Origin of the sequence: Luteibacter sp. UNCMF366Tsu5.1 (assembly GCF_900119235.1) — a bacterium.
Classification (GTDB): Bacteria; Pseudomonadota; Gammaproteobacteria; order Xanthomonadales; family Rhodanobacteraceae; genus Luteibacter; species Luteibacter flocculans.
Genome location: NZ_FPIS01000004.1, coordinates 56,820 through 113,489 on the forward strand (window position 1 = coordinate 56,820; position 56,670 = coordinate 113,489).

Annotated in this window: 51 protein-coding genes and 1 riboswitch (2 of these 52 running past the window's edge); of the genes, 30 read left to right on the plus strand and 21 right to left on the minus strand. The window is 66.2% G+C overall.

The window, feature by feature from the left end:
- The 5 genes in view from BT115_RS16535 to BT115_RS16555 are tightly spaced (at most 19 nt apart) and all read right to left on the minus strand, a layout consistent with a single transcriptional unit that may run on beyond the window.
- A protein-coding gene (locus tag BT115_RS16535) for a type IV pilus secretin PilQ (RefSeq protein ID WP_072324014.1) crosses the window boundary here: on the minus strand, window positions 1-2,219 show its 5' portion. 58 nt of this gene lie to the left of the window's left edge; the window shows 2,219 of its 2,277 coding nt (coding positions 1-2,219); the start codon lies at window positions 2,217-2,219; its stop codon lies beyond the left edge, outside the window.
- A 19-nt stretch (window positions 2,220-2,238) separates the two neighbouring features.
- Window positions 2,239-2,754 (minus strand): pilus assembly protein PilP, encoded by a 516-nt coding sequence (locus tag BT115_RS16540; protein WP_250338863.1) that lies wholly within the window; start codon window positions 2,752-2,754, stop codon window positions 2,239-2,241.
- Window positions 2,755-2,762: 8 nt separating this feature from the next.
- Entirely contained in the window at window positions 2,763-3,410 is a 648-nt protein-coding gene (locus tag BT115_RS16545) for a type 4a pilus biogenesis protein PilO (protein ID WP_072323747.1), read from the minus strand.
- Complete coding sequence (locus tag BT115_RS16550) at window positions 3,407-4,153, minus strand: PilN domain-containing protein (protein WP_072323748.1); 747 nt, start codon at window positions 4,151-4,153, stop codon at window positions 3,407-3,409. The genes BT115_RS16545 and BT115_RS16550 overlap by 4 nt, the downstream gene beginning before the upstream one ends.
- Window positions 4,153-5,211, minus strand: a complete 1,059-nt coding sequence (locus BT115_RS16555) for a pilus assembly protein PilM (RefSeq protein WP_072323749.1) — start codon at window positions 5,209-5,211, stop codon at window positions 4,153-4,155. The genes BT115_RS16550 and BT115_RS16555 overlap by 1 nt, the downstream gene beginning before the upstream one ends.
- Window positions 5,212-5,451: 240 nt before the next feature.
- Here BT115_RS16555 and BT115_RS16560 point away from each other — a divergent pair, with 240 nt between their 5' ends.
- Both BT115_RS16560 and BT115_RS16565 read left to right on the plus strand, forming a co-directional pair.
- On the plus strand, window positions 5,452-8,025 hold the full coding sequence (locus tag BT115_RS16560; RefSeq protein ID WP_072323750.1) for a penicillin-binding protein 1A: 2,574 nt from the start codon (window positions 5,452-5,454) through the stop codon (window positions 8,023-8,025).
- Window positions 8,026-8,084: 59 nt separating this feature from the next.
- Window positions 8,085-8,741: a hypothetical protein gene (locus tag BT115_RS16565; RefSeq protein ID WP_072323751.1), complete on the plus strand. Its 657-nt coding sequence runs from the start codon at window positions 8,085-8,087 to the stop codon at window positions 8,739-8,741.
- 68 nt (window positions 8,742-8,809) lie between these two features.
- Here BT115_RS16565 and BT115_RS16570 read toward each other — a convergent pair whose 3' ends face one another.
- The 4 genes from BT115_RS16570 to glnE form a co-directional block, all read right to left on the minus strand.
- Window positions 8,810-10,105 carry a citrate synthase gene (locus BT115_RS16570; protein ID WP_072323752.1) on the minus strand — a complete coding sequence of 432 codons (1,296 nt, stop codon included), beginning with the start codon at window positions 10,103-10,105 and terminating at the stop codon, window positions 8,810-8,812.
- Between the two features lie 261 nt (window positions 10,106-10,366).
- Window positions 10,367-10,612 (minus strand): type B 50S ribosomal protein L31, encoded by a 246-nt coding sequence (locus tag BT115_RS16575; protein WP_072323753.1) that lies wholly within the window; start codon window positions 10,610-10,612, stop codon window positions 10,367-10,369.
- 87 nt (window positions 10,613-10,699) lie between these two features.
- Window positions 10,700-11,632 (minus strand): nucleoside hydrolase, encoded by a 933-nt coding sequence (locus BT115_RS16580; protein ID WP_072323754.1) that lies wholly within the window; start codon window positions 11,630-11,632, stop codon window positions 10,700-10,702.
- Between the two features lie 48 nt (window positions 11,633-11,680).
- Window positions 11,681-14,578, minus strand: coding sequence for a bifunctional [glutamate--ammonia ligase]-adenylyl-L-tyrosine phosphorylase/[glutamate--ammonia-ligase] adenylyltransferase (gene glnE / locus BT115_RS16585; RefSeq protein ID WP_072323755.1), 2,898 nt, complete (start codon window positions 14,576-14,578; stop codon window positions 11,681-11,683).
- Between the two features lie 172 nt (window positions 14,579-14,750).
- On the opposite strand from glnE, the gene BT115_RS16590 reads away from it, so the two are divergent.
- Both BT115_RS16590 and BT115_RS16595 read left to right on the plus strand, forming a co-directional pair.
- Window positions 14,751-16,640, plus strand: coding sequence for an LTA synthase family protein (locus BT115_RS16590; RefSeq protein ID WP_072323756.1), 1,890 nt, complete (start codon window positions 14,751-14,753; stop codon window positions 16,638-16,640).
- A 275-nt stretch (window positions 16,641-16,915) separates the two neighbouring features.
- A complete protein-coding gene (locus BT115_RS16595) occupies window positions 16,916-17,278 on the plus strand; it encodes a hypothetical protein (RefSeq protein ID WP_072323757.1) in 363 nt (120 codons plus the stop codon).
- A gap of 356 nt (window positions 17,279-17,634) precedes the next feature.
- Here BT115_RS16595 and groL read toward each other — a convergent pair whose 3' ends face one another.
- Window positions 17,635-19,278, minus strand: coding sequence for a chaperonin GroEL (gene groL / locus BT115_RS16600; RefSeq protein WP_072323758.1), 1,644 nt, complete (start codon window positions 19,276-19,278; stop codon window positions 17,635-17,637).
- An 84-nt stretch (window positions 19,279-19,362) separates the two neighbouring features.
- The gene (locus BT115_RS16605; protein ID WP_036110126.1) at window positions 19,363-19,656 is read right to left on the minus strand and encodes a co-chaperone GroES; all 294 of its coding nucleotides are present in this window, start codon (window positions 19,654-19,656) and stop codon (window positions 19,363-19,365) included.
- Window positions 19,657-19,863: 207 nt separating this feature from the next.
- Between BT115_RS16605 and cutA the strand changes: the two genes are divergently transcribed.
- The 7 genes from cutA (at window position 19,864) to accC (ending at window position 26,109) form a co-directional block, all read left to right on the plus strand.
- The gene (cutA, locus tag BT115_RS16610; RefSeq protein ID WP_072323759.1) at window positions 19,864-20,208 is read left to right on the plus strand and encodes a divalent-cation tolerance protein CutA; all 345 of its coding nucleotides are present in this window, start codon (window positions 19,864-19,866) and stop codon (window positions 20,206-20,208) included.
- Window positions 20,209-20,257: 49 nt separating this feature from the next.
- Window positions 20,258-22,489, plus strand: coding sequence for a protein-disulfide reductase DsbD family protein (locus tag BT115_RS16615; protein WP_072323760.1), 2,232 nt, complete (start codon window positions 20,258-20,260; stop codon window positions 22,487-22,489).
- Window positions 22,486-23,025, plus strand: coding sequence for a TlpA family protein disulfide reductase (locus BT115_RS16620; RefSeq protein WP_072323761.1), 540 nt, complete (start codon window positions 22,486-22,488; stop codon window positions 23,023-23,025). Before BT115_RS16615 ends, BT115_RS16620 begins: the two co-directional genes overlap by 4 nt.
- A gap of 11 nt (window positions 23,026-23,036) precedes the next feature.
- Window positions 23,037-23,591 (plus strand): DUF1415 domain-containing protein, encoded by a 555-nt coding sequence (locus BT115_RS16625; protein WP_072323762.1) that lies wholly within the window; start codon window positions 23,037-23,039, stop codon window positions 23,589-23,591.
- A gap of 167 nt (window positions 23,592-23,758) precedes the next feature.
- Window positions 23,759-24,208, plus strand: coding sequence for a type II 3-dehydroquinate dehydratase (gene aroQ, locus BT115_RS16630; protein WP_072323763.1), 450 nt, complete (start codon window positions 23,759-23,761; stop codon window positions 24,206-24,208).
- Window positions 24,209-24,265: 57 nt separating this feature from the next.
- A complete protein-coding gene (gene accB / locus BT115_RS16635; protein WP_072323764.1) occupies window positions 24,266-24,733 on the plus strand; it encodes an acetyl-CoA carboxylase biotin carboxyl carrier protein in 468 nt (155 codons plus the stop codon).
- 11 nt (window positions 24,734-24,744) lie between these two features.
- Window positions 24,745-26,109, plus strand: a complete 1,365-nt coding sequence (gene accC / locus BT115_RS16640; RefSeq protein ID WP_072323765.1) for an acetyl-CoA carboxylase biotin carboxylase subunit — start codon at window positions 24,745-24,747, stop codon at window positions 26,107-26,109.
- Window positions 26,110-26,220: 111 nt separating this feature from the next.
- Here the strand turns inward: accC and prmA are convergent, their stop codons facing one another.
- Window positions 26,221-27,123 carry a 50S ribosomal protein L11 methyltransferase gene (gene prmA, locus BT115_RS16645; protein ID WP_072323766.1) on the minus strand — a complete coding sequence of 301 codons (903 nt, stop codon included), beginning with the start codon at window positions 27,121-27,123 and terminating at the stop codon, window positions 26,221-26,223.
- A gap of 78 nt (window positions 27,124-27,201) precedes the next feature.
- Here prmA and BT115_RS16650 point away from each other — a divergent pair, with 78 nt between their 5' ends.
- The 3 genes from BT115_RS16650 to purH all read left to right on the plus strand — a co-directional run bounded on the left by BT115_RS16650 (window position 27,202) and on the right by purH (window position 30,148).
- Window positions 27,202-28,029 carry a zinc-ribbon and DUF3426 domain-containing protein gene (locus tag BT115_RS16650; RefSeq protein WP_072323767.1) on the plus strand — a complete coding sequence of 276 codons (828 nt, stop codon included), beginning with the start codon at window positions 27,202-27,204 and terminating at the stop codon, window positions 28,027-28,029.
- A 223-nt stretch (window positions 28,030-28,252) separates the two neighbouring features.
- A complete protein-coding gene (locus tag BT115_RS16655) occupies window positions 28,253-28,486 on the plus strand; it encodes a helix-turn-helix domain-containing protein (RefSeq protein WP_072323768.1) in 234 nt (77 codons plus the stop codon).
- A 72-nt stretch (window positions 28,487-28,558) separates the two neighbouring features.
- Window positions 28,559-30,148 (plus strand): bifunctional phosphoribosylaminoimidazolecarboxamide formyltransferase/IMP cyclohydrolase, encoded by a 1,590-nt coding sequence (purH, locus tag BT115_RS16660; protein ID WP_072323769.1) that lies wholly within the window; start codon window positions 28,559-28,561, stop codon window positions 30,146-30,148.
- A 39-nt stretch (window positions 30,149-30,187) separates the two neighbouring features.
- On the opposite strand, the gene BT115_RS16665 is transcribed toward purH, so the two are convergent.
- Window positions 30,188-31,141 (minus strand): bile acid:sodium symporter family protein, encoded by a 954-nt coding sequence (locus BT115_RS16665; protein WP_072323770.1) that lies wholly within the window; start codon window positions 31,139-31,141, stop codon window positions 30,188-30,190.
- Window positions 31,142-31,243: 102 nt separating this feature from the next.
- Between BT115_RS16665 and BT115_RS16670 the strand changes: the two genes are divergently transcribed.
- Both BT115_RS16670 and BT115_RS16675 read left to right on the plus strand, forming a co-directional pair.
- Entirely contained in the window at window positions 31,244-32,122 is an 879-nt protein-coding gene (locus BT115_RS16670; protein ID WP_255369461.1) for a LysR family transcriptional regulator, read from the plus strand.
- 43 nt (window positions 32,123-32,165) lie between these two features.
- Complete coding sequence (locus BT115_RS16675) at window positions 32,166-32,864, plus strand: glutathione S-transferase (protein ID WP_072323772.1); 699 nt, start codon at window positions 32,166-32,168, stop codon at window positions 32,862-32,864.
- A 35-nt stretch (window positions 32,865-32,899) separates the two neighbouring features.
- Here the strand turns inward: BT115_RS16675 and BT115_RS16680 are convergent, their stop codons facing one another.
- Window positions 32,900-33,469 (minus strand): DUF2782 domain-containing protein, encoded by a 570-nt coding sequence (locus tag BT115_RS16680; protein ID WP_072323773.1) that lies wholly within the window; start codon window positions 33,467-33,469, stop codon window positions 32,900-32,902.
- 65 nt (window positions 33,470-33,534) lie between these two features.
- Here BT115_RS16680 and polA point away from each other — a divergent pair, with 65 nt between their 5' ends.
- The 5 genes from polA to BT115_RS16705 all read left to right on the plus strand — a co-directional run bounded on the left by polA (window position 33,535) and on the right by BT115_RS16705 (window position 42,273).
- Entirely contained in the window at window positions 33,535-36,255 is a 2,721-nt protein-coding gene (gene polA / locus BT115_RS16685; protein WP_072323774.1) for a DNA polymerase I, read from the plus strand.
- 515 nt (window positions 36,256-36,770) lie between these two features.
- On the plus strand, window positions 36,771-36,989 hold the full coding sequence (locus BT115_RS16690; RefSeq protein WP_072323775.1) for a hypothetical protein: 219 nt from the start codon (window positions 36,771-36,773) through the stop codon (window positions 36,987-36,989).
- Between the two features lie 107 nt (window positions 36,990-37,096).
- On the plus strand, window positions 37,097-39,301 hold the full coding sequence (uvrD, locus tag BT115_RS16695) for a DNA helicase II (protein WP_072323776.1): 2,205 nt from the start codon (window positions 37,097-37,099) through the stop codon (window positions 39,299-39,301).
- Window positions 39,302-39,394: 93 nt separating this feature from the next.
- On the plus strand, window positions 39,395-41,110 hold the full coding sequence (locus BT115_RS16700) for a molecular chaperone HscC (RefSeq protein WP_072323777.1): 1,716 nt from the start codon (window positions 39,395-39,397) through the stop codon (window positions 41,108-41,110).
- Between the two features lie 2 nt (window positions 41,111-41,112).
- Window positions 41,113-42,273: a hypothetical protein gene (locus BT115_RS16705; RefSeq protein WP_072323778.1), complete on the plus strand. Its 1,161-nt coding sequence runs from the start codon at window positions 41,113-41,115 to the stop codon at window positions 42,271-42,273.
- Window positions 42,274-42,280: 7 nt separating this feature from the next.
- Here the strand turns inward: BT115_RS16705 and BT115_RS16710 are convergent, their stop codons facing one another.
- From BT115_RS16710 to BT115_RS16720, 3 genes are read right to left on the minus strand one after another with little or no spacing between them, the layout of a single operon-like run.
- Window positions 42,281-43,537: a heme biosynthesis protein HemY gene (locus BT115_RS16710; RefSeq protein ID WP_072323779.1), complete on the minus strand. Its 1,257-nt coding sequence runs from the start codon at window positions 43,535-43,537 to the stop codon at window positions 42,281-42,283.
- A complete protein-coding gene (locus BT115_RS16715) occupies window positions 43,534-44,700 on the minus strand; it encodes a uroporphyrinogen-III C-methyltransferase (protein WP_083527563.1) in 1,167 nt (388 codons plus the stop codon). The genes BT115_RS16710 and BT115_RS16715 overlap by 4 nt, the downstream gene beginning before the upstream one ends.
- Before the next feature lie 57 nt (window positions 44,701-44,757).
- Window positions 44,758-45,528 (minus strand): uroporphyrinogen-III synthase, encoded by a 771-nt coding sequence (locus BT115_RS16720; protein ID WP_072323780.1) that lies wholly within the window; start codon window positions 45,526-45,528, stop codon window positions 44,758-44,760.
- 122 nt (window positions 45,529-45,650) lie between these two features.
- Here BT115_RS16720 and BT115_RS16725 point away from each other — a divergent pair, with 122 nt between their 5' ends.
- The 3 genes from BT115_RS16725 to BT115_RS16735 are packed head-to-tail and all read left to right on the plus strand — an operon-like array spanning window position 45,651 to window position 47,047.
- Entirely contained in the window at window positions 45,651-46,112 is a 462-nt protein-coding gene (locus tag BT115_RS16725) for a YiiD C-terminal domain-containing protein (protein WP_072323781.1), read from the plus strand.
- 29 nt (window positions 46,113-46,141) lie between these two features.
- Window positions 46,142-46,555, plus strand: a complete 414-nt coding sequence (locus BT115_RS16730) for a hypothetical protein (protein ID WP_072323782.1) — start codon at window positions 46,142-46,144, stop codon at window positions 46,553-46,555.
- A 45-nt stretch (window positions 46,556-46,600) separates the two neighbouring features.
- The gene (locus tag BT115_RS16735; RefSeq protein WP_072323783.1) at window positions 46,601-47,047 is read left to right on the plus strand and encodes a rhodanese-like domain-containing protein; all 447 of its coding nucleotides are present in this window, start codon (window positions 46,601-46,603) and stop codon (window positions 47,045-47,047) included.
- A gap of 7 nt (window positions 47,048-47,054) precedes the next feature.
- Here the strand turns inward: BT115_RS16735 and BT115_RS16740 are convergent, their stop codons facing one another.
- Window positions 47,055-48,110 carry a 2Fe-2S iron-sulfur cluster-binding protein gene (locus tag BT115_RS16740; protein ID WP_072324018.1) on the minus strand — a complete coding sequence of 352 codons (1,056 nt, stop codon included), beginning with the start codon at window positions 48,108-48,110 and terminating at the stop codon, window positions 47,055-47,057.
- Between the two features lie 48 nt (window positions 48,111-48,158).
- Here BT115_RS16740 and BT115_RS16745 point away from each other — a divergent pair, with 48 nt between their 5' ends.
- The 6 genes from BT115_RS16745 (at window position 48,159) to BT115_RS16770 (ending at window position 53,338) form a co-directional block, all read left to right on the plus strand.
- Window positions 48,159-48,611 (plus strand): hotdog fold thioesterase, encoded by a 453-nt coding sequence (locus BT115_RS16745; RefSeq protein WP_072323784.1) that lies wholly within the window; start codon window positions 48,159-48,161, stop codon window positions 48,609-48,611.
- On the plus strand, window positions 48,608-49,555 hold the full coding sequence (locus BT115_RS16750) for a serine/threonine protein kinase (RefSeq protein WP_072323785.1): 948 nt from the start codon (window positions 48,608-48,610) through the stop codon (window positions 49,553-49,555). The genes BT115_RS16745 and BT115_RS16750 overlap by 4 nt, the downstream gene beginning before the upstream one ends.
- A gap of 33 nt (window positions 49,556-49,588) precedes the next feature.
- Window positions 49,589-50,032: a hypothetical protein gene (locus BT115_RS16755; protein ID WP_072323786.1), complete on the plus strand. Its 444-nt coding sequence runs from the start codon at window positions 49,589-49,591 to the stop codon at window positions 50,030-50,032.
- A gap of 19 nt (window positions 50,033-50,051) precedes the next feature.
- A complete protein-coding gene (locus BT115_RS16760; protein WP_072323787.1) occupies window positions 50,052-51,221 on the plus strand; it encodes a class I SAM-dependent rRNA methyltransferase in 1,170 nt (389 codons plus the stop codon).
- Between the two features lie 47 nt (window positions 51,222-51,268).
- On the plus strand, window positions 51,269-52,351 hold the full coding sequence (locus tag BT115_RS16765) for a DNA topoisomerase IB (protein WP_072323788.1): 1,083 nt from the start codon (window positions 51,269-51,271) through the stop codon (window positions 52,349-52,351).
- Window positions 52,352-52,441: 90 nt separating this feature from the next.
- Window positions 52,442-53,338: a hypothetical protein gene (locus BT115_RS16770; RefSeq protein ID WP_072323789.1), complete on the plus strand. Its 897-nt coding sequence runs from the start codon at window positions 52,442-52,444 to the stop codon at window positions 53,336-53,338.
- A gap of 214 nt (window positions 53,339-53,552) precedes the next feature.
- Here BT115_RS16770 and pnuC read toward each other — a convergent pair whose 3' ends face one another.
- The 3 genes from pnuC to BT115_RS16785 all read right to left on the minus strand — a co-directional run.
- Entirely contained in the window at window positions 53,553-54,125 is a 573-nt protein-coding gene (gene pnuC / locus BT115_RS16775; protein ID WP_072324019.1) for a nicotinamide riboside transporter PnuC, read from the minus strand.
- 1 nt (window position 54,126) lies between these two features.
- A complete protein-coding gene (locus tag BT115_RS16780) occupies window positions 54,127-56,307 on the minus strand; it encodes a TonB-dependent siderophore receptor (protein ID WP_143144612.1) in 2,181 nt (726 codons plus the stop codon).
- 58 nt (window positions 56,308-56,365) lie between these two features.
- A riboswitch (TPP riboswitch) is annotated at window positions 56,366-56,462 on the minus strand.
- 17 nt (window positions 56,463-56,479) lie between these two features.
- Window positions 56,480-56,670 carry the 3' portion of a phosphotransferase enzyme family protein gene (locus tag BT115_RS16785; protein WP_072323791.1) on the minus strand. The gene runs 946 nt beyond the window's last position, so the window shows 191 of its 1,137 coding nt (coding positions 947-1,137); the start codon falls outside the window, past its right edge; its stop codon occupies window positions 56,480-56,482.

The window sequence follows — 56,670 nt, forward strand, 5'->3', positions numbered from 1 at the left end:
TCATTGCCGCGGCTGGTACGGCGGAACAACACGCCCAGGCCGGGAATGTCGCCGAGGCCCGGCACCTTGTCCACCGTGTTGTTCTTGGTGATCTCATAGATACCGCCGAGGACGACGGTCTGTCCGTTGTCGACGAGCACGGACGTGTTGATCTCGCGCGTATCGATCTGCGGTACCGCACCACCACCCGGGCTCGGCACCAACTGCGCGAGGGCGTCCTTCTTTACGTTGATCTTGAGATACACACGGCTGTCGGCAGTGATCGTCGGCGTGACGCGCAGTTCGAGCACGGCGTCCTTGAACTGCACCGTCGCATTCTGCGCACCACCGCCCGAACTGGACGCCTGGTAGGTCACGTAGCCGATCTGCGTACCCTGCTTGATCACCGCTTCCTGCTGGTTCGCGGTGATGACGCGCGGGCTGGAGACCACTTCGCTGCGACCTTCCGTCTGCGCTGCCGAGAGTTCGAGGTCGACCAGGTAGTTCGCACCGAGGATCGCCAGACCGATGCTACCGGCCGGGTTCGACACAGGCAGGTTGACGTTGTAGCCGCCCGGCAAGGTGTAAGGCTGGCGCGTCGGCAGGTCGCCGGTACGGTTGTTGGCGAGCCACTGGTTGTACGAATTGGCGTAGTTGACGTCGCTGTTGCGGACGCTGGTAACCAGGCCACCCGTGCCGCCTGCGGTCGTGCCGTTGCCACCGCTGGTGAGGTCGGGCGACGTACCGATGATCTGGTTGGCGTTGTTGTGGTTGAAGCCCTGGACACCCCAGCGCACGCCGAGGTCACGGCTGAACTGGTCGGTGGCCACCACGATGCGCGATTCGATCAGCACCTGCTGTACCGGCCGGTCGAGCGTGGCGATCAGATCGCGCAGATCGCGGATCTTGTCCGGCGTGTCGTTGATGAGCAGCGTGTTGGTGCGGTCGTCGAACGAAACGCTACCGCGCGGCGAAAGGAAGCCACGCGACGTGCTGCCGCCCGAACCGCCGCCACCCTGCATGCTGCCCGAGGTCAGCAGCTTGGCGATATCTTCAGCCTTGCCGTAGCTGATCGGGATGTAGTCGGAAATCAGCTCCGCGGAATCCTCAGCCTTCTGGCGGGCATCGGCGAGGCTCTGCTCGTAGTTCGCCAGTTCGGTCTGCGGTGCGATCCAGATGACGTTGCCACTGCGGCGCTTGTCGAGGCCCTTGGCGCGCAGGATCACGTCGAGCGCCTGATCCCACGGCGTATTGACGAGGCGCAGCGTGACGCTGCCACCGACGCTGTCGGAAGCGACGAGATTGAGCTTCGCCTCGTCTGCGATGAGTTGCAGCGCCGAACGAACCGGGATGTCCTGGAAATTGAAGGTCAGGCGCGAACCGGAATACGTCGGTTCTTGACCCTTCGCGGCCTTGCCGGTCGGTGCCGAGGCCTTCTTCGGGGCGACCTCGACGGCGTACTCGGTACCGTTCTGGTAGGCCGATACTTCGACCTCGCCCTTGGTGCGGATGTCGAGGCGAGCGCCGCCCGGACGCGAGCTGGGCTCGATCGACTGCACCGGCGTAGCGAAGTCGAGCACGTCCAGGCGCTGGCTGAGCTTCGGCGGCAGGGTGGCACCCGGCAGGCTCACCACGACGCGATCGCCTTCGCGATGCATTTCGGGGGTGGATGCACTGCTGCCCAGCGTGACCATGACGCGGCCTTCGCCGTTCTGCCCACGGCGGAAGTCGATGTTGGACAGCGGCGTGCCGGCGCTCGACGGCAAGGCCTTCGTGGGATCGGAGACGATCGCCGTGGTGGTCGTGGCGCCGCTCGGTCCGTTATTCACGGTAACGATGAGGTTCTTGCCGTCGACGCGCGTCTTATAAGCCGAGTCGCGGAACAGTTCGACCGTGACCCGGGTACGGCCGCCGGCAGACACCACCGACACACCCGAGGTGGCGCCCTTGCCGATCTCGATGTGGCGGGTGCTGTAGGCGTTCGTCGTATCCGCCAGATCGATCGCGATGCGCGGCGGATTGCTGGTCGTGAAGACCTTCGGGTCCGGCGCCCGCTCCGAGAAGGCGAGCTTCAGCTCGACCCGCCCGCCGGGCTGCGCGTCATAGCTGACATTCTGCAGCGCGTTGGCGGCCGACGCCGTGCCGGCGAAGGCGCCGGCAAAGGCCAGCGCGGTGCCGAGGATCCAGCGGCGCGACCAAGAGCGCGCGCTACCCGGCAGATGAGTGGATTTGGTCGTCATGTGCGTCATCCCCGAGTTCTTATTTTTCACCGACCGAAATACTTGCCGGACGCTCCATCCAGCCGCCGCTGCCGTTCGGCACCAGCTCGACCAGATCGATGCGATCCTCCCCGACGGCGGTGATACGGCCGTAGGCCTGCCCCATGTACTCATTCCGATGGACGCGATGGATCACCCCACCGGGATCCTTGACGAGCGCCTCCAGGCTGGCACCAGCACCAACCGTGCCAACCATCTTCAGGCTGTCCAGCGAGAACATCTCCAGGGGCTCCTTCGGACGATTTTCGTCCGGCCGGGGGCCGCTCGTGGCGCTGGTATCCATTTCGGCCGTGCTCGGGCTGAACGGATCGCGTGCGCCCTGATCCTGATAGGCGAAGGTCTCGAAGGTGCGAATCACCGGCAACGGCGGGATGGGCTCGCCCTTCTTGTGTTTCTCGGCATCGACCCACTCGCGCAGGTCGGACGTGCCGCGCGTGCACCCGGCCAGGGCCAGGGCGCCGAGCAGACCGATGGACAAGGGGCGAAGGATGGACATGGCGCGCGTCATCGCTTGGCTCCCTTCGCTGCGGGCGTGGGTTTCGTCTCGTCGTCTTCGAGGTAGCGATAGGTCTTCACGGTGCCCTGGAGGACCAGCAGGCCGGAGCCGGATTTGCCGTCCTTTGCATCCTTCGGGCTGAGCGAGACGTCGTGCAGCGTCAAGATAACGACGCGCGGGAGCGAGGCCACGCCGCTGATGAAGGTGCCGAACTGGTGGTACGTACCCACCATGCGCAGCGTGATCGGCTTCTCGGCGTAGAAGTCCTTCGGCGTTTCCGGGCCCGGCTGGAACAGCTCGTTCTCGATGCCGGCGGCCAGCGCCGTCTGCGAGATGTCGATGAGGAGCTCCGGCATCTCGGTCTTGCTGGGCAGCTGGCGCAGAAGGGTGCGCAGCATGTCCTGCATGTCGGCGAGCTGCTGCTCCAGCGCTTCGAGATTGGCGGACTTCGCCTGCTTCTGGGAGAACTCGGACTTGAGCTGTTCTTCCTGGCCCTCGGCCGTGGCCAGATCGTCCTGCTGGCTGCTGATCTGGAAGTACCAGCCCACCAGCAGTACCACCAGGAAAACGAGGACGGTGAAGAACACCTTTATCGACTTCGGCCAGCCGCCAACGTTGTGGCGATCGAGATTGCGCAGATCGTCAAAAAATTTCATGGCTTGGCTCCTGTCGGTGCGGGAGCCGCCGGCGGCGTGGCCGGTGTGGCGGCGACAGGCTTCGTCGCGGCGGTGCCGGGAGCGGCGGGTGTCGGCGAGCCAGCGACGGCCTGCGCGGCGCGCGCCAGCGGGGCCGGTACCGCCGCCGGGGCAGCGGGCGCAGCGCTGGTCGCGGCGCCGGCCGGAGCCGCGTCGGCGTCGCCGGGCCGGTTCAGCCGGACGTCGAGACCGAAGGTGTACGGCATGCGCGAAGCGTCGTGGGTATTCTCGGTCTTGCGCAGGTCGACATGCCCCATCCAGGGCGACGCCTCGATGTTGCGCATGTACTCGGCGACGCTGGAGTTCGACTGCGAGACGCCGTCCAGCGACATGGAGTCGGCGGACTGCTTCATGGCGGAAAGCCGCGCGCTGGCCGGAATCGTCTTCACCAGTTCGTCGAACAGGTGGACCATCTGCGAGCGGTTGGCCTGCAGCTGCTCGATGATCTGCTTGCGCTGGAGCAGGTCGGCGCGGACCTTTTCCAGATCCTTGATCTTGGCGATACGGTCGTCGAGCTGCTTGATCTCGCCTTGCAGGTACGTGTTCCGCTCGGCCTGGTTGTCGATCCGGGCATCCATCCACAGCGACCAGCCGATCAGCACGACCAGGCCGGCGCCGAAGGCCATGCCAAGCTGGATGTAGAACTCCCTTTCCCGTTGTTTGCGGCGCTCGGCGCGCCAGGGAAGCAGGTTGATGCGTGCCATCAGTCGAAGCTCCTCATGGCCAGGCCGACGGCAATCATCAGGGCGGGCGCGTCCTGAGCGAGGGTCTGCGCCTGCACGCGGCTGGACAGCGCCATGCGCGCCAGCGGATTGGCGACCACGCACGGCACGCCGAGCTGCTGCTCGAGCAGTTCGGTGATGCCCTCGATGGCAGCGCAGCCGCCGGCCAGCACCACCTGGTCGACGCGGCTGTATTCGCTGCCGGCAAAGAAGAACTGGAGCAGGCGGCTGACCTGCTGGACCAGCGATTCCTTGAACGGCTCGAGCGCCTCCATCTCGTAGGACTCCGGCAGGCCGCCCTTGCGCTTGGCCCGACCCGCTTCCTCGTACGAAAGTCCGTAGCGGCGCATGATCTCGTCGGTGAGCTGCTTGCCGCCGAAGACCTGTTCGCGGGAATAGATGGTGCGCTGGTTCTTCAGCACCGCCAGGGTGGTCATGGTGGCGCCGATGTCGACGACCGCGACGAGCGCGTCACGGGAAACCGCCAACTGGTCGGCCACCATGCCGAAGGCGTTTTCCATGGCGAACGCCTCGACATCGATGACCCGGGCGGTCAGGCCACCCAGGTCGAGCGCGGCGATGCGCATGTCCACGTTCTCCGTCCGCGAGGCGGCCAGGAGCACGTTGTTCATTTCGGGGTTGTCGCGAACCGGGCCCAGAACCTCGAAATCGAGGCTCACTTCCTCGATCGGGTAAGGGATGTACTGGTTCGCTTCGACCTGGATCTGTCCCTCGAGGTCGTCCTCGGAGAGATCGGCCGACATGGGGATGACCCGGGTGATCACCGCGGAGCCGGCTACCGCCGCCGCCGCATGCTTCACCTTGGCGCCGGAGCGCGTGAGGGCGCGCCGGATGGCTTCACCCACGGCCTCGACCTCGACGATGTTCTTTTCGACGACCGCATTGGGCGGCAACGGCTCTACCGCGTAGTGTTCCACGCGATAACGGCCGCCGGCTTGGCTGAGTTGAAGCAGCTTTACCGCGGTCGAGCTGATATCGACGCCGATCAACGGCGCCGCTTTGGGTGTAAAGAGCCCCACGAGATTCCCCCTTCCCGGCGCCTTTGTCGGAATTGTTTCGTCGGCGCGATGGCATTAGATCTAAAACTTAACGGATTGGCAACGGCCGCTTTGAGCCCGTTCCGGCACTAATTCACAAATCGAGTCACCGGGTTAGCGGAATGCGTTCATACCGGGTCGAGCGTAGCCCCTCCCCGCCCGGGGTGCGGCTTGGCTCTATACTCGCCCCCGAATACTCACGGCGGTGACCCCTCCCCCTCCATGCGAATCCTCAAGCGTCTGCTGCGCTACGCGCTGTATCTCGCCCTGGCCGGCATCCTTTTCGTGGTCGGCGCCGTGGGCGTGGCCTACTGGCTCTTGGCGCCGCGCCTGCCCTCCGTGGCGGTCTTGCGTGACTACCACATGCAGGTTCCCCTGCGCGTCCTCAGCTCCGACGGGCGGCTGATCGCCTCGTTCGGCGAGACCCGACGCATTCCCGTCCGCATCGCGGACGTGCCGGCGCGGCTGAAGAATGCCGTGCTTTCGGCCGAGGACGCGGACTTCTACAGCCATCCGGGCGTGGACTGGCATGGCATCGCCCGCGCGGGCATCCACGTGATCCTGTCCGGCGGCGACAAGGGGCCGGGTGGCTCGACGATCACCCAGCAGGTCGCGCGCAACTTCTTCCTCAGCCCCGAGAAGCTCTACTCGCGCAAGCTGACCGAGATGTTCATCGCTCTGCGCATGGAGAACGAGCTCACCAAGGACCAGATCCTCGAGCTGTACATCAACAAGATGTTCCTGGGCCATCGCTCATACGGACTCGCCGCCGCCGCGTCGTACTACTACGGCAAGACCCTGGATCAGCTCACCGTGGCGGAAAGCGCCGCGCTCGCCTCGACCTTCCAGCTGCCCTCCGTGGTCAATCCGCTGAACAACCCGAAGCGCCTGCTCGCGCGCCGTGACTGGGTCCTCGGCCAGATGCTCTCGAACCGCTTCATCACGAAGGCGGAATACGACGAGGCCATCAAGGAACCCAACGATGCTTTCCCGCATGAGCAGCAGATCGAAGTCGATGCGCCGTACCTCGCCGAGATGGTTCGCCAGCAGGTACTGGAGAAGCTCGGCAACGACGCGTTGACCGAAGGCTACGTGGTGCATACCACCGTGCCCAGCGACAGCCAGGCCGCTGCGAACGAGGCCCTACGCGGCCGACTGTCCGCCTACGATCGCCGTCATGGCTATCGCGGCCCCGAGGGCCACGAGGAGCTGCCCGCCCAGGCCGGTCCCGACGACTACGATCGCGTTCTCGCCGGCTACACGAGCGTCGCGGGCATGATGCCGGGCATCGTCACGGAGACCGGCGCTAAGGAGGCCAAGGTGTACCTCTCTCCCAAGGAGACGGTCACGCTCGACCTGGCGTCCATTGCCTGGGCAAGACCGTATGTCAACGAAGGGCGCGCTGGCGCCGCGCCGACTCGCGTCGATGCCGTGCTGAAGCGAGGCGATGTCGTTCGTCTGATCCACACCGCCAAGGACGACGTTGCCGAGGCAGTCGCCGCCGAGGAAGGTAAGCCCGCCCCGGACGCGAAGGCCGAGCCGGCAAAACTCGAATGGCGTCTGACGCAGATCCCGGCGGTCCAGGCCGCACTGGTCGCCCTCGATCCCGAAGATGGTGCCGTGCGCGCGCTCGTCGGTGGCTTCAGCTTCGTACGCTCGAAGTTCAACCGCGCCGTGATGGCCGCCCGCCAGCCGGGCTCCAGCTTCAAGCCGTATCTTTACTCGGCCGCCTTCGACCGGGGCTTCACCCCCGCCTCGATCGTCAACGATGCGCCGGTGGCGTTCCCCGATCCGTCGCGCCCCGACGGCATGTGGACGCCGGCCAACGACGACAACAAGTTCGACGGTCCGATGCGCCTGCGCGAAGCGTTGGTGAAGTCGAAGAACCTGGTCTCCGTGCGTCTGCTGGACGCGATCGGCGTGCGCTACGCGCGCGACTACGTGACGCGCTTCGGCTTCACCCCGGATGCGCTGCCGCAGAACCTGTCGCTCGCGCTCGGTACCGCGTCGGTATCTCCGATGGCCATGGCACGCGGCTATGCCGTGTTCGCCAACGGCGGCTATCTGGTCACGCCCTACTTCATCGCTCGGATCGACGACCGCGACGGCAAGCCTGTCTATGTCGCGAACCCCGAGCGGGCCTGCGCCGAGTGTCAGGAGCGCCTGCTCAATCCGACCCCGCCGGGTCCGCCGACGCAGCCTTCGACCGCCCTCATCCCGGCTCGCCCCGCGACCGCCGGCACGGCTGCGGGTAGCGGCACCGGCGAGGCCGTGTTGCCGGCGGATGCGCACGCCAGTGCATCCGAAGCACCGAAGCTTGCACCTCACGTCATCGACGTGCGCAACGATTATCTGGTGACCTCGCTGATGCAGGACGTCGTAAAGCGCGGCACGGGCGCTGCGGCACGGGCGCTCGGTCGCGACGACCTTGCTGGCAAGACGGGCTCCACCAACGATCACCGCGACGCGTGGTTCGTCGGTTTCAACGGCGACGTGTCCACTGCGGTGTGGGTCGGTTTCGACGACTTCAGCTCGCTGGGACGCGGCGAGTTCGGCGCCAAGGCCGCGCTCCCCATCTGGATGGACTACATGGGCGCCGTCCTCAAGGACAAGCCTTCGCACACCCTGGCGATGCCGCCTGGCATTGCCACCGTACAGATCGATCCGAGTTCAGGCCTGCCCTCGCCCGGCGGCATGAACGAGATCATGAAGGTCGAGGACGTCGATCGTCTTCGCGAGCAGGCGGCGCAGAAACAACAGGAGGACCAGCAGGAACACGCCTACGACATCTTCTGACGCGCGCATGCCAGCGCGGCGTCTGGCACACGTACTCAAGAACATACATGGGGTGAGTCATGGCACGAGGCGAACACCACAGGATCCATGCCCAGGACCGGACGCAGCGCAACCGCGTCCTCGTCGCCCAGGAGGCGGCGCGCCTGATGAGCGAGCATGGCATCCGTGACTTCCACCACGCGAAGCTGAAGGCTGCCGAGCGACTCGGCATCGTCGATACGCAAGCCCTGCCCCGCAACAACGAGATCGAGGACGCCCTGCGCGAGCATCAGCGTCTGTTCCACGCCGACACGCAACCCCTGGCCTTGCGCGCCCGACGCGAGGCAGCCGTCGAGGCGATGCGTTTCCTACGCGGCTTCGATGCGCGCCTGGTCGGTGCGGTGCTCGAAGGCACGGCCGACGAACACTCCGCCGTGTGCCTGCACGTGTTCAGCGACGACCCCGAAGCCCCCGGCCTGTTCCTGCGCGAACAAGGCATCCCATTGGAAACCCAGACGCGTCGACTGCGCTGGTCGCATTCCGAGCAAAGCGAACACCCCGTGCTGCTGTTCGGCGCTGACGGCATCCCGTTCGATCTCACGGTGCTGCCGATGGATGCCCTTCGCCAAGCACCGCTCGACCGTGTCGACGAACGACCGATGCGGCGCGCCACGGCAGCGATGGTGCAGCAGTTGCTGGCAGAAGAGGACATCGAGGCGTTCAACGCGTCGACTTGACGCCCGCCCGAGGCCGAGGCGGCTCAACAGTCAGCCAAAAAAAACCCCGCTTTCGCGGGGTTTCTTATTCAGCGCTTGTCGCCAGGAACGTAGTCGCGAACGTCGGCACCAGTGTAGATCTGGCGCGGACGGCCGATGCGCGATCCCGGGGTTTCGTGCTGCTCGATCCAATGCGAGATCCAGCCGGAGGTACGCGCGATGGCGAACATCACGGTGAACATTTCGGTCGGGATACCCAGGGCCTTGTAGATGATGCCCGAGTAGAAGTCGACGTTCGGGTAGAGCTTGCGCTCGACGAAGTAATCGTCCTTCAGTGCAGCTTCTTCCAGCTTCATCGCCACGTCGAGCAGCGGGTCGTTGACGCCCAGCTCGTTCAGCACCTTGTGGCACATCTCGCGGATGATCTTGGCGCGCGGATCGAAGTTCTTGTACACGCGGTGGCCGAAGCCCATCAGGCGGAAGGAATCGTTCTTGTCCTTCGCGCGCTTGACCGCCGTCTCGACCTTGTCGGCCGACCCGATTTCCTCGAGCTGCTTGAGCACGGCTTCGTTGGCACCGCCGTGAGCCGGACCCCAGAGCGCGGTGATGCCGGCAGCGATGGACGCGTACGGGTTAGCACCGGTGGAACCCACCAGACGCACCGTGGACGTTGACGCGTTCTGCTCGTGATCGGCGTGCAGGATGAACAGCAGATCCAGCGCCTTGGCGACGACCGGATTCAGCTCGAGCGGCTCGCTCGGCACCTCGAACATCATGTGCAGGAAGCGCGTGACGTATTCGAGGTTGTTGCGCGGGTAACGCGTCGGCCAGCCGATCGAATGACGATAGATCGCAGCGGAAATCGTCGGCATCTTCGCGATGAGGCGGATGGCGGCGAGCTTGCGGTCTTCCGGGTTATCGACGTCGAGCTTGTCGTGATAGAAGGCCGACAGCGAAGCGATCGAACCGGCGAGCATCGCCATCGGGTGCGCGTCGTGATTGAAGCCGCGCAGGAAGAACTTGAGGTTCTCGTGCATCATCGAGTGATGCGTGATGTCGTGCTCGAACTTCGCGAACTGGTCCTTGTTCGGCAGTTCGCCGTTGAGCAGCAGATACGAGGTTTCGAGGAAGGTGGACTTCTCGGCGAGCTGTTCGATCGGGTAGCCGCGATAGAGCAGCACGCCCTTGTCGCCGTCGATATAGGTGATGGCGCTCTTGGTGCTGGCGGTGCTGCCGTAACCCGGATCGTAGGTGAAGTAGCCGGTGTCCTTGTACAGCGTGCCGATGTCGACGCACTCGGCGCCGAGCGTGCCGCCGATGACCGGCAGTTCGCTCACGGGCTTGTTGGATTCATCGACCAATTTGACGGTTTTGGCGTCGGACACGGCGAGCTCCTCTTCTTGTTCCCGCCGCTCCGGCACGGGAACGGCGTAGCGATATTGGGAAAACGCCACCCTGGGGAAGGTGGCGTACCGGCCACTGCTTGCGACCGAAGTTCCCCATTATCGCACAGCGACCATTCGAACGTCCGTTAGAGGATCGTGGATATCGCGCACGCAAAAAGACACGGGGCAAGCCATGGGCCTGCCCCGTGTCTTCGATCCTCGCGAAACGCCACCCCGCAGGCGGCGCGCGGACTCGCCGGATTACTTCTTGCCGTAGCGCTGGCGGAACTTGTCGACGCGACCGCCGACGTCCAGCGTCTTCTGCTTACCCGTATAGAACGGGTGCGAGTGGCTGGAGATATCCAGCTTGATCACCGGGTATTCGTTACCGTCTTCCCACTTGACGGTTTCCTTGCTGGACATCGTCGAACGCGTCAGGAACGCGAAATCGGACGACAGGTCCTGGAAGACCACCGGCTGGTACTTCGGATGGATGTTCTCTTTCATGGCTTGAACCTGAGAAATAGCGGGGTGAAAAGAGCGGCATTGTAGCCGGCAGGCTGCGCCTCCGCAACCGGCCGGCCTGCGACCGGCTCAGCCGACGCCCAGGGCGCCGGCGATGAGCTGGGCGAAGCGCTGCGCGTCTACGTCAAGGACGATGCGGGCGTTCGCCTTTCCACCAAGGCGGCGGTGCCAGTCGACAACGGTGGCGCCCCGGGTCAGGCGGCCGTCCAGCTCGATGGCGACGTGTCTGACTTCATCGCGGATCACGATCGAGGGATCGAGCGCCACGGCCATGGCCAGCGCGTCGGCGGCAATAAAACCCGTGCGCTCGTGCTCGGCGTTGAAACGGCGCGCCGTGCCGAAGATCTTCTCGAAGAAGACCGCACGGGCGTCGCCGGAAGCGATCCAGCCGTCGTAGATCTCGTCGGGGAAGGCGTGGCGGACGGTCGCCTCCCAGTCCACGAGGTCGAACATCGGGAACGCCTCGAACACGACGTGGGCCGCCTCCGGGTCGAAGCCGATATTGAATTCCGCGGGAACCTTGCCCGTGTTCCCATGGCCGGTAACCGCGCCGCCCATGACCACGAGGCGCTTCACCCGGGACGGGAAGGTAGGGTCGAGACGAACCGCCAGGGCGAGATTGGTGAGCGGCCCCAGAGCCACGAGCGTCAACTCACCCGGACGCTCGCGGGTAAGCCGCAGCAGGGCCAGGGCAGCGTGCTCCGCCTCTGCGGGATGCGCCGGCTCGGCGAAACCGACATCGCCGAATCCGTCGGCACCATGCACGAACGCCGCGTCCTCGTCGGGCGCGCGGACCAGCGGGCTCGGGCAGCCCGGATGAACCGGCGTGGCGGCCCCGAGCAGATCGACCAGGGTGCGCGCGTTGCGCACCGTGTGCGCCAGCCCGACGTTGCCCGCAGCCACGGTCAGGGCCGCGACGTCGGCGTGCTGGTGCGCCATCAGGATAGCCAGCGCGTCGTCCACGCCGGGGTCGGTGTCGATCAGCAACAAGGGTCGGGTCATCGGTATCGGATCGTTTGACGGCCGCACAGCATAACGCCGAGGCCGCGCTCAGGCATCCACACCCAGGGGCGCCGCGCCGTCGGCCCGACCCGCAAAGTTGAAGCCGAGATCGACGGCGACCTGCTGCACCCCTGCGCACAGGGCATCGAGCGCCTCGGTACGCGTGGCGATGCGCGAACGCAGGTCGAGCGTGCAGGCCAGCCCCATCTGCAGCAGGTCCGCGTGGGCGACGTGCAGGGTATCGGCCTGCGCCTCGGTGAACAGGCCCACCTCGCGGAGCACGTCGATCAGGCTGCTGCTCGCTGGCGTATCGAGAATCGCCGGGTGCGCGGACGCGTGCGCGAGCACCATGCCCTGCAGGATGAACTCGATGTCGATCAAGGCGCCCGGGCCCTGCTTGAGGTCGAGCCGGGCCGCATCGGAGCGGTCGCGCTCGGCGCGCCAGCGCGCACGCATGGCGCTGACTTCGGCGCGCACGCGCCCCGGGTCGCGCGGTGTGCCGAGGATGTCGCGCCGAATCCCCGCCAGCAACCCGCCAAGCCGGGCATCACCCGCCACCGGGCGGGCGCGCAGCAACGCCTGGTGCTCCCAGGTCCACGCGCGGTCGCGCTGGTAGGCCTCGAAGGCGTCGACACTGGCCACCAGCAACCCCTTCGAACCGTCCGGACGCAGACGTGTGTCGACGTCGTACAGCTTGCCGGCATGCGTCTGCACGCCCAGCCAGTGCATCACCCGCTGTGCGAGGCGCTGATACCACCGAGTGCCGTCCACCGGGCGCGGCCCGTCGCTCATCGCATTGGCGCGCTTGCCGTCATAGACGAAGACAAGATCCAGGTCCGAGGCGAAGCCCAGCTCCTCGCCACCCAGGCTGCCGTATCCAAGCACGGCGAAGCCGCTCCCCTCACCCGGCAGGCGCCCGTGCTGGGCCGCCAACTCACGCGTCGCCAGCGCGAGGATGGCGCCGATCACCGCCTCGGCCAGGCCTGCCAGGCGTCGCGCTGTGGCAGGCGCGTCGGCACGCCCGTCGTTGAAGGCGAGGCCCAGCCGGAAGGCAATACTGGAACGGAATTCGTTGATGCGTTCCAACTCGCGCTCCGGGTCGCGCTCGTCGAGCGCGCCCAGCGTGCGTGCAATTTCCGCGGAAATGTCTGCGCGTTTCAACGGCAGTTGATCGATGCGCGGGTCGAGCACGTCGTCAAGCAACAGCGGCTGTGCGATCACCCGTTCGGCCAGGAAGGCGTTGTCGGCGAACACACTTGCGACGCGACGGCGTGCGTTGGGCTGCTCGTCCAGCAGTGCGAGGTACGACGACCGCCGCGCCACCGCCTGCACGAGACGCAACAGGCGCAAGAGACTGGCCGCGGGAGCCACGCTGTCGCGAGCCGCACGGATCAGTTGCGGCATCAGCCGTTCGAGACGCTCGGACGAGCGCGCCGACATCGACCGTACCGCTGCCGCGCGCGGAAGCTTTGTCAGCTCGTCGGCAACATCGGCACCGGGTACGAAACCGGAAGCCTCCATCGTCTCGGCCGTCAGCGTTTCTTCGCGCGCTGCCAGCCACAGGGCGGTATCGGCGGCCGGCGCCGTGGCGGTACCGCCTGCCTCGGGCACGAGGACCGCCGCAAACTCGGCCGATACCGCGTCGCGATGCGTCGTCAATTGCGCCGCCAGCGACTCCCAGGTGTCGTAGCCAAGCCCGAGCGCCAGGCGCTCGCGACACAGCGGATCGTCCGGGATATCGTGCGTCTGCGCATCGCGCAGCATCTGCACGCGATTCTCCAGTCGGCGCAGAAAAATGTAGGCACTGCGCAGGAGCTTCGCTCTCGCGGCGGGGATATACCCGCGTGCCTCGCAGGCCTGCAACGCAGGCAACAGGCCACGCACGCGCAGCGCCGGATCCCGGCCACCCCGGATCATCTGCGTGAGCTGCACCACGAACTCGATCTCGCGAATGCCACCAGGCCCCAATTTCAAGTTACCGGCGAGATCCTTGCGAGCGACCTCCGCGTCGATCAGCGCCTTCATCTCGCGCAGCCCGGCGAACGCGGTGTAGTCGAGATAGCGGCGATAGACGAACGGACGGAGCATGTCCTGCAACTCGCGGCCCGCCACGCGATCACCGGCCACCGGGCGCGCCTTGATCCACGCGTAACGCTCCCAGTCGCGGCCTTCGCGCTGGTAGTACTGCTCCATCGCCGCGAACGGCAGGGCCAGCCGACCGGCCTGCCCGAACGGGCGCAGGCGCAGGTCCACGCGCGCGCAGATGCCGTCGACCGTCGGCTCGGCCAGCAGACGCACCAGTTGGCGCGCTTCGCGGATGAAATACTCGTTGTTGTCCAGCGGACGGGCGCCGTCGGTCTGCCCTGCCGAGGCATAGGCAAGCACGAGGTCGATGTCCGACGAGAAATTCAGCTCGTTGCCGCCGAGCTTGCCGAAGCCGAGCACCACCATGCGCTGCGCCACGCCTGCCGGATCACGCGGTCGCCCGAAACGCGCATGCATCGCCGACTCGGACCAGCGCAGCGCCAGTTCGAGCAACGCTTCGTAGAGTGCGCTCGTGGAGGACAGCGTGTCGTCGATATCGTCCAGGCCGTTGACGTCGCGAAAGACGATCCGCAGCGCTTCGGCGTGCCGAAAGCGGCGCAGGACCGCCATGCAGGCTTCCTCGTCCGCCGGCAACTCGAGTGTCGCCGCACGGGTCGACGCATCGCCGTTCGCGCGCAGGCGCTCGAGCCCGGCCGGCGCCAGCAGACCCGGTTGGCGGCGGAGCACCTCGAGGGCAAAGTCGGACGCGAGCAAGGTGCGACGAATGCGCTCCTCCACGCCTGCATCGTCGTGAAGCGGGATGCGGGCAGCGCGGCAGGCCGCCATCACATCGGCGTAACGGGCATCGATGAGTGCGCGGATGTCGGAGCTTTCGCGCGGAGTTGGCGGCGAGGCATTCATGAGGCGGGCATTGTGCCTTAGCCGCGTTGCAACGCGCGCCCCCGGGCGTGTCATGGATGCGGCGGCGTTGCAGCCATGCGATGAACGAACGCCATTCGCCTGACAACCGGTTCATGTCCGCTGCGTTACAGTCCCCATCCCCTTCAAGACAGGGGCGTGACACGAGGACGTTATGGCTTACGATTCAAAAACTTGGCGCGATGTTGCGGCGCGCGTGACGCTGCCGCTATGCCTGGCCGTGGCCTTCGTCCTCTACACGGGCTTTCTCGATGGGAATCCGGGCGTGTCGAGCGCGGAGTGGGCGGATCGCCCGTGGCACCTGTTCGTCAACGCGTTTCCCGGCCTGCTGCTGGCGGCATTGCTCCTGGTGCTGACGCGCCGCGCCTGGCTGTCGTTCGGGCTCGCATTCATGGCGCAAGGCGCCGTTCTTGCCGTCAGCGCCATCAAGATGAAGAACCTCGGCGCGCCCCTGCTGCCGGCGGACTTCCGCATGGTCGGGCAACTGAAGAACGGTGGCCTGCATCTCCTTGGCGGTTACCTGCCCAGCAGCCCGCTTCCCTACCTGGCGATCCTTGCCACGCTGGGCCTGATCGTTCTTATCGCGCGACTCGAGCCACCGCTGTTCGCACGCCACACGCATCGCCGTGTCGTCACGGGCGTCACGCTGGTCGCGCTGCTCGGCACCTTGCTGGCCGGCGTGCCTGCGTGGTCCCACATGTACGACAAGAATCGCCTTGGCATGCAGCCGTGGTCCGCGGCGGGTAACGCGCAGTACAACGGCGTGGTTACCACGATCATGCAGTTCCGCCTGCAGGATGCGGGAAACAAGCAGAAAGCCGATCCGGCCGAAGCGTCGCGCTTTCTTGCGGACACCAGCGCCGACCTGCGCCAGCATCTTGCCGATGCCGCATCGAACGATCGCCAGGCGCCGGACATCGTCGTGATTCAGAGCGAGTCATTCTTCGACCCGAGCGTCATTCGCGGCCTCGAACATGAGGACCTTGCGCCCAACCTGCACCGCCTCGCCGAGCACGCAAGCGCGGGCAACCTGCACGTTCCCACGTTCGGCGGCGGCACGATCCGCACGGAGTTCGAGGTGCTGACGGGGCTTTCGCTGCGCTACTTCCCCACGATGCAGTTCCCCTATCTGCAGATGCATTCGACCGTCGTGCCGAGCATGGTCCGCACGTTGCGTTCGCACGGCTACGAAACCATCGCGGTGCATGGCAACGATCCGTCGTTCTGGAACCGCACCGCCGCGTTCCGCTCGCTGGGCTTCGACCGCTTCGTCTCGCAGGCGGATTTCCCGAAAGGATTCCGCCGCGACGGCGAATACATGGCCGACAGCGCCATGACCGACGAGATCATGAGCCAATTGAAGGATTCGGGGCCGCCGCGCTTCGTCTTCGCTATCAGCATGGAAGCGCATGGTCCCTACGACAAGACGAGCAACGTGGACCAGCGCGAGCGAGACGCAATCCCCGTGCCCGACGGCATCAGCGACGATGCGAAGCTACAATTGCGCAACTACATCTATCACATGCGTCACGCCGACGCGGAGCTGGGACGCCTCGCGGAACTGCTGAAACAGCGCGAGCGGCCGACGCTCCTGCTGTTCTACGGCGATCATCTGCCGGCGCTTACCGAGACCTACGACAAGCTCGGCTTCGTCAATGGCAGCAGCATGTTCACGCAGACGGTGCCCTACGTGTTGGTGGATGCGCACGGCGACGGCCCTGCGCCCAAGCAGGGCGATCTCGCCGCCTGGATGCTCCCAGGCAAATTGCTCGAACAGGCCGGCGTACACGACGACGCCTATTTCGCCCTCACGCAAGTGGTCGCGCCGAAGCTGGCCGCGCTCACCCATGCGCCGGATGCTCCCTCCCCTCCGCTGGACGCGATGCAGAAGTACGCCGACGTCTCGATGAGCAACGTGGCGATGCTGCGGTTCAAGAAGAAGCTCGATCCGCTGATGGCGCAATACGTCACGCCGGATGCGACCACGGTCGCGCGGGAGCCCGGCCAAGCCGAACAGAGCGCGGCCGAAGGCGTCCACCAGTAGTCACGCTCTTTGAGCGGGTGCGACGACCCTCGACATCGCCCGCTTAATGTACTGTGTGGGCGCAACGCCGGGGCGGAGTGCCCGTTGCGCTTGCAAAGCACACGGACTCAGCGAAGATCCATAAGCGAGCCAGCACGGTTGGAGTGGCATCCCCCTTGGCAATCAACCAAGCCCGAACGCGTTTCTTCATTGAAGAGGAGGGAGCCCCCGATGCGTTCGCTCTCTCCGAGTGGAGGGGTGCAGTCTTGGACAGGAATCGCTATGGTGTGCACCGCATGCCACGACAGCTCTGGGAAGCGATTCGCATCGTTTTTCCGGAAGCTGCTTTTCTGGTTTGTGGTTATGCGCCGGTAGGCCAGCCCGAACCACCCGAAGTGCTCATCGACACCGACTGGGATGCGTTCGCCGCAGACGGGCGTAATCCTGCCAACGTTTCTCCCGAATGGGTCGCCTATTATCGCGACGGAAACATGGCGATCCTCGCTGGCTTTGATCTCACCATTGTCGGATTCCCGTTTGTCGTTGCTGACAAGATCGATCAGGTTCTTGCGATGGAAGGAACGAATCTCCGCGAGTTGACTCGCGAGGAGTTTGGTCACGAGAGCCAGTGGCCTTTCCTGGCGACCGTCGTGAAGTGATGCTGCCCCCTAGATCGCTGGTGGACTTGGCATCACCTGGCACCCAACGACCGTCAGATTGTCGCAAGGTCTCTCGCCGCTATAGCGGCTCCCACGAGGCTTCAGCCTTTAGCCATTCCGCATGACACCGCTACGCCGGGAGGAGCCGTCGGACGCCGTTTTCGGAACGGCTCCGCACGGAGGCGTAGGCCGGAGGAGGACTTAGTGACGAAAATGGCGCGCGACGGCTCCGTGCCGCCACGCCCACAAGCAAACGTAATGGCGAAGCCGAGCGTGTAGCGGCAGTTATCCACAAAAAAAGCCCGGCTTTCGCCGGGCTTTTCGTTCTAACGCTATAGGCTAGCGAACGGAAGGACTTAGAAGTCCATACCGCCCATGCCACCCATGCCGCCCGGACCACCGTGGGCGTGGCCTTCGTCCTTCTTCGGCAGCTCGCTCACGGCCGCTTCGGTCGTGATGATCGAGCCGGCCACCGAGGCGGCGAACTGCAGCGCCGAACGCGTGACCTTGGTCGGGTCCAGGATGCCGAAGGCGATCATGTCACCAAACTCACCGTTGGCAGCGTTGTAGCCGAAGTTGCCCTGGCCTTCCTTGACCTTGTTCAGCACCACGGACGGCTCTTCGCCGGCATTGGCGACGATGGCGCGCAGCGGGGCTTCCAGGGCGCGACGGGTGATGGCGATACCGAGGTCCTGGTCCGGGTTCTTGCCCTTCAGGCCTTCCAGCGCCTTGAGCGAACGGATCAGGGCGACGCCGCCGCCCGGGACTACGCCTTCCTCGACGGCCGCGCGCGTGGCGTGCAGGGCGTCTTCGACGCGAGCCTTCTTTTCCTTCATCTCGACTTCGGTCGCGGCGCCGACCTTGATGACGGCAACGCCGCCGGCAAGCTTGGCAACACGCTCCTGCAGCTTCTCGCGGTCGTAGTCGGAGGAGGTTTCCTCGATCTGCGCCTTGATCTGCTTGATGCGCGACTGGATGCCCTCGGCATCGCCGGCACCGTCGATGATCGTGGTGTTTTCCTTGGTGATCACGACGCGCTTGGCGCGGCCCAGATCGTTGATCGTGGCCTTGTCGAGCGCCAGACCCACTTCCTCGGAGATGACCGTGCCGCCCGTGAGCTGCGCGATGTCTTCCAGGATGGCCTTGCGACGATCGCCGAAGCCCGGCGCCTTGACGGCAGCGACCTTCACGATGCCGCGGATCGTGTTGACGACGAGGGTCGCCAGGGCTTCACCCTCGACTTCCTCGGCCACGATCAGCAGCGGCTTGGCTGCCTTGGCAACGGCTTCGAGCACCGGCAGGAGCTCGCGCACGTTCGAGATCTTCTTGTCGTGGATGAGGATGAACGGGTCGTCCAATTCAACCTGCTGCGACTGCTGGTTGTTGATGAAGTACGGCGACAGGTAGCCGCGGTCGAACTGCATACCCTCGACGACGTCGAGCTCGTTCTCGAGGCCCGAGCCTTCCTCGACCGTGATGACGCCTTCCTTGCCGACCTTCTTCATCGCGTTGGCGATGATGTCGCCGATGTCGGCATCGGAGTTGGCCGAGATGGTGCCGACCTGGGCGATCGCCTTGTCGTCGGCGGTCGGGTTGGAGAGGCTCTTCAGCTCGCCGACGGCGGCCGTGACGGCCTGGTCGATACCGCGCTTCAGATCCATCGGATTGATACCGGCGGCCACGGCCTTGAGGCCTTCCTGGATGAACGCCTGGGCCAGCACGGTCGCGGTCGTGGTGCCGTCACCCGCGACATCGGACGTCTTGGAAGCGGCTTCCTTCACGATCTGCGCGCCGATGTTCTCGTACTTGTCGGCGAGTTCGATTTCCTTCGCGACCGAGACGCCGTCCTTGGTGACGGTCGGGGCGCCGAAGCTCTTCTCGAGCACGACATTGCGGCCCTTCGGGCCCAGGGTAACCTTGACGGCGTTCGCGAGGGTGTTGACACCCTTCAGCATGCGAGCGCGTACGTCTTCGCCGAAACGGACTTCTTTAGCTGCCATAAAAATTTTTGCCTCAAAAATTTTTGAAATAAGGAAAGGGGTTCTTAATCTTGCGACTGACTACCCAAAGGGGAGCCGCGAAGATCAGCCCTCCAGAACCGCCACGATGTCGTCTTCCTTCAGGAAGACCAGCTCTTCGCCGTCGACCTTGATCTCCTGGCCGGCGTACTTGCCGAACAGGACCACGTCGCCTTCCTTCACACCCATCGGGCGGAGCTGACCGCTGGCAAGCAGCAGGCCGGTACCGGCAGCGATGACCTTGCCGCGGGTGGGCTTTTCGGTGGCGCTGTCCGGGATGACGATGCCACCGGCGGAAACACGCTCTTCCTCAAGACGCTTGACGATGACGCGATCGTGCAGCGGGCGCAGTTTGCTCATGACTTCTCCAACCATGTGATTGACAGACAAAGGATTTGGTCCACCTTGTTAGCACTTGGCCCAGGTGAGTGCCAGAATTCTAGCCAAAGCACTCCCTTCATCGGAAGGGCCTTGGGCGTGCCCCACCAATGGTGCCGCCGACGAAACCGTTCAAGGGGGCGGGTACAACATTGGTGCTTCGCCCATGTCCCGCCCACAATGGGCGGCATGTCCGAAGCCATCGTCATTCTCATTGCCTGCCCGCCCGGCGACGTGCCGGCCGCGCTCGCCAGCGGCCTTGTCGAGGCCGGCCTCGCCGCCTGCGTGAACCACCTGCCCGGCATGCGGTCCACCTACCGCTGGGAGGGCAAGGTGGTCACCGACGCCGAAGACCTCCTGCTGGTGAAGACGGTCCGCGAGTCCTTCGCGGCCGTTGAAGCCTTCGTCGCCGCGCACCACCCGTACGAGGTGCCGGAGATCGTCGCGCTGACCATCGCGGCGGCCCACGCGCCGTATCTCCGCTGGCTGGAGACCTCGGTCCTTGCAAGCCAATACGGAACCGCCCGGTCATAATGACCGACGCCCACCGCGGTTCGTCACCGCGTCGATCCATGGAGTCGCCATGACGTCGTTTGCCCGCCTCGTGCGGAACCTGGTCGCTGGCCTCGGTCTGTTGGCCGTCGCCCTTCCCTCGCTCGCGCAGGACGATGGCGACCTGCTGCCGGTCACCCAGGCCTTCCGGCTCACCTCCGATGCGAGCCAGCCAGGGATGGTGAAACTGCACTGGCGGATTGCCCCCGACTATTACCTCTACCGGGGGCGGATCAAGATCAAGGCCGCCGATCCGGGCGTGACGCTGGGCCAACCGACGCTTCCCGATGGCCTCAAGAAACACGACGAGTACCTCGGCGACGTCGAGATCTACCACGGCGATATCGAGGCCAGCGTGCCCTACACGCTGGCCGACGCAGGCACCAAGACGCTGGCGCTGGACGTGCAGTACCAGGGCTGCCACGAGGTGGAGCCCAAGATCTGCTACCCGCCGAACACCGAGCACCTGAAGCTCACGATCGGTGGGGCGTCCACCATCCGCTCGCCCTCGCCCGCCCCCGCCGCACCGGCTGCCTCGGGTGCTGCACTGCTCGGTGCGCCCGCCTCTACACCTGGCGTGGAAGCCCAGCCGCTGCCGGCTGATCAGGCGTTCCGCTTCGAGGCCCTGGTCAAGGATCGCCAGAGCGTTCTGCTGCGCTGGACGATGCCCAAGGACTACTACCTGTATCGCGACAAGACGCAGATCACCGTGACCTCGCCGGCTGGCGTGTCTGCCGGTGAACCGGACTGGCCCAGCGGTACCGCGCACCACGACGAACACTTCGGCGACACCATCGTCTATTTCGACCAGGTGGAACTGCCCGTGCCGCTGCAGGGCGCGGGTAGTGCCACGTCGGTCGGACTCGACGTCGCCTACCAGGGTTGCCTCGAGAACGGCATCTGCTATCCGGTCATGAAGCGTCACGTGACGCTCGATCTCGCTGACGGCACGGCCTCGGTCGGCGCGGCTGACGAAGCGCAACCCGCCGCCGCCCCGGCCGACGTCGCCCCCACGCCGCCTCCGGCAGGCATGGGCACCGGTGGTGACGAGGCACCCGTCGGCTTCATCGCTGCCATCGGTCTCGCCCTGCTCGGCGGCCTCGTGCTCAACCTGATGCCCTGCGTCCTGCCGGTGCTTTCGCTCAAGGCCGTCACCGTGCTGGAAAGCGGTGAAAGCCAGACGGCCGCACGTCGCCATGCGCTCTGGTACACGGCTGGCGTGCTCGTGGCCTTCGCGGCGCTGGGTCTGGTGATCGTCGGCATCCGCGCCGCTGGACACGGCATCCAGTGGGGCGCGCAGTTCCAGCAGCCGCTGGCGATAGGTTTGCTGGTCTACGTGATGCTCGCCGTGGGGCTGTCGATGTCAGGCGTGTTCGAGATCGGTGGATCGCTCGGCAACGTCGGCAGCGGCCTCGCGGCGCGCTCCGGCCCCGTCGGCGATTTCTTCACCGGCGTGCTGGCCGTGGTGGTCGCGAGCCCGTGCACGGCGCCGTTCATGGGCTCGGCCATTGCCTTTGCGTTCGCTGCGCCGCCCGCGGTGGCCTTCCTGATCTTCCTTGCGCTGGGCCTTGGCCTGGCGCTGCCTTTCCTCGTCATTGGCTTCGTGCCAGCGGTGGCCCGACTGCTGCCGCGACCGGGCCGCTGGATGGAAACACTGAAGCAGGCGCTCGCGTTCCCGATGTATCTCACGGCGGTCTGGCTGCTGTGGGTGCTGACCAAGCAACGCGGGGCCGACGCCACCGCACTCGTGCTGGCTGGTGGCGTGCTGCTGGCCATGGCGCTCTGGTGGTATGGCCGCAGCCGCGGCGGGCGGTTGTCCTGGGTGTTCACGACCGTGCTGGCGATCGGCGCCGCTGCTGCGCTGTGGGTGGTGCATGGCCTGCCGGCCGCGTCCACCACGACCGTCGCCACCGATGGTTCGATCCCGTATTCGCCCGAGAAGCTGGCCGAGCTGCGCCGCAACGGCACGCCGGTCTTCGTCGACATGACCGCCGACTGGTGCATCACCTGCAAGGCCAACGAGAAAGCCGTGCTCGACACGTCAGCCTTCAAGGATCTGCTCAAGCGCACCGGTACGGTGTACATGAAAGGCGACTGGACCGACGTCAACGGGACCATCGCCGCCTTCCTCGAGCAATACCATTCGGTCGGCGTGCCGCTTTACGTCGTCTACCCGAAGGGCGGCGGCGACGGTCGCAAGCTGTCCACGGTGCTCACCTACGACCGAGTCGAGGCAGCGCTGCAGGCCGCCGCCGGCCCATGACACGAAGCGTCACCGCCTGGATCGTCGCGCTCGCCATCGCGGCCGGCGCGCTCGGTCTGTACCTCGAACACCGCCGCCTGAATCCGCCTCCGCCGAATGGCGTCACGGTGGCCGACGTCGGTGAACGGCCGGCGGAAGCCACGTTCCTCACGGTGGACGGCAAGCCCCGCCAGCTTTCCGACTGGCGCGGCAAGCGCCTGCTCATCAACTTCTGGGCCACGTGGTGCGCGCCGTGCCGACGCGAGATGCCGCTGCTCAGCGAGAACGCCGCACGCTATCGCGATCGCAACGTCGCGATCGTCGGCGTAGCCGAGGACAACGCCAGCGCGGTGCGCACCTACCTTGGCGACAAACCCGTCAACTACCCCATCGTGCTGGCCGACTCGGAAGCGCAGGGAGGCTCGCTGTCATTCGGCAACACGCGGCGGGTCTTGCCGTACAGCGTCCTCATCGGCGAGGACGGGCGTATCCTCCGCCGCAAACTTGGCGCTTTCTCGCAGGCGGAACTCGACGAATGGCTCACCCCCGACCGATGAACGACGTACCCATGGATGCCCTGCCCACGCCCGACGAGGTGATCGACGCCACCCGCCGCTGGCTCGAACGCGCGGTGATCGGTTTGAACCTCTGCCCTTTCGCGAAGGCCGTGCACAAGAAAGGGCAGATACGCTACGTCGTCAGCGAGGCCACCCAGCCCCTGCAACTGCACGCGGATCTGGTCCGGGAACTGGAAACCCTGCGCGACGCGGACCCGGAAGCCATCGACACTACACTGCTGATCCATCCGGGCGTGCTCGCCGACTTCATGGACTTCAACGAATTCCTCGAAGTGGCCGACGACACCGTGGCCGACCTGGCAATGGAAGGCGAGATCCAGGTTGCCAGCTTCCATCCCCATTTCCAGTTCGAGGGCACCGCGCCCGACGACGTCACCAACTACACCAACCGGTCGCCCTACCCCACCCTTCACCTGTTGCGCGAAGCCAGCATCGACCGCGCGGTGGCAGCCTTTCCCGATGCGGCGTCCATCTTCGAGACGAACATCGCCACGCTGGACAAGCTGGGCGCGGAAGGGTGGAAGGCGTTGTTCGCAAAGCCCTGACGGCGCGCTGCGGAGCCCTCACCGTACCGGCGCAACCATACGGCGGCGTCTGGAAAGACGTGATCTCCAGCGATCTGCGGCGAACTTCACCGAACTGGACAAGGCTGGCCGACAGGCGCACACTGCGCGGCGTTTCCGGCACCCCGGACCTACGGTACAGGTGAACAGTGGCCAGGATCCTCGTCCTGCACGGACCCAACCTCAATCTGCTCGGCGCACGTGAGCCTTCGGTCTACGGCCACGAGACCCTGGCCGACATCAACGCGTCGCTACAGGCGCGCGCTCAGGCCGCAGGGCACGACCTCGGCTGGTTCCAGTCGAACGCGGAGCATGAGCTGATCGGCCGGATCCATCAGGCGCGCGACGAAGGCACCGCGTGGATCCTCATCAATCCCGCCGCGTTCACGCATACGTCGGTGGCCTTGCGCGACGCGCTGGCCGGAGTCGCCATTCCATTCATCGAGATTCACCTGTCGAATCCGCACGCACGCGAGCCATTCCGGCACCACTCGTACGTGTCGGACATCGCCACCGGCGTGATCTGCGGGCTGGGTGGCGACAGCTATCGCCTGGCGCTGGAAGCCGCCCTGCTCCGCCTCGCCGTACCGGCTGCCTGACCCTTTTTTCGCGATCCGCCCCGCGCGGATCGCTTACATCACCAGAAGGTTTGACCCATGGACCTGCGCAAGATCAAGAAGCTCATCGACCTGCTCGAAGAGTCCAACCTCGCCGAGCTGGAAATCAAGGAAGGCGAGGAAGTGGTTCGTCTCTCGCGCGTGCCGAAGGGCGGCGTTGCCGTCGCCGCGCCGCAGCCGATGATGGCCGCTCCCGTCGCCGCCGCGCCGGCCGCTCCCGCAGCGGCACCGGCCGCAGCGGCCGCGCCGGCTGCCGATGCCGGGCTGCCCCCGGGTCACGTCGTCAAGGCACCCATGGTCGGCACGTTCTACGCCGCCTCCACGCCCGGCGCCCCGGCGTTCGCCACCATCGGCAAGCAGGTCAAGGCCGGCGAAACGCTCGGCATCATCGAGGCCATGAAGATGTTCAACCAGATCGAGGCCGATGTGGCCGGTACCGTCGTCGCCATCCTGGTCGAGAACGGCCAGCCGGTGGAATTCGACGAACCGATGTTCGTCATCGCCTGAGGCCACCACTGATGCTCGAGAAGGTCGTCATTGCCAACCGCGGCGAAATCGCGCTGCGGGTGCTGCGCGCGTGCAACGCGCTCGGCATCAAGACGGTCGCGGTGCACTCCACCGTCGATCGCAACCTCAAGCACGTCGGCCTTGCCGACGAATCGGTATGCATCGGGCCAGCACCTTCGGCCGAGAGCTACCTCAACATTCCGGCCATCATCGCCGCGGCCGAAATCACCGATGCCGGCGCCATCCATCCGGGATACGGCTTTCTCTCCGAGAACGCCAACTTCGCCGAGCAGGTGGAGAAGTCGGGCTTCGTCTTCATCGGCCCCACGGCCGACGTCATCCGTCTCATGGGTGACAAGGTCGAAGCGATCCGCGCCATGAAGGCCGCCGGCGTGCCGTGCGTGCCGGGCTCGGGCGGTCCGCTCGGCGAAGACGTGGACGAGAACATCCGCATCGCGCGCGAGATCGGCTATCCGGTCATCATCAAGGCAGCGGGCGGTGGCGGCGGTCGCGGCATGCGCGTGGTGCGCACCGAGGCGCATCTCGCCAACTCCATCGTCATGACGAAGCAGGAAGCCAAGGCGGCCTTCAGCAACGATCAGGTCTACATGGAGAAGTTCCTGGAAAATCCGCGTCACGTGGAGATCCAGGTGCTCGCGGACGGCCAGGGCAACGCCATCCATCTGGGCGAGCGCGATTGCTCGATGCAGCGCCGCCATCAGAAGGTGGTGGAGGAAGCACCGGCCCCGGGCATCACGCCGGAACTGCGTGCACAGATCGGCAAGGTATGCGTGGATGCGTGCATCCGCATCGGCTACCGCGGTGCAGGTACGTTCGAGTTCCTGTTCGAGAACGGCAAGTTCTACTTCATCGAGATGAACACGCGCATCCAGGTGGAGCATCCGGTCACCGAACTGGTCACCGGCATCGACCTGGTGCGCGAGCAGTTGCTCATCGCCAGCGGGCACAAGCTATCGATCCGCCAGGAAGACGTCGTGCTCAACGGCCACGCCATCGAGTGCCGCGTGAATGCGGAAGACCCCGATACCTTCATGCCCAGCCCCGGCACGGTGAAGCGTTTCGAGGCGCCGGGTGGTCCCGGCGTGCGTGTGGATACGCATCTGTACGACGGCTACCGCATTCCGCCGAACTACGACTCCATGATCGGCAAGATCATCGTCCACGGTCCGGATCGCGCCACCGCCATCGCGCGCATGCGCATGGCGCTGAACGAGACGGTGATCGAGGGCGTGAAGTGCAACATTCCGTTGCAGCAGCGGATCATGGCCGACGCCGGTTTCCAGCAGGGCGGCCAGAACATCCACTATCTGGAAAAACGGATAGCGGAGCAGAAGGAAACACCGCCGCCGGTGTGATGCAACTCCTGTGGGAGCCGCTATAGCGGCGAGAGAATCCACGTCGCGGCCACACCGCTTCGTAGGCTTCTCGCCGCTATAGCGGCTCCCACAACAGGAGCGACAGGCTACTCAATCGGATTTGCGGTAGCCACTGATGCGCACCCAGTCTTCCAAGGTGCGTACTTCCAGATCCTCGAACCACTCCGCGTATCGCTTCAGCAGATCGTCGTGCTGGCCGTGCAGAATGCCGGAGAGGGCGAACGGCGCGCCCGGCTTCACGGCCGCGGCGAACGTCGGTGCCAGCTCGCCCAGCGGGCCGGCAAGAATGTTGGCGACCAGCACGTCGGCCAACGCCTCGGGCGCCTCGCCCGGCAGATAGACGTCCAGATCGCCAGCGACGCCGTTGCGCCCCGCGTTGTCGCGCGACGCCAGCAACGCCTGCGGATCGTTGTCGATGCCGGTAGCGCGCAGGGCGCCGAGCTTCAACGCCGCGATCGCGAGGATGCCCGAGCCGCAGCCGTAGTCGAGCACGTGCTTGCGCGCCAGCTGCTGACCATCGAGCCATTCCAGGCACATGGCCGTCGTCGGGTGGGTGCCCGTGCCGAAGGCCAGACCCGGATCGAGCCGCACCACCACGATGTCGCCATCCACGGGCGGTTCGATGTTCCACGGATAGACCCACAGGCGACGGCCGAACGGCATCGGCTTGAACTGGTCCATCCACGCGCGTTCCCAGTCCTGGTCCTCAACGACGCGCCACTCGATATGCGACGGCTCGATGAACGGCAGGTCGTCCGCGATGGCCGCTGTGAGGCCGCGACGATCGGCGTCCGCGTCGAACAAGGCGTTCAGCACGATCTGCTTCCACAGGGGGATCTCGCCGACGCCTGGCTCGAAGATCGCCTCTTCGTCAGGCGTCTCCGCATCGGCGTCCTGCAAGGTAATGGACAGCGCGCCGAGATCCTCCAGCGCGGCTTCGACGCGCGGCTGTTCGGCAGCGCGGATCGTGAGGGAGAGTTCGAGCCAGGGCATCGTGGGCCATCCAGGTAAGAGGTGACGATTCTAGAGCCTGTTTACCCTAGGGAGCGGCGCGGCCGTTATGATCGGCCGATGTATACGCAGTGCCCCGAGTGTCTCACCGTCTACAAACTGGAAGCGGAACTGCTGGTTCCCGCGTGCGGCTGCGTGCGCTGCAGCCATTGCGAGACCGTGTTCAACGCCCTGGGCACGCTGGCCGCGCAGTTGCCTCCAGAACCGTTCACGCGGCTGACCGAGCACGCACTGGACCGCGATCCGCCGCTGGCTGGCGTGGCAGTCTTCCGCCCCCGGCCGGCAACGGAAGACGTGGCGCCCACGCCGCTGGACGAACCCGCCAACACGGACGGGGATGCGTTCGACACGCACGACGACGCCGAAGATTTCTCGCAGCTCACCTTCACGCCGCGCTTTGCAAAGCCGCGTCGCCGCTCCTGGCGCACGGCGGCATGGGTGCTGGTCTGCACGACGCTGGTACTCGGCCTTGGCGCCCAGCTTGCCTGGGCGAAGCGCGACGTATTGATCGCCGATGCAACCGTCGGGCCGATACTTGCTTCCGCGTGCGATGCGTTGGGTTGCCGACTTCCCCTGGTTTCCGCGCCGTCGCAATTGCGCCTTCTCGCACGCGATGTGGAACAGCATCCATCCGTGCAGGATGGCTTGCTCATCACCGCCAGTGTGCACAACGACGCCGCCTTCGCGCAGCCCTATCCCGTGGTGACCATCGTGTTGTCGGACGCGAACGGACAACGCCTCGCGATGCGCCGATTCCAGCCGGAAGACTACGTGGGCGACGCGGCCATCCGCGCGCGTGGCCTTGCCGGTGGTGCCACGACCGCCATGGTCTTCGAGGTGCAAGACCCGGGCCAGCGCGCCGTCGCCTTCGCCTTCAGTTTCGACTGAACCGTTCGAAAAAATTTCTTTTTGCAAGCCTGCCTTTCGCCGTCGGGGGCGAGTACACTCGGTCCCCTTCGCGACATCCGGCCCCTCCCATCGAGGTGCGTCCGAGCCGCACCCAAGCGACCATACGACAAGAACCGACCGGAGCCTGCGTTCCGGCCTGCGAGAGGGGAATGCCTTGAACGCTGTGAGACTGACTGCCGGCGAGGCCGCCAACGAGACCTCCATGCAGAGCGCCCTCAGCGAATGTGTCAGTCGTACGGTTCGTCGCTACCTCGCCGACATCGGCGACACCGAATTTGGTGAAGGGCTGCATGCCCTCGTCATCCGCGAGGTCGAAGGTCCGCTGCTTCGCGAAGTGCTCGCCTTCCACGAAGGCAACCAGAGCCGCGCCGCTGCGGCGCTCGGCATCAACCGCGCCACCTTGCGCAAGAAGCTCGCCGCTCACGGCCTGTCCTGATCGCCGCACCCCGGCGGGCCGCGCGAGCGTCTGCGCGGCTATAATGGCGCGCTTTCCTCCCCGGAAGTGCCCATGCCCACGCCCGATCTCGTCCCCGTTCGCCGCGCGCTCGTCAGCGTTTCCGACAAGCACGGCCTGACCGACCTCGCCCGCCGCCTCGTCGCCGCGAATGTCGAGATCCTTTCCACGGGCGGTTCAGCCAAGGCACTGCGCGAGGCCGGCATCCCCGTCCGCGATGTAGGCGACCTCACGGGCTTCCCCGAGATCATGGCCGGCCGTGTGAAGACGCTGCACCCGCGTGTGCATGGTGGCTTGCTCGGCCGCCGCGGCATCGACGACGCCGTGATGGCCGAACACGGCATCGAGCCGATCGATCTGCTCGTGCTGAACCTCTATCCGTTCGAGCGCACCGTCGCCGACCCGGCCTGCACGCTGGACGACGCCATCGAGAACATCGACATCGGCGGGCCTGCCATGCTCCGCGCCGCTGCGAAGAACTGGAACGACGTCGGCGTGCTCACCTCGCCCGACCAGTACGACGAGGCACTGGCCGAGATCGAACGCCAGGGTGGATTGAGCCGCGCGACGCGCTTTCGTCTTTCCGTCGCCGCGTTCAATCGCGTGTCGAACTACGACGCTGCCATCAGCGATTACCTCTCGGGGCTGACGCTCGACGATGCTCACGCGGGCATCGCGGCACACGCCACGTTCCCGCAGCAGTCGAACGGCCGCTTCGTGAAGGTGATGGATCTGCGCTACGGCGAGAATCCGCATCAGGCCGGCGCGTTCTATCGCGACCTCTACCCGGCCCCCGGCACGCTCGCCACGTTCCGCCAGTTGCAGGGCAAGGAACTGTCGTTCAACAACATCGCCGATGCCGATGCGGCATGGGAATGCGTGCGCCAGTTCGATGCGCCGGCTTGCGTGATCGTGAAGCACGCCAATCCGTGCGGCGTGGCTGTGGCCGCCGATCCGCTGGCTGCCTATGAACTGGCCTATGCCACCGATCCGACGTCCGCATTCGGCGGCATCATCGCGTTCAATCGTCCGCTCGACGCGGAAACCGCGAAGACCATCCTGAAGCGCCAGTTCGTGGAAGTGCTGATCGCGCCGGCCGTCGAGGCGGGCGCGGTGGACGAAGCGGCGAAGAAGGCCAACGTGCGCGTGCTCGAGATCCCCGCGGGCGACGGCCGCAACACCCACGACGTGAAGCGCGTGGGTTCAGGGCTGCTTGTGCAGACGGCCGATCATCGCCAGGTCGAGCGCGACGAACTGAAGGTCGTCAGCCGCCGGCAGCCGACGCCAGCGGAACTCGACGACCTGCTGTTCGCCTGGCGCGTTGCGAAGATGGTCAAGTCCAACGCGATCGTCTACGCGAAGGACCACCGTACGATCGGCATCGGCGCGGGCCAGATGAGCCGCGTCGTGAGCGCGAAGATCGCGGGCATGAAGGCAGAGGAAGCCGGTCTTGTCGTGCCGGGCAGCGCCATGGCGTCCGATGCGTTCTTCCCGTTCCGTGACGGCATCGACGCCGCGGCTGCCGCAGGCATCCGCGCAGTGATTCAGCCGGGTGGCTCGATGCGCGACAACGAGGTCATCGCTGCCGCCGACGAGCACGACATGGCGATGGTCTTCACTGGCGTGCGTCACTTCCGGCACTGATAAACACCGTGGGAGCCGCGATAGCGGCGAGATATGTCCCTATCTCGCCGCATAGCGCCGTGCCAGCACAGCACACGTCATCAGCTGGATCTGATGGAAAAGCATGATCGGCAGCACGATCAAGCCCAGCGGGTGGCCCGCGAAGAGCACCTTCGCCATGGGCACGCCGGAAGCAAGGCTCTTCTTCGAGCCGCAGAACACGATGGTGATCTCGTCTTCCCGGCTGAAACCGAGCGCACGCGCACCGTAGCGTGTGGCAAGCAAGGCGCACGCAAGCAGCACCGCATTGACCAGCACGAGCCCGCCGAGCACCGGCAGCGGCAACTGGTGCCACAATCCCTGCAACACCGCAGCGCTGAACGCGGTGTACACCACCAGCAGAATCGAACCACGGTCGACGAACGTCAGCAGCGTTGCGCGGCGGCGCACCCACTCGCCGATCCAGCGCCGTGACACCTGCCCTGCCACGAAGGGCACGAACAACTGCACGACGATCGCGCCCACCGAGTGCCACGACAGCGCACCGCCGCCTGTGCCGGCGATCAGCAAGCCGACAAGCAGCGGCGTGATGAAGATACCGAGCAGGCTGGATGCCGAGGCCGAGACGATCGCGGCCGACACGTTGCCGCGCGCGATGGAGGTAAACGCGATCGACGACTGTACGGTGGAAGGCAGCGTGCACAAGAACAACACGCCGAGATACAGGTCCGGCGACACCAGCGGTGCGAGCAACGGCTTCAACACGAGGCCGAGCACGGGAAACAGAACAAAGGTACTGGCGAGCACGGTCAGGTGCAGGCGCCAGTTCGTCATGCCTGCCACCACCGCTTCCCGCGGAAGCTTGGCCCCATGCAGGAAGAACAGCAGGCCGATGGCGATGTCAGTGATGACTTCGAAGGCATCCGCGGCGACACCCCGGCACGGCAGCAGGCTCGCCAGCAGCACAGTGGCAATCAGCGAGAGGGTGAAACCATCGGGAAGGAAGCGGCGCATGGCGGCGGGCTGAGGAAAGAAGCCGTCATTGGAGCGCCGGACAATCCATAAGGCAAATCGTTTTATCTGATCCGGTGATACATTTAACGCATGAATGTTTCCATGCGTCAGCTCCGCGCCTTCCTGGCCGTTGCCAGCCATCGTCACTTCCGCCGCGCAGCGGATGCATTGCACCTCACCCAGCCCGCGGTGAGCCGGCTCATCGCCGATCTGGAAGGCGAACTGGACGTGCGGTTGTTCGATCGCAGCACGCGCGAAGTCGTGCCGACCGAGGCCGGCCGGTACCTCGAACAAGCTCTCGCGCGCGTGCTTGACGAACTGGACGGCGTCCTCGCGCACGCGCAGAGCCAGGCGGACCCGCTACGTGGCCGCGTACGGATCGCCGCGGTACCGACGCTCTCGGCGGGGCTGGTTCCCGCTTGCATCGCCCACTGCGCCAAGGCGCATCCCTCGCTGGAAATTCTTCTGCGCGACCAGACCCAGGCGCAGGTGCTGGACGCCGTGCGCGGCGGCGAGGTGGATTTCGGTCTTGGCGTGGAGCCTGCGACAGCAGAGGAATTCGACACGGAAACCATCCTGCATGACCCGTTCCACCTGGTCTGCCGCGAGGATCATCCGTTCGCCTCGCGCACGAGCGTGCCGTGGAAAGCGCTTGCGCAGGCACGGCTCGTGCTGCTCGACCACACATCGGGCAGCCGACGACTCATCGATGCCGCCTTTGCCGACCGCGGCATCGCCATGGACGTCGCGCTCGAGGTCGGGCATCCGCACACCGCGTTCCGCATGGTCGAAGCGGATCTCGGCGTCACGGTGACGCCTGCGCTTTCGCTCGATGCCCTGCGGCCGGGCCTCGTCGCCGTGCGGCTGTCACCCGAGGTGCGCCGCGAGGTCACTTTGATGCGCCGCCGCGCCCGCTCGCTGACACCCCCGGCGCTCACCGTCTGGACCGTCTTTCGACAGATCGCACTCACGCTCGCTTGAACGCGGGCGTTCCATGCTTCGACAACCGCCGTGGAGGACGACGATGAGTTATCGGCTGTATTACTGGACCGGCCTGCAGGGCCGCGGTGAATTCGTTCGGCTGTGCCTGGAAGACGCCGCAGCGCCGTATGTCGACGTGGCGCGCAAGGAAGGCGACGAAGTCATGGCTGCCTTTCTCGACGGCGACGAGGCCGGCGCCCTGCCTTTCGCACCGCCGTTCCTCAAATCCGGCCGGCTGGTCATCGCGCAAGTGGCGAACATCCTGCAGTACCTCGGGCCGCGCCATGGGCTCGTGCCGGACAGCGAGTCGGCGCGCCTCTATGCGCACCAGTTGCAACTGACGGTGACCGACCTGGTCGCCGAGGTGCACGACACGCACCACCCCGTCGCCACCGGGCTTTACTACAAGGACCAGCGCGACGAAGCGAAACGCCGCTCGAAAGACTTCCGCGAGAACCGGATTCCCAAGTTCCTTGGCTACTTCGAGAACGCGCTATCCCGTGGTGGTGGAAAGCACCCGCTGCGCACGCATTCGTACGTGGACCTGTCGTTGTTCCAGGTCATGGCCGGGCTCGACTACGCCTTCCCGAAGGCGATGGCGAAACAGAAGCTGCCGCTGCTTCGCGACCTGGCAAAACGCGTGGCTGACCGGCCTCACGTGGCCGCTTACCTCGCTTCGGATCGTCGCGTGCCGTTCAACACCAATGGCATCTTCCGGCACTACCCGGAGCTGGATGGCTGAACGCCCCGCCAGTTGCGGGGCGTTCCAGCGGTCGTTCAGTTGGAACCGGCGGGCTTCGGCGCGGCGCCCCACTCGTAGACCTTGTAGTACACCGGGTTCACCGGGCCGTTCTTCGGGTCGTGGTGGAGCTTGCCGTCCGGATCGGCCATGTAGGTCTGCGGCACGCCGTTCTTCGGGGTGACGACCACCATGAACAACTTGCCGCCCGTGCGGTATTCCTCAACGCGGTCGTCACCCTGTTGCCGCACTGTGACCTGCGGGGCCTGCTGGCCGCGCGCGTCTACCGCGCCGTTGTCCTGCATGGAGGGCAGCGCCACGGCCGAGCGGGAGCCACTGCCGGAAGCATCCGAGGTGGCGGGCGTGGTCTTGCCGTCCTGGGCCTGGTCGTACGGCACCGGCCGCTCGATCGGCTTGGCACCGGAGCGATCCGGCTCGCCCTCGCGCACACCAGGATCGTTCAGCCCCGGCGGGGGCGGGGCCGGCTTGAACGATGCCGGATCCTGCGCATTCTGGGCGACGGCGGGCAGCGCGAAGGCCAGGGCGAGCGCGGCAACGAGAGCGTGCGAGCGATTCATGAGGATCTCTCCGAGCGGGGCGATGAGCATAGCAATTCCTTCCCCTTTGGCGACGTGAACCGACGATCCACGTACGACCGTGAGAGAATCCGGGGATGCCTACGCTCACGCTCATCGACGGGTCGTCGTACCTGTATCGCGCGTTCCACGCGCTGCCTCCCCTGACCAATACCTTTGGCGAGCCCACGGGCGCGCTGTTCGGCATCGTCAACATGCTGCGCACGACGATGAAGGCCGGTTCCGATTACGTGGCTTTCGTCTGCGACGCACCGGGCCGCACTTTCCGCGACGATCTCTACCCGGAATACAAGGCCAACCGCGCCGCCATGCCGGACGACCTCCGCGCACAGATCGAGCCCATGATGAAGATCGTGGGCGCACTGGGCTTTCCCATCATCTGCGTACCGGGCGTGGAAGCCGATGACGTGATCGGCACGCTGGCTCTTCAGGCCGCGGATCAGGGCATCGACACCATCATCTCTACCGGCGACAAGGACTTCGCCCAGTTGGTCAGCGCGCACATCGTGCTCATCAACACAATGACCAACACCACGCTGGACATCGACGGCGTCATCGAGAAGTTCGGCGTGCGTCCGGAGCAGATCGTCGATTACCTCACCCTCGTGGGTGACAGCATCGACAACGTGCCGGGCGTGGAAAAGTGCGGCCCCAAGACCGCCGCGAAATGGCTTGCCGAATACGGCAACCTCGACGCGATCTTTGCGAATGCCGACAAGATTGGCGGCAAGATCGGCGAGAACCTCCGCGCCGCCATGCCGCGGCTGCCGCTGTCGCGTGAGCTGGTCACCATCCGCACGGACGTGCCGCTGGAGCACGGTCCTGCCGATCTGCACATGCGCGAGCGCGATGTCGAAGCCTTACGCGAGCTGTACGTCCGCTACGACTTCAAGGCGGCGTTGAAGGATCTCGACGCGGCTCAACCCGCGCCGTCGTCGCCCGCCGTCGTGGCGGCCGTCGCCGAGCCGACCGCGCCATTGCCCGTGGCGCTGGAAGGCGAGTACGAGATGGTCGTCACCGAAGATCGCCTCGCCGCTTGGCTGGAGAAGCTGGAAACGGCGCCGCTCATCGCCTTCGACACGGAGACGACCAGTATCGACGCCATGCAGGCAGACATCGTCGGCATCTCGCTCGCCGTCGAGGCGGGCAAGGCAGCGTACATTCCGCTGGCGCACGATTACCCAGGCGCGCCGGCGCAGTTGCCGAAAGAGCACGTACTCGGCGCGCTGAAACCCATCCTCGAAGACCCGACGCGACCGAAGGTCGGTCAGCACGGCAAGTACGACATCAACGTGCTGTCCCACTACGGCATTGCGCTGCGCGGCCTTGCGCACGACACGATGCTGGAATCCTACGTATTCAACGCCACCGCCACGCGTCACGACATGGATTCGCTCGCATCGCGCTACCTCGGCTACACGACGATCAAGTACGAACAGGTCGCCGGCAAGGGCGCGAAGCAGATTCCCTTCTCGCAGGTGGACTGCGACACGGCCTGCCGATACGCCGCCGAAGATGCGGACATCACGCTGCGCCTGCACGAGGCGCTGTGGCCGAAGCTCGAAGCGGAGCCATCGCTGCGTAACGTGTACGCCGACATCGAGATTCCGCTGGTGCCCGTGCTGGCGAAGATGGAGCGCACCGGTGTCCTCATCGACGCCAACGTACTGCGTCTGCAGAGCCAGCAACTCGGCAAGCGCATGGTCGAGCTGCAGAAACAGGCTTATGCCTCGGCCGGTCACGACTTCAACATGGACTCGCCGAAGCAGTTGCAGGCCGTGCTGTTCGACGAACTCGGGCTTGCCGCGAAGATCAAGACGCCCACGGGGCAGCCATCCACGAACGAGGAAGCACTGGAAGCCATCGCGGACACGCATGAATTGCCGCGCCTGATCCTGGAATACCGTGGTCTCGCGAAGCTGCGTTCCACGTATACCGACAAGCTCGCGGGCATCGTGAATCCGCGCACGGGCCGCGTGCATACCAGCTATCACCAGGGCGCCGTTGCGACCGGGCGCATCAGTTCATCGGACCCGAACCTGCAGAACATTCCCGTACGCACGGAGGAAGGTCGCCGCATCCGCCAGGCCTTCATCGCGCCAGAGGGCTGGCGCATCGTCGCCGCCGACTATTCGCAGATCGAACTGCGGATCATGGCCCATCTGTCCAACGACGAGGGTCTGGTGCGGGCGTTTCGCGAAGGCGGCGACGTGCATCGCGCCACGGCCGCCGAGGTATTCGGCGTCACGCCAGACGAAGTGACGGCGAACCAGCGCCGTGCGGCGAAGGCGATCAACTTCGGCCTCATGTATGGCATGAGTGCCTTCGGCCTCGCGCGCCAGCTCGGCGTGGACCGTGGCGAAGCGTCGGATTACATGGGCCGGTATTTTTCGCGCTATCCGGGCGTGCGTGCCTTCATGGATGCCACGCGCGAGCAGGCCCACCGAGACGGCTTCGTGCAGACGCTGTTCGGCCGTCGTCTGTACCTGGAGAACCTCAAGTCGCGCAATCAAGCCTTCCGGGCCGGCGCCGAGCGCGCGGCTATCAACGCGCCCATGCAGGGCACCGCGGCCGACATCATCAAGCGCGCGATGATCGCCGTCGCCGCGTGGATCGAGCCTCGCGACGACGTGCGCCTGCTGATGCAGGTGCACGACGAACTGGTCTTCGAGGTTCGCGAGGACGCCGTCGATGCCATCCGTGCCGGCATCGAGGAACACATGACCGGCGCCGCTCAACTCAGCGTTCCGTTGCAGGTCGATATCGGCGTGGGCGCCAACTGGGACGAGGCGCACTGATCGATTCTGTAATATTTCCGTTAGCCAAACGACACGCGACGAACGCAAGCTGCTGAAAAATCTGCCCATGAATACCGGCTGACTTTTTTTCGTGCCGACTTTGCAACTTTCGACGCATCCGGACGTCTATATCCTCGGACGCACGCAACGGCGTCCCATCGGTGGACTCCACCTCCCTGGAGTCACCCTGTGGATGGCCCGATCTTCCCCTGGATCGGGTCTTCCCCCGGCCCCGAGAGCTTCCCCTGGCTCTCGGGGTTTTTTTGTCTATTGGGGCGGCCTTGTGGGAGCCGCCATGGCGGCGAGAAGCCTACAGAGCAAAGGTGGGAGCCAGCCTGCTGGCGAAAAGCCAACGAAGCGGTGTGGCAGCGAGGCGAGTGCCCCATCGCCAGCAGGCTGGCTCCCACCGGCAAGTTCTCCTCGCCGCGAGGGCAATCCCCCAAGAGCGACGCACACGAAATCTGCACGGTCTCGACCGCATTCTCTGCGCCACATCGACCGAGGGAGGAATCGCAATGCGCGCAGGTCTCATCATCGTCGGCGTCATCCTGATCGGTCTCGGCCTCTGGGTAACGCTCGGTAACGGCAGCTATCAGAAGACAGACACGGTCGCGTCGATCGGTTCGGCCAAGATCCAGGCCACCCACGACAAGTCCATTCCCCAGTGGGTAGGCATCGCGGGCATCGTGATCGGCGGCATCGTTGCCGTCGCGGGTATCGCGCAGAAGCGCTGAGTGCGACACCGCAGGCGGGGCCCCCGGGCTCCCGCCTGCATGCGGTGCAATGACGTTTGTGAGCAGGCGTCTCAGCGGCTGCCCATCGTCGCCGCTACAATGGGCCGATGGATGTTTCCCACCTGCTCGATTCCCTCAATGACGCCCAACGCGAGGCCGTCAGCGCCCCGCCCGGGCATTATCTGATCCTGGCTGGCGCGGGCTCCGGCAAGACCCGTGTACTGACCAATCGCATCGGCTGGTTGACCCAGGTCGAGCGCGTGCCGCCTTGGGCGATTCTCGCCGTCACCTTCACCAACAAGGCGGCGGGTGAGATGCGTGCGCGACTGGACAGCGTCATTCCCGGGGGCACCCAGGGGCTGACAGTGGGCACGTTCCACGGCATTGCCCACCGCCTGCTGCGTCGGCACTGGCGCGAGGCGGGGCTCGTGGAGGGCTTCCAGATCCTCGATTCCGACGACCAGCAGCGGCTCATCAAGCGGGTCATCGCGGGCATGGGGCTGGACGAGGCGCGCTTCCCGCCGCGCCAGGCCGCGTGGCAGATCAACAACTGGAAGGACGAAGGCAAGCGTCCGGATTCGATCGAGCATCGCGATCATCCGGTGACGCGCACCTTCATCGAGATCTACAAGACCTATGAGCAGCAATGCCAGCGCGCGGGCCTGGTCGATTTCGCCGAACTGCTGCTGCGCGCGCACGAGTTGTGGCTGAAAGATCCGCAAGTCCTCAAGCATTACCAGGAGCGCTGGCGCTATCTGCTGATCGACGAATTCCAGGACACGAACACGCTGCAGTACGCGTGGATACGCGTGCTGGCCGGCACCACGGGCCAAGCGTTCGTCGTCGGCGACGACGATCAGGCGATCTACGGCTGGCGCGGTGCCAAGGTGGAAAACGTGCAGCAGTTCCTGCGCGATTTCCCGGGTGCGAAGACGATTCGCCTCGAACAGAATTACCGTTCGACCTCGACGATCCTCAAGGCCGCCAATGCCGTGATCGCGCGCAACGGCGGCCGGCTCGGCAAGCAGTTGTGGACGGACGGCGGTGAGGGCGAGCGCATTGCCCTGTATGCCGCGTACAACGAGCAGGATGAAGCGCGTTTCGTGATCGAGCGTATTCGCGAATACATCGCGGAGCACGGCAACGCGCGCGACTGCGCCATCCTCTATCGCTCGAACGCACAGTCGCGCAACTTCGAGGAGCAGTTGATCCAGCGCGATCTGCCGTACCGTGTGTACGGTGGCTTGCGCTTCTTCGAGCGTGCGGAAATCAAGGATGCCCTCGCCTATCTGCGCCTTGCCTCCAACCGTCACGACGATGCCGCGTTCGAGCGCGCGGTGAACACCCCGCCGCGTGGCATCGGCGATCGCACGCTGGACGAACTGCGCCGTCGCGCACGTGCCGACAGCAGCTCCATGTGGGAGGCGTCCCTCACCGAGGTATCGATCGGTTCGCTGGCCGGACGCGCCAAGAATGCGGTGAAGGCGTTCGTCGCCCTCATCGACGAACTGGCCCGCACCTTCGCCGGACGCGCGGAAGACAGCACCGACGAAACGCCGACGGCACTCGACCTCGCCGAGCAGATCGAGCACGCGATCATTCATACCGGCTTGCGCGACTTCTACGAGAACGACAAGCGCGGCAACGGCGAAGCACGCGTCGAGAACCTGGACGAGTTGGTCAACGTCGCCAGCCGCTTCGAGATGACGCCCGAGGACGTGGACGCCGGGCTCAACGAGCTTTCGGCCTTCCTTTCGCATGCGGCGCTCGAGGCAGGCGAAGGTCAGGGCGAAGCCTGGGACGACTGCGTCCAGTTGATGACCCTGCACTCCGCGAAGGGCCTCGAGTTCCCGGTGGTGTTCCTCGTCGGCATGGAGGAGGGGCTGTTCCCGAGCCAGCGCTCCACCGAGGAAGAGAACCGCCTGGAAGAGGAACGGCGCCTGGCCTATGTCGGCATTACCCGAGCCCGCGAACGGCTTTACCTCTCGCATGCGGAGTCGCGCCGCATGCACGGCACGGAGATGCTGGCCCGGCCATCGCGGTTTCTGGGCGAGATCCCGCCCGAGCTGATCGACGAGCTGCGTCCCCGGGTGCAGGTCTCACGCCCCGCCTACGCCGACCGCTTCGCCGCCGCGCCAGCGCTGGAATCGTCCCCGATACGCCTGGGCCAGCGGGTCAGTCATCCCACTTTCGGCGAAGGCACCATCGTCAGCGCGGAGGGCGCGGGAGCGCACATGCGCGTGCAGGTGAACTTCGAGGATGCCGGGAGCAAGTGGTTGGTTTACGCTTACGCCAATCTGACCGCGTTGTAGGGGCTCCAACGTCGGCCAGCCCGCCTCGCCCCGAGGCGGGCCGGTTCGCACGGCAAGGGACAGCGTGGCGCGTGCATGCAAGGAACGGAACGCATGATCGTTGGCATCGACCTTGGCACCACCCATAGCCTCGTCGCGGCGTGGATCGACGGCGCGCCGCGCCTGATTCCGAACGCCTTGGGCGGCATGCTGACGCCCTCGTGCGTGGGCGTCGACGAGGATGGCAGCATCCTCGTGGGACACGCTGCGCGCGAGCGTCTGCAGACCCATCCCGATCGCACCACGGCCTTGTTCAAGCGCTACATGGGCAGCACGCGCACCGTGCGTCTGGGCGATCGCGACTTTCGCCCCGAAGAACTCTCGGCGCTGGTGCTTCGTTCACTCAAGGCGGATGCAGAAGCCTTTCTGGGTGCGCCGGTCACGGAGGCCATCATCACCGTGCCCGCGTATTTCTCGGATGCGCAGCGCAAGGCGACACGCGTCGCTGGCGAACTCGCCGGCCTCGCCGTGGAGCGCTTGCTCAACGAGCCTACCGCGGCGGCGCTGGCCTACGGCCTGCACGAGGCGGAGCGTGAGACCCAGTTCCTGGTGTTCGATCTGGGCGGAGGCACCTTCGACGTGTCGATCCTCGAGATGTTCGAGGGCGTGATGGAAGTGCGCGCCAGCGCGGGCGACAACATGCTCGGCGGCGAGGACTTCACCAGTCTGATCGCGGACCTCGCTTTCGCCAACGGCATACCGGACGAGGCCCGCAACGACGCGCTGTTCATGCAGCGGCTTCTGGCGCGCGCTGAAACGGCCAAACGCGACATAGGCGCCAACGGGTCGGCCAGCTTCGAGACCAGCTACGGCAAGCACACTGCCACGGTGTCTCTGGACCAAGCCGCGCTGGAGAAGCTCGCACAGCCACTGCTCAATCGCTTGTGGCGCCCCATCGAACGCGCGCTGCGCGATGCCCGCATCCGCGCCGCCGATCTCGACAACGTCGTGCTGGCCGGCGGCGCGACGCGCATGCCAATCATCCGTGCGCTGGCGACACGCATGTTCGGGCGCTTTCCCGCGGTGGGCCACGACCCGGACCAGGTGGTCGCCCTGGGCGCCGCCGTCCAGGCCGGCCTCAAGATGAAGGATAAGGCCCTCGAAGAAATGGTGATGACCGACGTGTGCCCATACACGTTGGGCACCGAGGTCGTGCGATTGCTGGATAACGGCACGCAGGCAGCCGGTTTCTTCGCGCCGGTGATCGAACGCAATTCGGTGGTGCCGATCAGCCGGGTACAACGCTTCTCGCCCGTGTCGCCGCAACAGAAGCAGATCCGCATCGGCGTCTACCAGGGCGAATCTCGCCTGGTGCGCGACAACGTCGCCCTTGGCGAGATCCTGCTGCCGCTGGAACCTGGTCCTGGCCATGCGGAAGGCGTGGATGTGCGCTTCACCTACGACGTCAACGGTCTGCTCGAAGTGGAAGTGACGGTGGTCGCTACCGGCGTCAGGCGTCAGTTGGTCATCGAGAGCGGCGAGGCGCACATGTCGCCCGAAGAGATTGCGCGCCGCCTCGCGGCGCTTTCTGCCTTGAAGATCCATCCGCGCGACACATTGGAAAACCGCACGCTGCTGGCGCGCGCCGAGCGCCTCTACGAGCAGTTGCTCGGCGGCGTGCGCGATCAATTGGGCGAATTCATCCTGCGCTTCGAGCAGGTACTCGCCACGCAGGATCCCCGCCGCATCGCGCGCGACGCCGCGGCCTTCCGTGAGACGCTGGACACCATCGAGCGCGACTACCGCTTCACCCCGACACCGGTGGAATGAGCATGACCTCGCCCTTCGAAGCGCTCGGCCTTCCGGAGCACGCGGATCTCGTCGCGGTGCGTCGCGCGTACGCCACGGCGTTGCGCCGGATCGATCCGGCCGTCGATCCCGAGGCGTTTGCACAGCTGCGTGACGCCTACGAGGCCGCGCGTCGTGCCTGCGAGTCGGAGCAGGTCACCGAGACGGCGGCCGAGGTGGATACGCCAGCCCCACCGAGCGAGGCGGTGGAGGAAAAGGCAGCGGAAGCCGACCTCGAAACGGCGGCACCGACAGGCGAGGAAACGCCGCCGCCACGTGTGGACCCGACGGTCACGCTGGCGTGGCGTTTCGCGGCGGACGTCGGCGCACGTCGGCCGGAAACCATTCCGCATCTGCTTGGCGAGGTGCTCGCGGAGCTACGCACGCAATACATCGACGCGCCGGGCGTATTCGAGGAGTACCTGATCGACCTGATCGGTCTGCAGCGCATCGGCCACCGCGCTGCCGTGTTCGCCGCGGCGGAGCAGCAGTTTCATTGGCACGAGGTTGGGCGTCTCGCCTCGCTGGGTCAACGCGGCCAGTGGATCGAGGTGGTGATGGCGCAGCGCGAAGCCTGGTTGAGCCTGGCGGAGGACAGGCGGCGCGAATGGCTGGCCCTGTTCGAACGCGCCGAGGCACACATGGACACCTCGCTCGTCCGGCACTGGCCCGAGATCCGCAAGCTCAACGAACGTTTTCCCGGCTGGCTGAGCCTGCACGTCTCGGGCGAAACGCTGCAGGCGTGGCGTACCGCATACGAGGCCCAACCCACCGCCACGCGCGACATGTACGAAAAGCTGGCGCCGACGGAGCAGGCCTACCTGCCCGCCCATCTCGCGGCGGCGAGAGAGAAGGCCAACAGCCGGCGTTCGTCCCGCGCGGTCGCGTTCTTCCTGCTCGCTCTCTTCGTCGGCATCGTGCACCTCATCGGCAACCTCCACTCCTCCGGCTACTCGCTGGCGTTGCCGACATCGGCACCTCTGCCGGATACGCCGCGCCAGTGCGCGGAGCTCTATGCCGCACTGGATCGACCGGATGCCTTCGCCGCCAAATCCGACGACGAGATCGGCCTGCTCAAGAGCCGCGCCAACGCGTGCGCCCGGCGAGGCCACTGGCACGCGCCGACAGCGGCCGGGACGCCCTGAGCCATCGCTAAGGCGAGAGGCGCGGCACGCCGTGCTGGTCGCGTTCTTCCACCGCAGTAACGCGGGTATCGATGCGACGGCTGCGCAGCTCTTCCGGCAGGGGCTCGGCGGCGTTGCCGTTGGCGACGCTCAGTGCGTTGCGATAGCAGCGCTGAGCAAGTTCCAGATGGCCTTCGGCGGCGTTGACGTCGCCAAGCGCTTCCCATGCATCGGCCATCGGCGCAATCGCCAGCGCACGTTCCAGATACGGGCGAGCCTTGCCCCATAGCTTCACGCGCACGCACATGCGGGCGACGGCGGTAAGCAGCACCGGATCGTTGGGATGCGTGTCGAGCCAGGCTTCCGCACGACGCAGGCGCTGGTCGATGTCTTCCACCCCCATGCTTCCGTAGGTGGCGACGAGCGGCGGGGACCACTCGCGACGCAGCGCGGATTCGATTTCGTCCATCGCGGCCATGGTCTGCCCGTAACGCGCGGCCTGCCGGGCGTACGCGTCGATGGCGACCGAAAGGCGGCGTTGACCTTTAGGCAACTGCGACCACAACGTGGCGAGCGACGCGCCATCGGGAGCGCTGCTCACGTACGCCGTGACGACACGGGATTCGATGTCGGCATAGACGCGCGCACCCAGTTCGCCACTCTTCTGCAGCGGTTCGAGCGCACGCAAGGCACTGCGCGGATCGTTCGAGGCCAGCGAGGCCTCCGCGAATTCCAGCCAGCCTGCCGGTGTGAGCGACCCGGTTCCCGCTTCCGGCGCCAGCAGGGCAGCGGCTTCACTGGCACGACCGGTGCGGCGAAGCAGGCGGGCACGAAGAATCCGCGCGGCGTGCGGCGTCTCCTGCGCTGCCTGGTCAAGAGTTTCCAGTGCGCGCGCGGTGTCTTCGCGTCGCTCAGCCGCCTCGGCGGCAGCGAGCAACGCAGGTCCACGCAACGTCGGGTACCGGGCGGCGCGTTGCAGGTCACGCTCGGCGCTGCCGAGACGGCCTTCCACGAGCGCAACGAGCCCGTCGGCAAGGCGACGACGGCTCTGCCGGCGGTGACGGCGCGTCATGGCGCCGAACGGCCAGCGGATGAGCGCGACCAGGGCGGTAATGGCGGCCCATGCCACGACCAGCAGCACGACGGCGGTGACCACCGTCATCTGCACGTTCGTGCCGCGCAACCGGATGAGCACGTAGCCCGGATCTTCCGCGACCCAGTGCCACGCGAACGCGGCGATCACGGCGACCAGGATGAGACCGACGATCCAACGCCACGGCTTCATGGACGAGCCTCGGGCGTCGCGCCGGTGCTGGACGCCGCCGCGGGGGCTGCCGGCGACGCAGAGGACGCCGGTGTGCCCGCGGCCGTGCCGCTATGCAAGGCATGCACGGAACGCAGATTGCGCAGTTCGGACAGCGCGCCGCCAAGCGCAGGCTTGGCGCCCTTCGCCCGGCTCGCCAGCAAGGCGGCGACGCGCGAACGCGCGGTCTGCACGTCGGAGGACGACGTATCGAAACGCGCAGCAAGCGATGCGTCCACACGTTTCAAAGCGCGCTCGCGCGCCTCGTCGTCGTAGGCGAGCACCGCCGCCTCGGCTTGCGCCACATCGAGCGCAGCCAGTTCCCGCGCGATCCGCGCGTCGGCAAGGCCGCCCGGCGTACCGTCGTCGTGGCTGACCCGAACGATGCTGCCGAGCGCGGCGCCGGCACGCTGCCAGAAGCCCGGCTGAGCAGCTTCTTCGGTCGTCGCGTCATCGCGCTTCAACGGCAGGCCCGGGATCTGGGCGCGGAGGTCGGCAAGCGTGGCGAGATCGGTGGCGCGGGCCGCCGGCGCGACGGCCGCCAGGGCCTCGCGCTCGGCCGACACGTCCTGACGAACGGCGGCAAACGCACTGTCGTTCACCGCCGCCAGCGCCTTGTCGGCAAGCTCATAGGCAGCGAGTGCGCCACTGGCGTCGTTGAACAGGGCAAAGCGCTCCTTGCCCATCCGCAGCAGCGATTCGGCTTCGTCGAGCAGCATCGCGTCGTGGCCGGTCAGGCTGCGCTCCGACAGGTTCGCCACGGCATCCTCGAGGTTGCGCGCGCGCTCCGACACACCGAGCACTTCCTCGCGCACCGAGCGATTCACGGCGTCGGCATCGCCGAGGCGGCGCCGCAGGTTCGCGTTCTCGTCGCGCATGCCATTGACGGTGGCCTGCAGCGTGTCCACCTGGCCGCGCAGGCCATTGGCCGCACCGAGGTCCTGGCGCATGTTCCAGACGGTCCAGCCGGTGTATCCAGCCGCACCCAGGGCGGCCAGCGACAACAGGATGGCGATCGCCAGGGCGCCACCGTGGCCTCGCGGAGGGCGAGTCGTCGGCGGGCGCTGCGGGTTGGCGGGCGTGGGCGCGGCGGCCGGGGCCGGCGTCGCCGGAGCGGAATCGGTCGTTGGGGTCTCGGTCGTCATGAGCGGCATGCTAACAGGCCATACGCGAACGCATGGCGTATTAGCGTTGCAAGCCGGTCAACGCGAGGTAAACGAGAGCGCGGAAGCCGCCCTCAGCAGGTCCGACGGCAGGGCCGATGTCGCCACCGCCACTCGCCGAAACCCCGCCTCGACGGCGATGTCGCGCAAGCGCTCGCTGCTGACCACCGCCACGGCCTGAACGAGCTTGCGCCAGGCCGGAGCGACCAAGGCGCGGCGTAGGTGTTCGAGTGCCTCGGCGCTGGAAATCAGCACCGCCGACCGCCGCCCCAGCTTGAGCAGTGGATCGATGTGGCGCCGGTCGATCCGAGGGGCTACGCGGTGATACACATGAATCTCTTCGAGCGATGCGCCGCGCAGGGCAAGCTGCTCGCGCAGCAGCCCTCGCCCGCCCGGCGCCCCGACGAGAGCCACGCGCTTGCCCTGCAGATCCGCCAGTTCCGGCAGGCCGAGCACCCCCTCGCTGTTCTGCGACGACTCCGGAAAGTGCGCGTCGGGAACGTTGGCCGTGCGCAGGGCGCGGGCCGTTCCCCGGCCGACGGCGATCACGGCGGCGCGGGTCGCCAGCGGCAGGACGTCCGCGGCAAAGCGCACGGCGGCGGGGCTGGTGAAGATGACGATGTCGCCATCGAGTGCGCGACGCAGCGCGACGCCCACGGCCGAGGCGTCCTCCGTCGCGCGAAGCGAAAGACCCGGCACGCTGATCGGAATGCCGCCGAGCTTGCGGACGCGCCGCGCCAGCGGCCCGGCGGTGCCGGCGGGGCGGGTGATGACAACCGAAACGTTACGAAGGGGAAGGGAGCGAGACACTTCAAGGCATCCTGCGAGTGACGGTGCAGCATAGGAACCCCGCGTCGCCGCCACCAATGCCGAAGGTTGGGACAGCCATACGGATGCGAACGGGCGTATCGCGCCCGTAGACTTCGCCGCTTATGACCACGATTCACGCCCTGGCCGACCTCGAGCGGTTCATCCTCGACGGTATCCCCCTCGCCCGCGCCATGGACCTGCGCATCGCCGACTTCGACGGCGACCGCCTCACCATGACCGCGCCGCTGTCGCCCAACATCAACGACAAGGGCTGCGCGTTCGGCGGCAGCCTCGCCAGCCTGATGACGCTCGCTTGCTGGGCCCTGGTGGAGGCGCGACTGCGCCTGCGCGGCGACGATTGCGACGTGTTCGTCGCCGATTCCACCGTGCGCTATCTCGCGCCGGTCTGGGACGATCTTCGCGCGGAGGCCACGCTCGCCCCGGGCGCCGACTGGCAACCGTTTTTCGCGACGCTGGACGCGCGCGGCAAGGCCCGTGGCGACTTCGCCTGCGTCGTGCCCGGCCCCGACGGCAAGCCGCTGGCGAGCCTGGATGCGCGCTTCGTCGCGAAACGCCGGGCATAATGCCGCCCGACACCCCTAGAGGAGCCGCCATGCGCCCGCTCGCCCTGCCCGCCCTTGCTCTTGCCTTCGCCGCCCTCGTGGGATGCGCCACCGACAAGCGCAACGAGGCGCTCAACCGGACGCTGATGAACTACGCCGGTGCCATCCGCTGGGGCGACTTCACCAGCGCCCAGTCCTTCATCGACAAGGACTACCTCGCGGAGCACCCGATCAGCTCGGTCGAACAGGGTCGCCTGCAGCAGTTGCGCGTGACCGGCTACGACGAAGGCGGCGGCCCGCGGCCGGACGGCGAGGACGACGTGATCCAGATCGTGCAGATCAACGTGGTGAACATCAACACGCAGGCCGAGCGCAGCGTGATCGACCGTCAGCGCTGGCACTACGACCGCGAGAAAGGCAAGTGGACCCTGATGACCGGCCTGCCGGACTTCTCGCCGCACTAAGCCTATATAATTGGCCGTTTATCCCTTTGGGACGCGGAAGATCCGATGAACGACATCATGCAGAAGCTGCCCGCCTTCGCGAGCAACCACACCGCGCTGGTCGCGGCGTTCGTGGTGATCCTCATCGCGCTGATCGCGGGCGAGGTGGGCCGTTTGTTGCGCAAGTGGAAGCCGCTCACGCCGGCCGGCCTCACCCAGCTCATCAACCGCGACACGCCGCTCATCATCGACCTCTCCGCCAGCGCGGATTACGAGAAGGCGCACGTGCCGGGTGCGAAGAACGTGGCGATGAGCCAGTTCGACCCGGAGACGCAGAAAGACCTCTCCAAGGCGAAGGACCTGCCCGTGGTGCTGGTCGACAAGGACGGCCGCGGCGTCGGCAAGGCAGCCAACCGCCTCATCAAGGCCGGTTTCACCAAGGTCTTCGTGCTCGATGGCGGCACCTACGCCTGGCAGACCGCTCAGTTGCCCGTGGCGAAGGGCAAGAAGTAACGCCGACTCAGAGGCCGTGGATGCCGGCCCGGCCGCGCAGGATCGCGGCCAGTACGTCGGGCGCCACGTCGAACGAATCGAAGTAGAGCCGATCCTCCGGCAACCCCGCCGCGACGAAGCGCTCGCGCCCCGCGGCGATCATCGCCGGGGGGCCGCTCATGTAGAGATCGAATCCGGACAGATCCGGATAGTCCGCCAGCACGGCCTCGTGGACCAGACCTTCGCGCAGGCCGCTGTCGCGTGCGGCTTCGGGGTCCGACAGCACCGGTACGAAGTCGATCCACGCGCTTTCTTCGGTCCAGCGCCGCGCGAGGTGGATGAGGTAGAGGTCGGCCACGTTTCGCGCACCCCAGTACACGTGCATCGGACGCCGGGTGCCCAAGGCGATGAAGTGCTCGACGATCGCCTTGACCGGGGCGAAGCCCGTGCCTCCGGCAACGAAGAGCATCGGTCGCTCGGAATCTTCACGCGGCACGAACGTGCCCAGCGGCGCCTCGATGGTCAGGCGATCGCCCACGTGCAGCGACTCGTACACCCATGAGGTGAAGCCGCCACCCGGCACGTGGCGCACATGCAGCTCGATGCGGCCGTCCGGCCGCGGGCCGCTGGCGATGGAGAACGGCCGGTGCCGGCCGTCGTCGAGGATCACGTCGAGGTATTGCCCGGGGAGCCAGTTCAGGCGATCCCCTGCCAACGGCCGCAGCCACACACCGACGACGTCCGGCGCCAGGGCGCGGCGCTCCACGACTTCGGTCTCCACGCGGCGATGCGGGATGTCTTCCACCGAGGCGATCTCGCGCGCCTGGATGGCGATGTCTCCGCAGGGCACGGCCTGGCAAAGCAGGATGGCGTGGTGCGCGCGCGCCGAGGCCGAGAGTGCGACGGGCGGGTTGCGCGGATAGCTGCACTCGCCTTCTACAAGCGTGGCCTTGCAACTGCCGCAGACGCCGCCGCGGCATGAATACGGCAGGGCGATGCCCGCACGCTGGGCGGCTTCGAGCACGGTCTCGTCGGCGGCTGCGTCGAATCGCTTGCCGGACGCTGTCAGGGTTACGGTGGGCACCGGCCCATTGTAGGACAATGGCGGCTTGTCCCACAGGAAAGGCGCGGCATGGCGATCTGGAAGCAACCCACCGACCTCGACCGGATCAATGGTTGGAGCCGCGGCACGATGATGGAAACGCTCGGCATCCACTTCATCGGCATCGGCGACGACTGGCTGCGCGGCACGATGCCCGTCGACCACCGCACGCAGCAGCCGTTCGGCCTGCTCCACGGGGGCGCCTCGGTGGTGCTGGCGGAAACGCTGGGCAGCACCGCCTCGCTGCTGACGCTCGACGTTGACAAGCAGGTAGCCGTGGGGCTCGACATCAACGCCAACCATGTCCGCGGCGTGCGCGGAGGTGTCGTGACCGGCACGGCCAAGGCGCTGCATCTCGGTCGCACGACGCAGGTGTGGGAGATCCGCATCGAAGAGGAAACCGGCAAGCTGGTGTGTCTTTCCCGCCTGACCATGGCCGTGATTGCGTCACCGGGCGGCGCGCCGGGGAACCTGCGCGCGTGAGCGCTGCCGCGCCCTACGCAGCCTTGTCGCCCGATGTCGTGCTTGCCGCCGTGGATGCAGCAGGCTCGTGGAGCGACGGTCGCCTGCTGGCCCTGAACAGCTACGAGAATCGCGTGTTCCAGGTCGGTCTCGAAGACGGTGGTTTCGTGGTGGCGAAGTTCTATCGCCCTGGCCGGTGGTCCGACGCTGCGATTGCGGAGGAGCACGCTTTCGCGCTCGAACTGGCGGCCGTGGAATTGCCGATGGTCGCACCGCTCGTCATCGACGGACAGACGCTGTTGCGCCACGAGGGATATCGCTACGCGCTCTACCCGCGCCGTGGCGGCCGCGCGCCCTCGCTGGAATCGCGCGATCAGCTCGAATGGCTGGGGCGCCTTCTCGCCCGCATTCACGCCGTAGGTTCGCGCGAGCGTTTCGTAGCGCGCGCCACGCTCGACCGCGCGACGATGATCCAGGCGCCCATGCGCGCGGCGTTGGGTTCGGATCTGTTGCCGGCGCACTTGTTCGACGCTTATCGCCACGCCGCCGGCCGCGTGGACGATGCCGTGGCGCAGCGCTTCGAGGCGGTCGGACCGGTACGCCAGCTCCGCCTGCATGGCGATTGCCATCCGGGCAACGTGCTGTGGACGGATGCCGGCCCGCATTTCGTGGATCTGGACGACGCCCGCACCGGTCCCGCCGTACAGGATCTCTGGATGCTGGCAGGCGACGAACCGATGATGGACGCGCTGCTCGAAGGCTACGGCCAGTTCCGCGACTTCGACCCCGGCGAACTCGCCCTCATTCCCGCCCTGCGCGCGATGCGCCAGGTACATTACGCCGGCTGGATCGCGGAGCGCTGGCACGATCCCGCGTTCCCCGCCGCCTTCCCGTTCGCCGCCGAAGCGCGCTGGTGGGAACAACACATCGCCGATCTCCACGAGATCGCCGACGACCTGTTCTGATCCACCGCCGCGCCAGCCTCACCAGGAGACTCCATGCATTCGTTCTTCACCCGCGTCATTGCCGTGTTCGAGATCGCCGGCGGGCTGTTCGGCCTCGTGCATCAGTTCGATCGTTTGCTCGCCGGTCATTTCAGCGGTATCGACGCGATCGTGGCCGTGCTGGGCGTGCTGGTGTTCGGTTTCATCCTCGTAGCCGGCATCCTGCTCGCGAGCAACGACGGGCGCGGTACGTCGATGTCCATCTGGGCACAGTTCCTCCAGGCGCCGTTGATTGCAACGCCGGTGTTCAGTTATGCGCTGTCGAGCGGCGCCTTTGCCAACCTGTCGCTCACCCTGCAGCGTTCGCCGCGCTTGGGTTTCGACTGGGCCATCGCCGAGCATGGCTGGCTCCTCGCGATCGCCGGGCCGTCCTCGGCGCACCTCGGCATCAACCTGCTCGCGCTGGTGTCGTGGCTCGTGCTGCGCTTCGGTCGCTGAGCCCCGGTATCATTCGCCGATGACTATCCCCGCACTCCCCACCATCCGCCTGAAATCCGACCGCGTGCCGGGCCACCCCTGGGTCTGGTCGGCCCAGGTCGTGAAGCCCGACGAGCGGCTGCCGCCCGGTAGCGTCGTGGAGGTCCTGGATGCGAAGGGACGCTTCGTCGGCCGTGGCTTCTGGAACGGCCATGCTCGCGTGGCACTGCGCCTACTGACTACGCGTCAGGACGAGGCCATCGACGATGCCTGGATCGCCGCGCGACTGACCCGCGCCGTGGAACTCCGCCGCGACCTGCTCCGCCTCGACGCCGCGAGCGATGCGTGGCGCGTGGTGCACAGCGAAGGCGACGGCCTCTCCGGCCTGGTGGTGGACCGTTACGCGAATCACCTCGTGGTCGAATACTTCGCCGCAGGCATGTGGCGCTTCCGCGACACGATCCACGCCGAACTGCTCCGCCATTTCCCGGGTGCGTCGCTGTACTGGTTCGCGGAGCAGCACGTGCAGCGCCAGGAATCCTTCGACGTGCGCTCCAACGACGCGCCCGCCGCGGTGGACGTTCACGAACACGGGCTCGCCTTCCACGCCGCTCCTGGCCTGGGTCACAAGACCGGATTCTTCGCCGACCAGCGCGACAACCGCCAGCGCTTCGCCGAACTCGCACGCGGCCGGCGTGTGCTCGACCTCTGCTGCAATGCCGGCGGGTTCGCCGTGCACGCGATGAAAGCCGGCGCCCTCGAAGCTACGGGTGTGGACGCGGACGCCGCCATCCTGGAAGTGGCGCGTGAGAACGCACGCATGAACGGCGTCGTCGCGCAATTCGAGCAAGGTGACGTCTTCGAATGGCTGCGCGCCGCGATTGCCCGGGGCGATCGCTGGGATGCCATCGTCCTCGACCCGCCCAAGCTCACCCGCGACCGCAACCAGGTCGTGAACGCGCTGAAGAAGTACTTCGCCATGAACCGCACCGCGCTCGACGTCCTGGCGCCGGGCGGCATCCTGCTGACCTGCTCCTGCACGGGCCTGGTCGGCGAAGACGATTTCCTGGAGATGATCCGCCGCGTGGCGCTGAACGCCGGTCGCGATATGCAGGTGCTTCACGTGGCCGGCGCCGGTGCCGACCATCCGGTCGCGAGCAACGTGCCCGAGAACCGTTACCTCAAGGCGGTGTTCTGCCGCGTCGGCTGACGAAGCGTTCACCCGGCCTTGATCGGCCGACAGAACATAGTGCCGGCATGTCCAGGAAACCTCCGGCCGACGCCCTCGTGGTGGCAAGTGTGGAACGAGCCCACGCCAAAGCGGCGGGCCTCGTGTACGTGTGCGACACCGACCCCGGCATCACCCGCTGCAAACGCGGCCAATCGTTCCGATATGTCGATCCGGACGGCCGCGCCGTCAGCGACCCGGACCTGTTGCAGCGCATCCGTTCACTGGCGATCCCGCCCGCCTACTCGCGCGTGTGGATCTGCCCCAACGAGCGCGGACATCTGCAAGCCACCGGACGCGATGCCCGTGGCCGCAAGCAGTACCGTTATCACGCGCGCTGGCGCGCGAAGCGCGACCAGGGCAAGTTCGAGCGCATCGTGGAATTCGGCGAAGCGCTGCCCCGGCTGCGCCGACGCTTGCGCAAGGATCTCGCCCTGCCCGGCCTGCCGCGCGAGAAAGTCCTCGCCCTCGTCGTGAGCCTGCTGGAAGAAACGATGATCCGCGTCGGCAACGACGCCTACGCCAAGCAGAACAACTCCTATGGCCTGACGACACTGCGGTCTCGGCACGTTGCCATGCGCAAGGGCCGTATCCATTTCCACTTTCGCGGCAAGAGCGGAATGTGGCGCGACGTGGCTTTGGACGATCGCCGCTTGGTCAAGGTCGTGCGCCGCGTGCAGGAACTGCCGGGGCAGCGACTGTTCCAGTACATCGACGACGACGGGCAGCCCCAGCCGGTGGATTCCGGCATGGTCAACGATTACCTGCGCGAGGTCACCGGCGGCGAGTTCACCGCGAAGGACTTCCGTACCTGGGGCGGCACGGTGCATGCGGTGGCGGTACTCGCTGCCACGGCACTGCCGGAAGAAGGCGGCGAGCGAGCAACGAAGTCACTTTTGGCGGCCGCCGTGAAGGAAGTGGCCGCGGTGTTGGGAAACACGCCCGCGGTATGCCGAGCGTCGTATATCCACCCCGAGGTCTTTGCCGGTTGGCAGGAAGGCAAGCTGCACCGCTGCGTGCCTCAAACGGGCTTGCGTTACCCGCGGAAATTGGAAGCAGCCACCCTGTCTTTTCTGCGCCGACGCCTTCGTGCAACGAAGCGCTCCCGTTGAATCGCATGGATGGCTATAGTGCGTGACACGGGGTTCGCGTTCGATGATTCAGGGGCTGTGACGATGTGGCGGTGGAAGGCGGTTCCCCTCATGCTTGGCCTGTGGGCAGGCACGGTTGCGCAGGCGCAGGAGGTCGGCAACGGCTCGCCGGGCGCCATGCCCGACATGACGGAGCACCGCGGCGTGGTGGACGACACCTGGATCGTCGCGCCCAAGCGCCTGCCCGGCGCGACCCTCGCTGGCGTAAAGAACTACGCCGACGAAGGCGATATCGCCGCTGGCGTGTCCCTGCGCTACCGCATCGACAACGCGCAATGGATCATCGCCGATGTGTTCATTTATCCCGCAGGCGAAGGTGACAGTGCCGCGATGCTTCGCCGCGCCGCCGAGGATTTTCGCGAATCGGTCGCCTATGCCGAACGCCAGCAGATCTATCGCAACGTCTGGTGGGGCGACGAAAGCGCCTACACGGCCACGCTACCGGGTGGCCGTACCGTCGAGGGCCGTGTTCTGCCGATCGTGTTCGATGCGCAGCAGGACATGCTCGCGTCGCGCGCGTACCTGTTCTATCGCAAGCTTTACTTCGTGAAGATCCGCCTCAGCACAACGGTGGACGCGGTGGAATCGCTCGCCGACGATGCCGACAGCTTCATCGCCAACCTGCTCGGCGGCGTCGATATCGTGAGCGTGGGCACCTGCGGTCGGCGCATGGATCTCGTGATGGTGCCACCCGGACAGACGCCGCCGCCCGACCTGAAGGACGGGGCAAGCAGCGACGGGTATCGCGTGTTGCTCAGGGGCGGAAAGCCCGGCACGCCGGCCTACGCAGCCCAACTGGCTAAGACCATGACACTGGCAGCGAAGCGGCAACGCGCCAGCGGTTGTACGTTGCTGGACTACCATCCGCCGTTAGAGGACGACACGCGTGCCGTGTTGCACCTGTCGTTCGGTCCCGAGGACTGGGGCACGTCGCCCAAAAGCCCCTGACGACAAACGAAGAACGGCCGGGGCGCGTCCCACGCCCCGGCCGTTGCCGTTCACTGGTTGGTGCACAGGGCTCAAATCCTTGAGCCAGCCATGCCAACCTGCGGCGACCCGTGCATGATGCGCGAGTTCGCCGTTTCGGCACATGGAAGATTTCTGAAAAATCCCGCTATCGATACCTGCATGGCTATCGGCGCAGCCCGCGGGCGGTGAATTTCTAGGTAGTGCTTGCGGGCGAGGCCTGCGCGTCGCGCCACGCCCGCCATCCCATCGCCGCGAGGACCACGAAGCCCGCGTACAGCGCGGCCGTGACCGGCAACGACTTGTACGCGTACTCGCCCACGTAGATCACGTCCACGACGATCCACAACCACCATGCCGCCGCGTGACGTCGTGCCTGCCACCACTGTGCGACCAGACTGAATGCTGTCAGTGCGGCATCCAGCCAGGGCAGCGATGCATCGGTATAGCGATGCATCGCATACCCGAGAGCCAGCGCGGCAGCCGTGCCGATCGCGAGGTGCCGACCGGCGTCCCTCGGGTCCAGCGCAGCGACTCTGACGTGGCCGCAGCTATCCAGGTTGCGTAGCCAGCGGTGCCATCCGTAGAGGATCAGCACCGCGAAGATCACCTGCAGCAGCGTGTCCGAGTACAGCTTGGCGTCGATGAAGATCCACGCGTACGCGATGACCGAGACCAGCCCCACAGGCCAGGACCACGGGCTGCGCCGGGCGGTCAGCCACACCGCCGCCGCGCTGACGATCGCGGCGGCTACCTCGAAGAGCGACAGTTCAAAAGGCATAGGTCATCGACAGGCGGGCGAGCCGCGGCATGCCAGGGAAGAGATAGCTGTCGCCGCCCGAGCTGCCCGTATCGCGCCAGTAGAAGTGATTGAAGACGTTGTCCACACTGAGCCGCCAGGTCATCGCGTGGCCGCGCAGGCTCGTGGCGAAACGCAGGCCCGCATCGAACACGTGATACGCCGGCACGCGTGTCGCACCATCCGGCGTCGCGACGTTCGTACTGGCGTAACGCCAACCACCGAGCACAGCCCATCCCGGTGCGAACGGCAGGCTGTAGTCGGCATAGACTGCCGTGCGCCAGCGCGGCACGTTGACGACCTGGTGGTCTTCGTAGGTCGGTGCACCGGTGTTCTCTGCGCGGGCACGAATGAAGTTCGCGCTAGCGGTGAGGCGCAGGTTATCGGTCACACGTCCCGCAAGATTGACCTCAAGCCCGGTGTGCACCTCTTCGCCCTGCTGCACGAAGGTGAAGGCTTCCGGTGTGTCGCTGGGACGCGCGAACTGATACGGCTGACGGATACGGTAGACGGCGGCCTGGAGATCGAGACGGTCGCTGACCGCGTACTTCACGCCTGCCTCGACCTGCCGCGAATGCAACGGCGGCAGCGTGGTTCCACCGTTGGAGGTCCAATAGGGTGCTTCCCGCCCGAGCGAGAGCCCTTCGCCGTAGCTCACGTATGTGGTCAGCGCAGACACCGGCTGCCACAGCACGGCGGCCTGCGGCAGCGACATGCTGTCCCGCGTCTTCCGTTCGAGGGCGCCGCTGCTGTCGTAGGCGCGCTCGTCGAGACGGACGAACCGCGTACCGGCAAGTACCTGCCAGGTGTCGCCGAGATGGATACGGTCGATGGCGAACAACGTGCGTTGCCAGCTCGTCAGGCGACGCACCGACGGGCCGGGCTCGTTCGGCGAGGGATCGAAGACGGGTACGACGCGGTCATTGATGTTTGCGGTACCGACGTAGTCGTACACGTCGGCGCGCTGATCGACCGTGCGGCGGAACGCGGTAGCGCCCACGTTGAGTTCATGGTCCACCGAACCCGTGGCGAAGCTGCCGGTGAGCACGGCACGCACTTCGTCGTTCTGCCGCGTGTCGTCCGGGCTGCGGTAGTCGTAGACGTCGTAGTCGCCGTTCGGAGAAAAGAAGTAGCCGGGCGTCGCGCCGGATGCGCACGACGCGGCATAGAAACAGCCGTAGGCGAAGGCCACGTTATCGTCGATGACGGTATGGCTGTGACCCGCAGAGAGTTGCGCATTCCAGTTGTCGCTGAAGCGGTAGTTGAAGCGCAGCGAGCTGTTGCTCGAATGGATCCCGACAGGGCGCGCCCACGGCTGGTAACCGAGCAGACGCGTGCGGCTGGCATGCGAGGGAATGGTGGTGCCGCCGAGTAGCTGATAACCGGACACCGAACGCTGCCCGCTGGTCTGGTAATCGGTATCGAGCAGCAGCGTCGCCTTGTCGGTGATCTTCCAGTCCGCGGCGATCGAGACGAAGCTGCGTCGACCGTTGGTGTGTTCGACGGACGAATGCGTTTTCTCGTTCGCAGCGTTGACACGCAGGCCGAACGACTTCGAGAACCATGTGCCTAGATCGAGCGCCTCATACGAGGAGCCGTGCGAATCGGTGCCGACCGTCAGTTCGCGCACCTCGGCCGGACGCTTGCTCACGTAGTTCACCAGACCGCCCGGCTCGACGACACCCGCTTCCAGGCCGCCAAGGCCCTTCAGCACTTCCACGCGCTCCTTGCCTTCGAGAGCGAGCAGCTGTTCCGCCGACATGATCATGCCGTTGAAGCGGAAGCCGGTCGCGAGATCCAGCGGAAAACCGCGGACGGCAACGTCCTGGTAGTAGCCCACCGGCGCGTAGTTGTCGTTGATGGCCGCGTCGCCGCGGACCAGTTCGCTCAGGGTCCGCGGCTGGCGGTCGTCGATCTGCGCGCGGGTGATGACGGTGATGGCCGCGGGCGTGTCATGCAGCGGTGCGCTACCGAAGCTGCCGAACGTATCCAGTTGGGAGTCGGCGGCACGGTAGCTGTTCGAGGTGGTCGCATGAACGTCCACAGCCGGCAGCGTGCGTGCCTGCTGCGGTTTCGTATCGTCATCGGTCGCGTGCGCGGACGCGGCAAGCGAGAGAAGGGCCAGGGCGAGCGGAGTACGGTAAGGAGTCATCGTCGTCTTCATGGGTCCACGGACGAAGCGACGGCGGGCCGCGCCGAGCCCATGGCCCTGCGCGATCCTGCAAGCTCCCTACGCCGGTCCTAACCGGGTCAGGTTCCAAGGGACTCTCTCAGCCCGGCATTCGCCGGGCACCCCCGCTTCTAGAACGCCTATTGAACCACGATTATTGGCCGGCGTCGCGGATCGCTTTGAGGAACCCCTGCCCCTCGGCCCCGCCGAACCAGCCGGCATGGCCGATCAGAAAGGTGTAGTAGGCCACGTCGGCATGTTCGCGGCGACGCGTTATGCCCTCGAAGTACTCCACCTCGGACAGCGCAAAATCCAGATGCACCAGAGGGAGAACATCGGCAAGCG

What these genes read in the sequence shown, in the direction of transcription:
- BT115_RS16595 (WP_072323757.1), top strand. Translation starts at nt 16,916, where the DNA reads ATGCCACGACAGCTCTGGGAAGCGATTCGCATCGTTTTTCCGGAAGCT.
- BT115_RS16665 (WP_072323770.1), bottom strand. Translation starts at nt 31,141, where the DNA reads ATGCGCCGCTTCCTTCCCGATGGTTTCACCCTCTCGCTGATTGCCACT.
- BT115_RS16590 (WP_072323756.1), top strand. Translation starts at nt 14,751, where the DNA reads ATGGCTTACGATTCAAAAACTTGGCGCGATGTTGCGGCGCGCGTGACG.
- BT115_RS16675 (WP_072323772.1), top strand. Translation starts at nt 32,166, where the DNA reads ATGAGTTATCGGCTGTATTACTGGACCGGCCTGCAGGGCCGCGGTGAA.
- BT115_RS16550 (WP_072323748.1), bottom strand. Translation starts at nt 4,153, where the DNA reads ATGGCACGCATCAACCTGCTTCCCTGGCGCGCCGAGCGCCGCAAACAA.
- BT115_RS16725 (WP_072323781.1), top strand. Translation starts at nt 45,651, where the DNA reads ATGACCACGATTCACGCCCTGGCCGACCTCGAGCGGTTCATCCTCGAC.
- BT115_RS16565 (WP_072323751.1), top strand. Translation starts at nt 8,085, where the DNA reads ATGGCACGAGGCGAACACCACAGGATCCATGCCCAGGACCGGACGCAG.
- BT115_RS16655 (WP_072323768.1), top strand. Translation starts at nt 28,253, where the DNA reads ATGCAGAGCGCCCTCAGCGAATGTGTCAGTCGTACGGTTCGTCGCTAC.
- BT115_RS16620 (WP_072323761.1), top strand. Translation starts at nt 22,486, where the DNA reads ATGACACGAAGCGTCACCGCCTGGATCGTCGCGCTCGCCATCGCGGCC.
- BT115_RS16670 (WP_255369461.1), top strand. Translation starts at nt 31,244, where the DNA reads ATGCGTCAGCTCCGCGCCTTCCTGGCCGTTGCCAGCCATCGTCACTTC.
- accC (WP_072323765.1), top strand. Translation starts at nt 24,745, where the DNA reads ATGCTCGAGAAGGTCGTCATTGCCAACCGCGGCGAAATCGCGCTGCGG.
- BT115_RS16710 (WP_072323779.1), bottom strand. Translation starts at nt 43,537, where the DNA reads ATGAAGCCGTGGCGTTGGATCGTCGGTCTCATCCTGGTCGCCGTGATC.
- BT115_RS16765 (WP_072323788.1), top strand. Translation starts at nt 51,269, where the DNA reads ATGTCCAGGAAACCTCCGGCCGACGCCCTCGTGGTGGCAAGTGTGGAA.
- uvrD (WP_072323776.1), top strand. Translation starts at nt 37,097, where the DNA reads ATGGATGTTTCCCACCTGCTCGATTCCCTCAATGACGCCCAACGCGAG.
- BT115_RS16730 (WP_072323782.1), top strand. Translation starts at nt 46,142, where the DNA reads ATGCGCCCGCTCGCCCTGCCCGCCCTTGCTCTTGCCTTCGCCGCCCTC.
- accB (WP_072323764.1), top strand. Translation starts at nt 24,266, where the DNA reads ATGGACCTGCGCAAGATCAAGAAGCTCATCGACCTGCTCGAAGAGTCC.
- BT115_RS16755 (WP_072323786.1), top strand. Translation starts at nt 49,589, where the DNA reads ATGCATTCGTTCTTCACCCGCGTCATTGCCGTGTTCGAGATCGCCGGC.
- BT115_RS16650 (WP_072323767.1), top strand. Translation starts at nt 27,202, where the DNA reads ATGTATACGCAGTGCCCCGAGTGTCTCACCGTCTACAAACTGGAAGCG.
- BT115_RS16700 (WP_072323777.1), top strand. Translation starts at nt 39,395, where the DNA reads ATGATCGTTGGCATCGACCTTGGCACCACCCATAGCCTCGTCGCGGCG.
- BT115_RS16680 (WP_072323773.1), bottom strand. Translation starts at nt 33,469, where the DNA reads ATGCTCATCGCCCCGCTCGGAGAGATCCTCATGAATCGCTCGCACGCT.
- cutA (WP_072323759.1), top strand. Translation starts at nt 19,864, where the DNA reads ATGTCCGAAGCCATCGTCATTCTCATTGCCTGCCCGCCCGGCGACGTG.
- BT115_RS16705 (WP_072323778.1), top strand. Translation starts at nt 41,113, where the DNA reads ATGACCTCGCCCTTCGAAGCGCTCGGCCTTCCGGAGCACGCGGATCTC.
- BT115_RS16580 (WP_072323754.1), bottom strand. Translation starts at nt 11,632, where the DNA reads ATGACCCGACCCTTGTTGCTGATCGACACCGACCCCGGCGTGGACGAC.
- BT115_RS16545 (WP_072323747.1), bottom strand. Translation starts at nt 3,410, where the DNA reads ATGAAATTTTTTGACGATCTGCGCAATCTCGATCGCCACAACGTTGGC.
- groL (WP_072323758.1), bottom strand. Translation starts at nt 19,278, where the DNA reads ATGGCAGCTAAAGAAGTCCGTTTCGGCGAAGACGTACGCGCTCGCATG.
- BT115_RS16605 (WP_036110126.1), bottom strand. Translation starts at nt 19,656, where the DNA reads ATGAGCAAACTGCGCCCGCTGCACGATCGCGTCATCGTCAAGCGTCTT.
- BT115_RS16615 (WP_072323760.1), top strand. Translation starts at nt 20,258, where the DNA reads ATGACGTCGTTTGCCCGCCTCGTGCGGAACCTGGTCGCTGGCCTCGGT.
- BT115_RS16540 (WP_250338863.1), bottom strand. Translation starts at nt 2,754, where the DNA reads ATGTCCATCCTTCGCCCCTTGTCCATCGGTCTGCTCGGCGCCCTGGCC.
- purH (WP_072323769.1), top strand. Translation starts at nt 28,559, where the DNA reads ATGCCCACGCCCGATCTCGTCCCCGTTCGCCGCGCGCTCGTCAGCGTT.
- BT115_RS16690 (WP_072323775.1), top strand. Translation starts at nt 36,771, where the DNA reads ATGCGCGCAGGTCTCATCATCGTCGGCGTCATCCTGATCGGTCTCGGC.
- BT115_RS16745 (WP_072323784.1), top strand. Translation starts at nt 48,159, where the DNA reads ATGGCGATCTGGAAGCAACCCACCGACCTCGACCGGATCAATGGTTGG.
- BT115_RS16780 (WP_143144612.1), bottom strand. Translation starts at nt 56,307, where the DNA reads ATGACTCCTTACCGTACTCCGCTCGCCCTGGCCCTTCTCTCGCTTGCC.
- prmA (WP_072323766.1), bottom strand. Translation starts at nt 27,123, where the DNA reads ATGCCCTGGCTCGAACTCTCCCTCACGATCCGCGCTGCCGAACAGCCG.
- glnE (WP_072323755.1), bottom strand. Translation starts at nt 14,578, where the DNA reads ATGAATGCCTCGCCGCCAACTCCGCGCGAAAGCTCCGACATCCGCGCA.
- BT115_RS16715 (WP_083527563.1), bottom strand. Translation starts at nt 44,700, where the DNA reads ATGACGACCGAGACCCCAACGACCGATTCCGCTCCGGCGACGCCGGCC.
- polA (WP_072323774.1), top strand. Translation starts at nt 33,535, where the DNA reads ATGCCTACGCTCACGCTCATCGACGGGTCGTCGTACCTGTATCGCGCG.
- BT115_RS16625 (WP_072323762.1), top strand. Translation starts at nt 23,037, where the DNA reads ATGGATGCCCTGCCCACGCCCGACGAGGTGATCGACGCCACCCGCCGC.
- BT115_RS16560 (WP_072323750.1), top strand. Translation starts at nt 5,452, where the DNA reads ATGCGAATCCTCAAGCGTCTGCTGCGCTACGCGCTGTATCTCGCCCTG.
- BT115_RS16770 (WP_072323789.1), top strand. Translation starts at nt 52,442, where the DNA reads ATGCTTGGCCTGTGGGCAGGCACGGTTGCGCAGGCGCAGGAGGTCGGC.
- BT115_RS16575 (WP_072323753.1), bottom strand. Translation starts at nt 10,612, where the DNA reads ATGAAAGAGAACATCCATCCGAAGTACCAGCCGGTGGTCTTCCAGGAC.
- BT115_RS16760 (WP_072323787.1), top strand. Translation starts at nt 50,052, where the DNA reads ATGACTATCCCCGCACTCCCCACCATCCGCCTGAAATCCGACCGCGTG.
- BT115_RS16735 (WP_072323783.1), top strand. Translation starts at nt 46,601, where the DNA reads ATGAACGACATCATGCAGAAGCTGCCCGCCTTCGCGAGCAACCACACC.